This window comes from Streptomyces sp. NPDC033180, from assembly GCF_055577645.1.
Genome location: NZ_JBVIPU010000004.1, coordinates 452541 through 508025, shown reverse-complemented (window position 1 = coordinate 508025; position 55485 = coordinate 452541). Strand labels below are relative to the sequence as shown.

General features: G+C 70.6%; 56 protein-coding genes and 1 riboswitch (2 of these 57 running past the window's edge). Of the genes, 27 read left to right on the top strand and 29 right to left on the bottom strand.

Annotated elements, in window-relative coordinates:
* The 3 genes from ACZ5WE_RS16335 to ACZ5WE_RS16325 form a co-directional block, all read right to left on the bottom strand.
* Positions 1–91, bottom strand: the 5' portion of a protein-coding gene (locus ACZ5WE_RS16335; RefSeq protein ID WP_467686327.1) for a glycosyltransferase family 4 protein. Its footprint begins 1040 nt before the window's first position; the window shows 91 of its 1131 coding nt (coding positions 1–91); its start codon is at positions 89–91; its stop codon lies beyond the left edge, outside the window.
* A gap of 112 nt (positions 92–203) precedes the next feature.
* Complete coding sequence (locus ACZ5WE_RS16330; RefSeq protein ID WP_467686329.1) at positions 204–1622, bottom strand: HEAT repeat domain-containing protein; 1419 nt, start codon at positions 1620–1622, stop codon at positions 204–206.
* Between the two features lie 302 nt (positions 1623–1924).
* Entirely contained in the window at positions 1925–2317 is a 393-nt protein-coding gene (locus tag ACZ5WE_RS16325) for an ankyrin repeat domain-containing protein (protein WP_160503704.1), read from the bottom strand.
* Between the two features lie 295 nt (positions 2318–2612).
* Here ACZ5WE_RS16325 and ACZ5WE_RS16320 point away from each other — a divergent pair, with 295 nt between their 5' ends.
* Both ACZ5WE_RS16320 and ACZ5WE_RS16315 read left to right on the top strand, forming a co-directional pair.
* Entirely contained in the window at positions 2613–2807 is a 195-nt protein-coding gene (locus tag ACZ5WE_RS16320) for a hypothetical protein (RefSeq protein WP_160503705.1), read from the top strand.
* Positions 2808–2852: 45 nt separating this feature from the next.
* Positions 2853–4460 (top strand): ATP-binding protein, encoded by a 1608-nt coding sequence (locus tag ACZ5WE_RS16315; RefSeq protein ID WP_467686331.1) that lies wholly within the window; start codon positions 2853–2855, stop codon positions 4458–4460.
* Positions 4461–4496: 36 nt separating this feature from the next.
* Here ACZ5WE_RS16315 and ACZ5WE_RS16310 read toward each other — a convergent pair whose 3' ends face one another.
* Entirely contained in the window at positions 4497–5996 is a 1500-nt protein-coding gene (locus ACZ5WE_RS16310; RefSeq protein WP_467686333.1) for an SCO1417 family PLP biosynthesis transcription factor, read from the bottom strand.
* 64 nt (positions 5997–6060) lie between these two features.
* Between ACZ5WE_RS16310 and yczE the strand changes: the two genes are divergently transcribed.
* The 4 genes from yczE to ACZ5WE_RS16290 all read left to right on the top strand — a co-directional run bounded on the left by yczE (position 6061) and on the right by ACZ5WE_RS16290 (position 9568).
* Positions 6061–6771 (top strand): membrane protein YczE, encoded by a 711-nt coding sequence (yczE, locus tag ACZ5WE_RS16305; protein WP_467686335.1) that lies wholly within the window; start codon positions 6061–6063, stop codon positions 6769–6771.
* Positions 6768–7535, top strand: coding sequence for a glycerophosphodiester phosphodiesterase (locus tag ACZ5WE_RS16300; RefSeq protein ID WP_467686336.1), 768 nt, complete (start codon positions 6768–6770; stop codon positions 7533–7535). The genes yczE and ACZ5WE_RS16300 overlap by 4 nt, the downstream gene beginning before the upstream one ends.
* A gap of 49 nt (positions 7536–7584) precedes the next feature.
* Positions 7585–8937, top strand: coding sequence for an MFS transporter (locus ACZ5WE_RS16295; protein ID WP_467686338.1), 1353 nt, complete (start codon positions 7585–7587; stop codon positions 8935–8937).
* A gap of 256 nt (positions 8938–9193) precedes the next feature.
* Entirely contained in the window at positions 9194–9568 is a 375-nt protein-coding gene (locus ACZ5WE_RS16290; RefSeq protein WP_249591189.1) for an RNA polymerase-binding protein RbpA, read from the top strand.
* Between the two features lie 110 nt (positions 9569–9678).
* Here ACZ5WE_RS16290 and fxsA read toward each other — a convergent pair whose 3' ends face one another.
* From fxsA to ACZ5WE_RS16270, 4 genes are all read right to left on the bottom strand, one after another.
* Positions 9679–10254 (bottom strand): FxsA family membrane protein, encoded by a 576-nt coding sequence (fxsA, locus tag ACZ5WE_RS16285; RefSeq protein WP_467686340.1) that lies wholly within the window; start codon positions 10252–10254, stop codon positions 9679–9681.
* Positions 10255–10364: 110 nt separating this feature from the next.
* Positions 10365–11204: a polyprenol monophosphomannose synthase gene (locus tag ACZ5WE_RS16280; protein ID WP_467686342.1), complete on the bottom strand. Its 840-nt coding sequence runs from the start codon at positions 11202–11204 to the stop codon at positions 10365–10367.
* A gap of 489 nt (positions 11205–11693) precedes the next feature.
* Entirely contained in the window at positions 11694–13337 is a 1644-nt protein-coding gene (locus ACZ5WE_RS16275; RefSeq protein WP_467686344.1) for an amidohydrolase, read from the bottom strand.
* Positions 13338–13396: 59 nt separating this feature from the next.
* Entirely contained in the window at positions 13397–13837 is a 441-nt protein-coding gene (locus ACZ5WE_RS16270; RefSeq protein ID WP_160503714.1) for an Lrp/AsnC family transcriptional regulator, read from the bottom strand.
* 199 nt (positions 13838–14036) lie between these two features.
* Here ACZ5WE_RS16270 and ACZ5WE_RS16265 point away from each other — a divergent pair, with 199 nt between their 5' ends.
* Positions 14037–14480, top strand: a complete 444-nt coding sequence (locus tag ACZ5WE_RS16265) for a hypothetical protein (protein ID WP_467686346.1) — start codon at positions 14037–14039, stop codon at positions 14478–14480.
* A 3-nt stretch (positions 14481–14483) separates the two neighbouring features.
* Here ACZ5WE_RS16265 and ACZ5WE_RS16260 read toward each other — a convergent pair whose 3' ends face one another.
* Both ACZ5WE_RS16260 and ACZ5WE_RS16255 read right to left on the bottom strand, forming a co-directional pair.
* Positions 14484–15584 carry a phosphotransferase family protein gene (locus tag ACZ5WE_RS16260; RefSeq protein WP_467686347.1) on the bottom strand — a complete coding sequence of 367 codons (1101 nt, stop codon included), beginning with the start codon at positions 15582–15584 and terminating at the stop codon, positions 14484–14486.
* A gap of 13 nt (positions 15585–15597) precedes the next feature.
* A complete protein-coding gene (locus ACZ5WE_RS16255; RefSeq protein ID WP_467686348.1) occupies positions 15598–16725 on the bottom strand; it encodes an Rv3169 family protein in 1128 nt (375 codons plus the stop codon).
* Positions 16726–17018: 293 nt separating this feature from the next.
* On the opposite strand from ACZ5WE_RS16255, the gene ACZ5WE_RS16250 reads away from it, so the two are divergent.
* Positions 17019–17345: a hypothetical protein gene (locus tag ACZ5WE_RS16250; RefSeq protein WP_467686350.1), complete on the top strand. Its 327-nt coding sequence runs from the start codon at positions 17019–17021 to the stop codon at positions 17343–17345.
* On the opposite strand, the gene ACZ5WE_RS16245 is transcribed toward ACZ5WE_RS16250, so the two are convergent.
* Positions 17308–18483, bottom strand: coding sequence for an acyl-CoA dehydrogenase family protein (locus ACZ5WE_RS16245; RefSeq protein WP_467686352.1), 1176 nt, complete (start codon positions 18481–18483; stop codon positions 17308–17310). The genes ACZ5WE_RS16250 and ACZ5WE_RS16245 overlap by 38 nt on opposite strands.
* Positions 18484–18917: 434 nt before the next feature.
* Between ACZ5WE_RS16245 and ACZ5WE_RS16240 the strand changes: the two genes are divergently transcribed.
* On the top strand, positions 18918–20189 hold the full coding sequence (locus ACZ5WE_RS16240) for a glycoside hydrolase family 18 protein (RefSeq protein ID WP_467686354.1): 1272 nt from the start codon (positions 18918–18920) through the stop codon (positions 20187–20189).
* A 103-nt stretch (positions 20190–20292) separates the two neighbouring features.
* Here ACZ5WE_RS16240 and ACZ5WE_RS16235 read toward each other — a convergent pair whose 3' ends face one another.
* Complete coding sequence (locus ACZ5WE_RS16235; RefSeq protein WP_467686356.1) at positions 20293–20955, bottom strand: TetR/AcrR family transcriptional regulator; 663 nt, start codon at positions 20953–20955, stop codon at positions 20293–20295.
* A 134-nt stretch (positions 20956–21089) separates the two neighbouring features.
* Here ACZ5WE_RS16235 and ACZ5WE_RS16230 point away from each other — a divergent pair, with 134 nt between their 5' ends.
* The 3 genes from ACZ5WE_RS16230 (at position 21090) to ACZ5WE_RS16220 (ending at position 23616) form a co-directional block, all read left to right on the top strand.
* The gene (locus ACZ5WE_RS16230; protein WP_467686358.1) at positions 21090–21704 is read left to right on the top strand and encodes a DUF6230 family protein; all 615 of its coding nucleotides are present in this window, start codon (positions 21090–21092) and stop codon (positions 21702–21704) included.
* Between the two features lie 89 nt (positions 21705–21793).
* On the top strand, positions 21794–22699 hold the full coding sequence (locus ACZ5WE_RS16225; RefSeq protein ID WP_467686360.1) for a DUF6114 domain-containing protein: 906 nt from the start codon (positions 21794–21796) through the stop codon (positions 22697–22699).
* Positions 22696–23616 carry a hypothetical protein gene (locus tag ACZ5WE_RS16220; protein WP_467686362.1) on the top strand — a complete coding sequence of 307 codons (921 nt, stop codon included), beginning with the start codon at positions 22696–22698 and terminating at the stop codon, positions 23614–23616. The genes ACZ5WE_RS16225 and ACZ5WE_RS16220 overlap by 4 nt, the downstream gene beginning before the upstream one ends.
* On the opposite strand, the gene ACZ5WE_RS16215 is transcribed toward ACZ5WE_RS16220, so the two are convergent.
* Positions 23594–23749, bottom strand: coding sequence for an SCO1431 family membrane protein (locus ACZ5WE_RS16215; protein ID WP_160503723.1), 156 nt, complete (start codon positions 23747–23749; stop codon positions 23594–23596). The two genes, ACZ5WE_RS16220 and ACZ5WE_RS16215, sit on opposite strands and share 23 nt — an antisense overlap.
* Positions 23750–23990: 241 nt before the next feature.
* Between ACZ5WE_RS16215 and ACZ5WE_RS16210 the strand changes: the two genes are divergently transcribed.
* From ACZ5WE_RS16210 to ACZ5WE_RS16180, 7 genes are all read left to right on the top strand, one after another.
* Positions 23991–25481, top strand: a complete 1491-nt coding sequence (locus tag ACZ5WE_RS16210) for a M1 family metallopeptidase (RefSeq protein WP_467686364.1) — start codon at positions 23991–23993, stop codon at positions 25479–25481.
* Between the two features lie 134 nt (positions 25482–25615).
* A complete protein-coding gene (locus ACZ5WE_RS16205) occupies positions 25616–25798 on the top strand; it encodes a hypothetical protein (protein ID WP_467686366.1) in 183 nt (60 codons plus the stop codon).
* A gap of 312 nt (positions 25799–26110) precedes the next feature.
* On the top strand, positions 26111–26425 hold the full coding sequence (locus tag ACZ5WE_RS16200; RefSeq protein WP_467686368.1) for a hypothetical protein: 315 nt from the start codon (positions 26111–26113) through the stop codon (positions 26423–26425).
* Complete coding sequence (locus ACZ5WE_RS16195) at positions 26422–27777, top strand: hypothetical protein (RefSeq protein ID WP_467686370.1); 1356 nt, start codon at positions 26422–26424, stop codon at positions 27775–27777. The genes ACZ5WE_RS16200 and ACZ5WE_RS16195 overlap by 4 nt, the downstream gene beginning before the upstream one ends.
* Before the next feature lie 12 nt (positions 27778–27789).
* Positions 27790–28203: a hypothetical protein gene (locus ACZ5WE_RS16190; RefSeq protein WP_467686372.1), complete on the top strand. Its 414-nt coding sequence runs from the start codon at positions 27790–27792 to the stop codon at positions 28201–28203.
* On the top strand, positions 28190–28822 hold the full coding sequence (locus ACZ5WE_RS16185) for a hypothetical protein (RefSeq protein WP_467686374.1): 633 nt from the start codon (positions 28190–28192) through the stop codon (positions 28820–28822). The genes ACZ5WE_RS16190 and ACZ5WE_RS16185 overlap by 14 nt, the downstream gene beginning before the upstream one ends.
* 43 nt (positions 28823–28865) lie before the next feature.
* On the top strand, positions 28866–29504 hold the full coding sequence (locus ACZ5WE_RS16180; RefSeq protein ID WP_467686376.1) for a hypothetical protein: 639 nt from the start codon (positions 28866–28868) through the stop codon (positions 29502–29504).
* Positions 29505–29570: 66 nt separating this feature from the next.
* On the opposite strand, the gene ACZ5WE_RS16175 is transcribed toward ACZ5WE_RS16180, so the two are convergent.
* Entirely contained in the window at positions 29571–30935 is a 1365-nt protein-coding gene (locus ACZ5WE_RS16175) for a peptidase C39 family protein (RefSeq protein WP_467686378.1), read from the bottom strand.
* Positions 30936–31141: 206 nt separating this feature from the next.
* Here ACZ5WE_RS16175 and ACZ5WE_RS16170 point away from each other — a divergent pair, with 206 nt between their 5' ends.
* Both ACZ5WE_RS16170 and ACZ5WE_RS16165 read left to right on the top strand, forming a co-directional pair.
* Positions 31142–31792, top strand: coding sequence for a uridine kinase family protein (locus tag ACZ5WE_RS16170; protein WP_467686380.1), 651 nt, complete (start codon positions 31142–31144; stop codon positions 31790–31792).
* A 432-nt stretch (positions 31793–32224) separates the two neighbouring features.
* Positions 32225–34096 carry an AAA family ATPase gene (locus ACZ5WE_RS16165; RefSeq protein WP_467686382.1) on the top strand — a complete coding sequence of 624 codons (1872 nt, stop codon included), beginning with the start codon at positions 32225–32227 and terminating at the stop codon, positions 34094–34096.
* Between the two features lie 30 nt (positions 34097–34126).
* Here the strand turns inward: ACZ5WE_RS16165 and ACZ5WE_RS16160 are convergent, their stop codons facing one another.
* The 11 genes from ACZ5WE_RS16160 to ACZ5WE_RS16110 form a co-directional block, all read right to left on the bottom strand.
* On the bottom strand, positions 34127–35203 hold the full coding sequence (locus ACZ5WE_RS16160) for a hemolysin family protein (protein WP_467686384.1): 1077 nt from the start codon (positions 35201–35203) through the stop codon (positions 34127–34129).
* Positions 35200–36552: a hemolysin family protein gene (locus ACZ5WE_RS16155; RefSeq protein ID WP_467686386.1), complete on the bottom strand. Its 1353-nt coding sequence runs from the start codon at positions 36550–36552 to the stop codon at positions 35200–35202. The genes ACZ5WE_RS16160 and ACZ5WE_RS16155 overlap by 4 nt, the downstream gene beginning before the upstream one ends.
* Before the next feature lie 198 nt (positions 36553–36750).
* Positions 36751–37197, bottom strand: coding sequence for a PH domain-containing protein (locus ACZ5WE_RS16150; RefSeq protein ID WP_467686388.1), 447 nt, complete (start codon positions 37195–37197; stop codon positions 36751–36753).
* A 23-nt stretch (positions 37198–37220) separates the two neighbouring features.
* Positions 37221–38069: an ATP phosphoribosyltransferase gene (gene hisG, locus ACZ5WE_RS16145; RefSeq protein WP_467686390.1), complete on the bottom strand. Its 849-nt coding sequence runs from the start codon at positions 38067–38069 to the stop codon at positions 37221–37223.
* Positions 38070–38121: 52 nt separating this feature from the next.
* The gene (locus ACZ5WE_RS16140) at positions 38122–38394 is read right to left on the bottom strand and encodes a phosphoribosyl-ATP diphosphatase (protein WP_467686392.1); all 273 of its coding nucleotides are present in this window, start codon (positions 38392–38394) and stop codon (positions 38122–38124) included.
* 35 nt (positions 38395–38429) lie between these two features.
* A complete protein-coding gene (gene ribH, locus ACZ5WE_RS16135; protein ID WP_367039852.1) occupies positions 38430–38915 on the bottom strand; it encodes a 6,7-dimethyl-8-ribityllumazine synthase in 486 nt (161 codons plus the stop codon).
* Positions 38916–38965: 50 nt separating this feature from the next.
* Positions 38966–40267 carry a bifunctional 3,4-dihydroxy-2-butanone-4-phosphate synthase/GTP cyclohydrolase II gene (locus ACZ5WE_RS16130; protein WP_467686394.1) on the bottom strand — a complete coding sequence of 434 codons (1302 nt, stop codon included), beginning with the start codon at positions 40265–40267 and terminating at the stop codon, positions 38966–38968.
* Complete coding sequence (locus ACZ5WE_RS16125; RefSeq protein ID WP_467687090.1) at positions 40264–40860, bottom strand: nicotinamide mononucleotide transporter family protein; 597 nt, start codon at positions 40858–40860, stop codon at positions 40264–40266. The genes ACZ5WE_RS16130 and ACZ5WE_RS16125 overlap by 4 nt, the downstream gene beginning before the upstream one ends.
* Positions 40861–40916: 56 nt before the next feature.
* Positions 40917–41570, bottom strand: a complete 654-nt coding sequence (locus tag ACZ5WE_RS16120; protein ID WP_467686396.1) for a riboflavin synthase — start codon at positions 41568–41570, stop codon at positions 40917–40919.
* A gap of 1 nt (position 41571) precedes the next feature.
* Positions 41572–42642, bottom strand: a complete 1071-nt coding sequence (ribD, locus tag ACZ5WE_RS16115; protein ID WP_467687092.1) for a bifunctional diaminohydroxyphosphoribosylaminopyrimidine deaminase/5-amino-6-(5-phosphoribosylamino)uracil reductase RibD — start codon at positions 42640–42642, stop codon at positions 41572–41574.
* Positions 42643–42860: 218 nt separating this feature from the next.
* Positions 42861–42991: riboswitch (FMN riboswitch) on the bottom strand.
* 138 nt (positions 42992–43129) lie between these two features.
* Complete coding sequence (locus ACZ5WE_RS16110) at positions 43130–44287, bottom strand: ROK family transcriptional regulator (RefSeq protein ID WP_467686398.1); 1158 nt, start codon at positions 44285–44287, stop codon at positions 43130–43132.
* 98 nt (positions 44288–44385) lie between these two features.
* On the opposite strand from ACZ5WE_RS16110, the gene ACZ5WE_RS16105 reads away from it, so the two are divergent.
* The 4 genes from ACZ5WE_RS16105 to ACZ5WE_RS16090 all read left to right on the top strand — a co-directional run bounded on the left by ACZ5WE_RS16105 (position 44386) and on the right by ACZ5WE_RS16090 (position 49097).
* Positions 44386–45591 (top strand): MFS transporter, encoded by a 1206-nt coding sequence (locus ACZ5WE_RS16105; protein WP_467686400.1) that lies wholly within the window; start codon positions 44386–44388, stop codon positions 45589–45591.
* Between the two features lie 74 nt (positions 45592–45665).
* Positions 45666–47099 carry a uracil-xanthine permease family protein gene (locus tag ACZ5WE_RS16100; RefSeq protein WP_467686402.1) on the top strand — a complete coding sequence of 478 codons (1434 nt, stop codon included), beginning with the start codon at positions 45666–45668 and terminating at the stop codon, positions 47097–47099.
* Between the two features lie 272 nt (positions 47100–47371).
* Entirely contained in the window at positions 47372–48076 is a 705-nt protein-coding gene (locus ACZ5WE_RS16095) for a DUF5995 family protein (RefSeq protein ID WP_467686404.1), read from the top strand.
* Positions 48077–48164: 88 nt separating this feature from the next.
* A complete protein-coding gene (locus ACZ5WE_RS16090; RefSeq protein ID WP_467686406.1) occupies positions 48165–49097 on the top strand; it encodes an LLM class F420-dependent oxidoreductase in 933 nt (310 codons plus the stop codon).
* A 93-nt stretch (positions 49098–49190) separates the two neighbouring features.
* Here the strand turns inward: ACZ5WE_RS16090 and ACZ5WE_RS16085 are convergent, their stop codons facing one another.
* Positions 49191–50885 (bottom strand): flavin monoamine oxidase family protein, encoded by a 1695-nt coding sequence (locus ACZ5WE_RS16085; protein WP_467686408.1) that lies wholly within the window; start codon positions 50883–50885, stop codon positions 49191–49193.
* 80 nt (positions 50886–50965) lie between these two features.
* Positions 50966–51754 (bottom strand): carbon-nitrogen hydrolase family protein, encoded by a 789-nt coding sequence (locus ACZ5WE_RS16080; protein ID WP_467687094.1) that lies wholly within the window; start codon positions 51752–51754, stop codon positions 50966–50968.
* Positions 51755–52110: 356 nt separating this feature from the next.
* Here ACZ5WE_RS16080 and ACZ5WE_RS16075 point away from each other — a divergent pair, with 356 nt between their 5' ends.
* Positions 52111–52782: a Repetin gene (locus tag ACZ5WE_RS16075; protein WP_467686410.1), complete on the top strand. Its 672-nt coding sequence runs from the start codon at positions 52111–52113 to the stop codon at positions 52780–52782.
* 185 nt (positions 52783–52967) lie between these two features.
* On the top strand, positions 52968–53522 hold the full coding sequence (locus ACZ5WE_RS16070; RefSeq protein ID WP_467686411.1) for a Repetin: 555 nt from the start codon (positions 52968–52970) through the stop codon (positions 53520–53522).
* A gap of 38 nt (positions 53523–53560) precedes the next feature.
* On the opposite strand, the gene ACZ5WE_RS16065 is transcribed toward ACZ5WE_RS16070, so the two are convergent.
* Together ACZ5WE_RS16065 and ACZ5WE_RS16060 are read right to left on the bottom strand one after the other, a co-directional pair.
* The gene (locus ACZ5WE_RS16065) at positions 53561–54016 is read right to left on the bottom strand and encodes an AsnC family transcriptional regulator (protein WP_160503743.1); all 456 of its coding nucleotides are present in this window, start codon (positions 54014–54016) and stop codon (positions 53561–53563) included.
* Between the two features lie 10 nt (positions 54017–54026).
* Positions 54027–55485, bottom strand: partial view of an amino acid permease gene (locus ACZ5WE_RS16060; protein WP_467686413.1) — the 3' portion only. Its footprint extends 11 nt past the window's final position; only the last 1459 of its 1470 coding nucleotides appear in the window; its start codon lies beyond the right edge, outside the window; the stop codon is at positions 54027–54029.

The window sequence follows — 55485 nt, the reverse complement described above, 5'->3', positions numbered from 1 at the left end:
GGGCGACGAGCTGCCGGGCGGTCTGCAGGGCGCAGTGCGCCACGCCGTTGACGTCGGGAGGGAAGGATTCGGTGACGATGACGACACGCATACCCGTGTTGTCGTCGTGCGGGGCGTGGTCACGTCAACGTGGATCTTTCCTGGCGAGGAACGTCCCATGAGCGTTCCCCCCCCCGCATGCCCCGCCCCGGGGACGCGTTCGGCTACACCTCGGCCGCGTCGGGGCCGATTCTGCTGCGTACCGCGGTCTGCACGTCGTCCTCCTCGGCGGGGTCCGCGGCGAGCCTTCTGAGCTGGGTGACCACGCGGGCGTCGCCGGTCTCGGCGTGCCGTGCGGCGACCTCGCGGGTGGACTCCTCGCAGTCCCACAGGCATTCGACGGCGAATCCGGCCGCGAAGGAGGGATCGGTGGCGGCGAGCGCGCGGGCCGCGCGGCCACGGAGGTGGGAGGAGGCGGTCTCGCGGTACACGTGGCGAAGGACGGGGGCCGCGCAGGCGATGCCGAGCCGTCCGGCACCGTCGACGAGTGTCCAGAGGGTCGGCGCGTCCGGGCCTTCGCCTCGGACGGCTTCCCGGAGTGCGGCCAGTACGAGCCTGCTGTCCTGGGCGCCGCCTCTGCAAGCGAGCACCCGTCCCGCGGCGGCGCCGAGCTCGTCGGGCCGCTGGGCCCAGCGGCGGGCCCGTTCCACGGCGGCGACGCCGCGCATCCGTTCGAAGGCCTCGGCCGCGGCGTCCACGACGGTCCGCGACGGGCTCTGCACCGCGAACTCGATCAGGTCGAACACATCGGGATCATGGGAGTCCGCGAGGTAGCGCAGGGCCGTCCCGCGCGCCCCGTCGGAGCCGTTGCGGGCGGCTTCGAGGATCTCGGCCCGGTCATCGGGCCCGGCGACGGCGCTCAGGCAGCGGGCGGCCGGCACGTGCAGGACGGCGCCGCGCTCGAGCCCTTCCTGTGCCCAGTCGAAGACGGCCTGCACGCTCCAGCCGGGGCGTGGCCCCGACGGTCGCATCTGTTGCTGCCAGCGGTCGAAGGAGCCCTGATCCCGTGCGGCTCGCACGCGGGCGCCGACGCCCTCCCTCGGGTCCTGCTCCCACAGCCGCCAGGGCCGGGGTTCGTAGGCGTCGCGCACGGCGGCGGCCAGTTCGGCCTCGCCCTGGGCGTCCGAGGGGAATCGGGCGAGCACGGGCACGGCGAGGGCGCGCAGGCCCGCGTCGTCGTCCCGCAGCGCCAGCTCGTCCAAGGCCCAGGCCCAGTTGGCGCCGAAGGCCGCGTACCGGCGCAGCAGTTCGAGGGCGTCGTGCCTGCCGTACGAGGCGAGGTGTCCAAGGACGGCGAGCGCTAGGCCGGTGCGTGAGTCGTCCGGGTTCAGGACGTCCTCGGCGTCGAAGAGGTGCCGCTCGATCTCCTCGATCCCGCCGCGGAGATCGAGGTAGAGCCTGGCGTAGTACAGGGAGCGGTTCTCCACCTGCCAGTCGTGGCGTGGATCGTGGAGCACGCAGGTCTCGAGGGCGGCGAGCGCCTCGGAGCGGGGTGCGGTGAGCGCGTGCAGCGTGCCGTCGCCGCGGCCCCGCTGCAGCAGGCCGAGCAGCGTACCGCTGGGCGCTATGACCGGATCGAACATGGGAAACAGCCTCACATCAAGCGTCGACGCAACCGGGAATCGTGAATTACCTGGCCGTGTGCCAACACGTCGGGCCGCCCGCCGTCTCTTGCTTGCTGTAGACCATCTTCCTCTGCCTCTCGTCGGTGGCCCGTGGGGATCCCGGACGGGAGGTCCGGGGGCGGGCCGCTCACGGTCCGCGCGGTGCGGCAACTCCTGCCCCGCCGTCGCGTCCGTGAATCACGTCGTCATGATGACCCAGCGGTTCAGCCCGCCGCGACCACATTTCCAGCGCCCCCGTTGTTGCTGGTCAGGTACCCCGCTCAGGCGGCCCCGAACAGCTCGAGCAGCTCCGTCTTGGCAAACATCCGCGCGGTGTCCACCGCCGACGGTGTGCCCGCGGCCGGATCCGCTCCTCCGTCGAGCAGCGCCCTGATCACGGCGTCCTCGCCCTTGAAGACGGCGCCGGCGAGCGGCGTCTGTCCCCGGTCGTTGGCACGGTTGGCGTCACCGCCCCGCTCCAGAAGGGCTCTGACCGCGTCCGCGTGACCGTGGTAGGCCGCGAGCATCACGAGCGAGTCGCCGCTGTCGTTGGTGAGGTTCGCCGGAACGCCTGCGTCCACGTATGCGGCCAGGGCCGCGGTGTCGCCCTGACGAGCCAGATCGAAGATCTTGGTCGCCAGCTCCACGACTTCCGGGTCGGGGGCTTCGCTCATGGACCAGACCGCCTTTCGACTGCGGGGTGACTCGGGGGTCGTACGGCGCCGAGTGCAGCCGTACGAGTGAATCGACAGGGTACTGCCCGTCCGGGTACATGACGGGGGGCGCCCGCGGCAAAGATCACGGAGGCACCCGGACGCCCTCCCAACCCGCGCTCGGGCGGCTCAGCAGCCTCCGCCATTCGAGGGAAATTCAGGAAAATTCCCCCATTTGCACCTTTTATCGTATGGATACATGCTGTGAACCTGGAACAACTCATGGTGACTGTCCCCACCAACCAGGAGAACCGTCATGATCCTTTCCATCTCGGGCGTCGTGCTGCTCGGCATCATCGTCTTCCTGTTCTTCCGCAAGGACGGCCTCAAGGCGTCTCACGCGGTGGTCTGCGCGCTCTTCGGCTTCTTCATGGCGGGCACCGCCATCGCCCCGAGCATCAAGGCCGGCAGCGCGAGCCTGGCGAGCCTCCTCGGCGGGATCAAGTTCTGACGCCTCTCCCTCCCTGTCGTACGTTCGCACCATCTGGAGACTGACGTGGCCCGGCGCCCCCTCCCCCGCATCCTGAGCAACGGCACCGCCTCGATCGCCCGGAGCCGGGAGTTCGCACGGTCGGCCGCCGACAGCGCCACCGACGTCCTCCACCCGCTGATCACGATCACTCGTGGACTGCGCCGGCTGGCAGCCGCCGGGCGGCGCAAGTGGGCCGACACCCCCAAGGACAAGCGCGGACCGCTGCTGTTCCTCGCGGCCTCCGTCGTCCTGGTCATGGTCCTCATGCCGTACGGTCCGCTGCTCGCCGCCATCTGCCTGATGGGGGCCGCCGCGTGGACCGGCAGGGAACGCACGGCGCCCGCCCCCACCGGCCCCGACGAGGCGCAGACCCAGCGGCTGCAGTCCCTCTACGAAGCGCTCGTGCCGTACTTCTCCGTCCCCGAGGATCCAGCTCCGCTCTTCGCGCACGGCGGCGAATGGGACAAGGCCCTCACGTCGTACGAGTTCGACGACGACGGACGTGTCTCCCATCTGGTGGTGCGCTACCCCGCGTACTTCACGGACGGCGAGGCCGAATCCCGCACACGGATCGAGCAGCTGCTGCACGCCAAGTCGGGCCGCGGGCGCGAGTACCACTTCGAGTGGGACGAGGAGGGCAACCAGCTCACGGTCAACGTGCTGCCCCCGCTGCCCACCGACATCGCCGCCCAGCGGTTCGTCACGGCCCCCGGCGAGACCGTGCTCGGCTTCACCGATCCCACCGGTGTCCAGCGCACCCTCCCCGTGACGGACGGCGACGAGCAGCGCGACGTGCCCCCCGTCGTCTGGCGCACCGGCCCCCGCTCCACCGAGCCGCACCTCCTGGTGGTCGGCGAACCCGGCAGCGGCACCACCACCCTGCTGCGCTCGGTCGCCCTGCAGGCCCTGCAGCACGGCGACGTCCTGATCATCGAGGGCAGCGGCATCGGCGACTACGCCTGCCTGAACGGACGTGACGGAGTCCTGGCCATCGAGTGCGGACTCGCCGGAGCCCTGGCGAGCCTGGAGTGGGCCGCACACGAGACGGAGCGGCGCCTCATCTCCGCCAACCGAGCCCGGCAGGCGGGCCACCCCGCCCCGGAGGACACCAAGCGTCCCCTGTGGATTCTCATGGACCGCCCCAGCGTGCTCGGTCACCTCGCGGCGGCGGACGGCCGCAAGGACCCGCAGTCGCTGCTCCAGGTGCCGCTGCGGCACGGCAGAGCGGCCAACGTCACGGTCGTCGTGGCCGACCAGTTCGACAGCCTGGACACCCTGAGCGACCCCGTGCGTCAGCACACACGCGCGCGCGTGGTCCTCGGCCCCACGACGCTCGACCAGGTCGAGGGCATCCTCGGGGTGCCGCCGCGCACGACGCCCACGTCCGACATCCCGCCCGGCCGCGGGTACGCCCGGCTCGGCACGGGTCCGGTGCACCGGCTCCAGGTCCCCGCGACGCCCGATCCGTACGACGACGCGACGAGCGAGGCGCACCGGCGGGCGGTGACGGAGCTGCTGCCCGCGCGGAGCACCCCCGCCGACGCCGAAACGAGCACCGCCACCGAGGCCGACGCCGACATCGTGGCGCCCGCGCCCGGCACGGCGCCGGAGCCCGTCCCCGCCGAGGGCTGACGCCCAGGGGTCAGGACCCTCAGAACCTCGGGACCCTCAGGCCACGAAGGCCCGCGGCGTCTCCACCCCCGTGCCCGCCCCTGTCTCCACCAGACGCGCGGCCGCGGCCAGCCGCACCGCGGCCTCCTCCGCCACCGCGCCCCCCACGGTGAACGGCAGCCGCACATACCCCTCGAAGGCTCCGTCCACGCCGAAGCGCGGCCCTGAGGGGACCCTGACCCCCACCCGCTCGCCCACTTCGGCGATGCGGGAGCCGGAGAGGCCGCCCGCACGCGCCCACAGGGTGAGTCCGCCCGCCGGTACCGCGAACTCCCAGCCGGGCAGTTCGCGGCGGACGGCGGCGACCAACGCGTCGCGGTTCTCGCGGGCCTGGGCCCTGCGCACCTGCACGGCCGACTCCCAGCCGCCGGTGCTCAAAAGCCAGTTCACTGCCAGCTGCTCCAGGACGGGGGTGCCCATGTCGGCGTACGCACGTGCCGAGACGAGGCTGCGGATCACGTCGGGCGCCGCCCGCACCCAGCCGATGCGCATGCCCGCCCAGAAGGCTTTGCTGGCCGAGCCGACGGTGATGACGGTCGAGCCCGCCGGGTCGAAGCCGCAGACGGGGCGCGGCATCGTCAGGTCGTCGTCGAGCTGCAGCTCGATCATGGTCTCGTCCACGACGAGGACCGTTCCCGCGGAGCGCGCGGCGTCGACGAGCCCCCGCCGCTGGTCCTCGTCGGCGAGCGCGCCCGTGGGGTTGTGGAAGTCCGCGACCACGTAGGCAAGGCGGGGCGCGGCGTCCCGCAGCACCTGCCGCCAGCGGTCCAGGTCCCAGCCATCGAGCCCCTCGGACATCGCGACGGGGACCAGGCGGGCACCCGTCTCGCGCATGAGCTGGAGGATGTTGGCGTACGACGGGGACTCGACGGCGATGCGTTCGCCGCGCGGTGCGAACAGGTGGCAGATCGCGTCGATGGCGCCCATCGCGCCGGTCGTGACCATGATCTGTTCGGGCATCGTCGGGATGCCGCGCGCGGTGTAGCGCTCGGCGAGCATCTGGCGCAGTGCGGGCAGCCCGGCGGGGAAGTCGCCATGCGTGTGCGCGTACGGAGGGAGTTCCTCCAGGGCGCCCTGCACGGCACGGGTGAGCCAGGGCTCGGGCGCGGGCAGTGCCGCGCAGCCCAGGTCGATCATGGAGCCGAGCGCCTCGGGCGGGAGGGGTTCGAGCCCGCGCGCGGGCAGGGGGTTGCCCGCGGGGACAGCGGTCCAACTGCCCGCTCCCCTGCGGGACTCCAGGAAACCTTCAGTGCGCAGCGCCTCGTACGCGGCCGCTACCGTGGTCCGGCTGACGGCGAGTGACACGGCCAGCTCGCGCTCGGCGGGCAGCCGGGCGGCGACCGGGACGCGCCCTTCGAGGACGAGCATGCGGATGCCGTCGGCAAGGGCCCGGTAGGCGGGCGGGCGGCGCGTGCCGGGGCCCGCGGGGCGCGTCTGCTGGGAGGTGAGCAGCCGGGCGAGCTGCGTGGCACCCACCGCCGAAGTCCACTGAGCCATGATTCCCAGTCCACCTTCCTGGAATTGGCCATGGTTGGCATCCCTTTACGAGCCACAGAGTGTCATGCGTCAGGCCACATCACCAGCAGGGGGGCACACCTTGTCCATACCGAAGCCACCGAAGCCGTCCAAGCCGCACCTCACCCGCAGGCTGATCCAGCTGTACGTCGGTCTGGCGCTGTACGGCGCGAGCTCCGGGCTCCTGGTGGTGGCCGGGCTCGGACTCGAACCGTGGAACGTGCTGCACCAGGGCCTCGCCGAGCTGACGGGGATGTCCATCGGCGTCGTCTCGATCTTCATCGGCGCCGCGGTCCTTCTGCTGTGGATCCCGCTGCGGCAGCGCCCCGGCCTGGGCACGGTCTCCAATGTCTTCGTCGTCGGCCTGGCGATGGACGGCACCCTCGCGCTGATGCCGGAGGCGCATGAGCTGGGCGTCCGGATCCCGCTGCTCGTGGCGGGGATCGTCCTGAACGGTGTGGCGACCGGGCTCTACATCGCGGCGAAGTTCGGGCCGGGACCCCGGGACGGCCTGATGACAGGCCTGCATCAGCGCACCGGCCGCTCGATCCGGATGATGCGGACGCTGGTCGAGGTCGCTGTGGTCGCCACCGGGTTCGCGTTCGGCGGCACGGTGGGCATCGGAACGGTCCTGTACGCGCTGGCGATCGGCCCGCTGGCCCAGTTCTTCCTGCGCTTCTTCGCCGTCCCCGCTCCATCCGCGGGAGGCGTCGTGGCTGCCGGCGGCCAACCGGAGCAGGCGATACTGCAGCGGTGACCACGCACGTACGCCATCCCTATCTCGACCACGCGGGCCCGCTCGCCTTCGCCCATCGCGGCGGGGCCGCGGACGGCCTGGAGAACACCGCCGCCGCGTTCCGGCGCGCGGTCGCCCTGGGGTACCGCTACATCGAGACGGATGTGCACGCCACGTCGGACGGCCGCCTCGTGGCCTTCCACGACGCGACGCTCGACCGGGTGACGGACGCGGCCGGACGGATCGCCGACCTCCCGTGGAGCGACGTGCGCCACGCGCGCGTGGCGGGCAGTGAGCCGGTGCCCCTCTTCGAAGAGCTCCTGGAGACCTTTCCCGACGTCCGCTGGAACGTGGACGTCAAGGCCGAGCCCGCCCTGCTCCCGCTCATGGACCTGCTGCGCCGCATCGGCGCCTGGGACCGCGTGTGCGTCGGCTCGTTCTCCGAGGCGCGCGTGGCCCGCGCCCAGCGGCTCGCGGGCCCACGCCTCGCCACCTCGTTCGGTACGCGCGGCGTGGCGGCCCTGCGGCTGAACTCGTACGGCGTCCCCGCCGTCGTACGCCGCTCCGCGGTGTGCGCGCAGGTGCCCGAGACGCACGGCGGGATCAGAGTGGTGGACCATCGCTTCGTCCGGGCGGCCCACGCGCGCGGGCTCCAGGTGCACGTGTGGACGGTCAACGACGCCGAGCGCATGGCCGCTCTTCTCGACCTCGGTGTAGATGGCATCATCTCTGATCACATCGAGACGCTGCGCGAAGTGCTGAAGGACCGGGGAGCCTGGGCCTGACCGCCTCCGGGGCGGCAGCGGACCACGGGGAACCAGCGAGGGGGCACGGGTGGGGACCGACACCGTGCGGGCAGCGCCACCGGCCGACGAGAGCACCGCCGGGCGACGGCGGGAGCAACGCGGCTGGTACTTCTACGACTGGGCGTGCTCGGTCTACTCGACGAGCGTCCTGACGGTGTTCCTCGGGCCGTATCTGACGGAGATCGCCAGGTCGGCCGCTGACGGCGACGGATACGTCCGCCCGCTGGGCATCCCGATCAGCGCCGGGTCCTTCTTCGCGTACGCGGTGTCGGCCTCGGTGATCGTGTCGGTCTTCGTCATGCCGCTCGCGGCAGCGGCCGCCGACCGCACGGGCCGCAAGAAGCCGCTGCTCGCGGTGGCCGCCTATCTGGGGGCCGCTGCGACGGCGGGCATGTTCTTCCTGGACGGCGACCGCTACCTCCTCGGCGGCTTCCTGCTGATCGTCGCCAACGCCTCGCTGGCCGTCTCGATGGTGCTCTACAACGCCTATCTGCCGCAGATCGCCCCTCCCCAGGAGCGTGACGCGGTCTCCTCGCGCGGCTGGGCGTTCGGTTACGCGGCGGGGGCGCTCGTCCTGGTGGCGAATCTGATCCTGTTCCTGGCCCATGACACCTTCGGTGTCTCCGAGTCGACCGCCGTGCGCATCTGTCTGGCGTCGGCGGGCGTGTGGTGGGGCGCCTTCACACTCGTACCGCTGCGGCGGCTCCGTGACCGCAAGGCGCCGCCCTCCGAGGCGTCGGCACGCGGCTGGCGGCAGCTGGCGTCGACCGTGCGCGACATGCGCCGCCATCCGCACACCCTGTCCTTCCTGCTGGCCTATCTGGTCTACAACGACGGCGTGCAGACGGTGATCTCCCAGGCGTCCGTCTACGGCGCCGAAGAGCTCGGCCTCGAACAGTCCACGCTGATCGTCGCGGTCCTCCTCGTGCAGGTGCTCGCGGTGGTGGGGGCGCTGGCCATGGGCCGCCTCGCGCGGACGTACGGCGCCAAGCGCACCATCCTCGGCTCGCTCGTCGCGTGGACGGTGACGATCGGGGCCGGGTTCTTCCTGCCCGCCGGCGCTCCGGTGTGGTTCTTCGTGCTCGCCGCGGGGATCGGTCTGGTGCTCGGCGGATCGCAGGCGCTCTCGCGGTCCCTGTTCTCGCATCTGGTGCCCGCGGGCAAGGAGGCCGAGTACTTCTCGGCGTACGAGATCAGCGATCGCGGCATGGCCTGGCTCGGGCCACTGATCTTCGGCCTCACCTACCAGCTCACGGGGAGCTACCGGGACGCGATCGTCTCGCTCGTGGCCTTCTTCGTGATCGGTTTCGTGCTGCTCGCGCGGGTACCCGTACGGCGTGCGATCCGCGACGCGGGAAATCCCGTACCCGACAGGATTTAGCAACTGAAGCCAAAGGGCGGTAGTGTACGCGTTTGGCTTACCAGGCGGACCGTTACTGCGCGCTGAAGATTCAGAAACGCAGGGTGACATCCTCTGCCAGATGTGACATACCGGGCGCTGGTGGGTACAACAAGGGGCGGCATACGACGGCGACGCATGACCCTTAACGGGAATCTTTACCGCCGACCGGACGTTGACCGGATGACGACGACAGCGACACCTGTCCTGTGGGCGACAAGCCCGGGAGGCACGATTCATGAGTGAGCGAGCTCTTCGCGGCACGCGCCTCGTGGTGACCAGCTACGAGACCGACCGCGGCATCGACTTGGCTCCGCGCCAGGCCGTGGAGTACGCATGCCAGAACGGACATCGATTTGAGATGCCGTTCTCGGTAGAGGCAGAAATCCCGCCGGAGTGGGAGTGCAAGGTCTGCGGGGTCCAGGCACTCCTCGTAGACGGCGACGGACCTGAGGAGAAGAAGGGGAAGCCCGCGCGTACGCACTGGGACATGCTCATGGAGCGCCGCACTCGAGAAGAACTCGAGGAGGTCCTGGAGGAGCGCCTTGCGGTTCTCCGCTCAGGAGCCATGAACATCGCGGTGCATCCGCGGGACAGCCGCAAGTCCGCCTGACGGCGGACTGAAGAACACCGCACGACACACGAAGGCCGGGGCCACTGCCGAGCAGTGGCCCCGGCCTTCGTGCTGCGTCAGGGGCTTGCGTGCCGCATCAGGCTCGCGGCTCAGCGCGGCGGCAGCTGCGGGTCGTCCGGGTGCGCGCCGCGGGGCCGCTCGTCGTCCCTGATGACCTCGCCCTGGACGACCTTGCCGTCAGGGCGGCGCATGCGCGCCTGCTGGAAGGCGTCGCCGAGGCCGCCCTGCGTGGCCTCGCGGACCTTGCGCTCGAAAGTCTTCTCCGCCGTACGGCTGACGGCCTTCTGGACGGGCGGCACCAGCAGGAGCAGTCCGAGCGCGTCGGAGATCAGCCCCGGCAGGATGATCAGCAGGCCGCCCAGCATCGTCAGGGCATTGCCGCCGCCCCGCTCGGAGGGGTGCGGCGCCAGACCGCCCTGCTGCTGTTGCACCGCCTCGCTCAGCTCGCGGAAGGCGCGGCGCCCGGCGTGCTTGATGACCATGCCGCCGAGCACGACACCGGCCACGAGCAGCAGAAACACCGTCAGCCCGCCGGCGGCGCCCGCCACGACGGTGAGCAGCCAGATCTCCAGGACCAGCCATGCGGCCAGGCCGAGCGGCAGGAACCTCAGGACGCGGGAGCGCCGGGGCCGGGCGGGTCGGGTGGGCGGTACGCCAGTCGTCATGGCTCCAGTGTGCCTGGGCACGGCTCAGACCGGCATAAGGGAGTGATCAACAAACGGCTGCCGGAGCGACGATCAGCGGCAGCGACGATCAAGGGGCCTCGCGGTCCTTCTCAGAGCTTCTTGCGGTCCTGCGGGGGCTCCTGCGCCCCTTCCGTGTCCTTGCGGCCCAGAGCACGGCCCACGCGTCCCACGCGCTCCCCCACGCCCCACGCCGTGACGCGCCACAGCGCCTCGGCGACGATGTCCTGGCTCATCTTGCTGTCACCGTGCTCACGCTCGACGAAGGTGATCGGCACCTCGACGACGTGATAGCCCGTCTTGATCGCCCGGCGTGCCAGGTCGACCTGGAAGCAGTAGCCCTGCGAGGCGACCTCGCCGAGGCCGATGCCTTCGAGGGTCTCGCGGCGGAAGGCGCGGTAGCCGCCGGTGACGTCACGGATCGGCACGTCGAGCATCAGCCGGGAGTACGTACTGCCGCCGCGCGAGATGATCTCGCGGTACTTGGGCCAGTTGACGATGCGCCCACCCGGCACCCAGCGCGAGCCGAGGACGAGGTCGGCGCCCTTGAGCGCGGTGAGCAGCCGGGGCAGCTCCTCGGGCTGGTGGGAGCCGTCGGCGTCCATCTCGACGAGCACTCCGTAGCCGTTGTCCAGGCCCCACTGGAAGCCCGCGAGGTAGGCCGCGCCGAGGCCTTCCTTGCCCTTGCGGTGCAGTACGTGGACGTGTTCGTCGTCGGCCACGAGCTCATCGGCGATCTTGCCGGTGCCGTCGGGGCTGTTGTCGTCGGCGACGAGGATGTGCGCCTCGGGCACGGCGAGCCGGACACGGCCGACGATGGACTGGATGTTCTCCGCCTCGTTGTAGGTCGGAACGATCACCAAGGCCAGGCCGAGCGGACCGAACTGCCTCCCCTGGTCACCGGTTTCGGAGACCCCACCGCCGTCGTTCACTACTGCCCCTTCGTTCGTACGCAGAGGACCACCATAATGGCCGCTTCCCGCACGGCCACGGCGGCACGGGCAGTTGAGGGGAGTACTGCGGATCGGGGCCCGGCACCCTTCGGGCCGACCTGGGGCCCGCTGGCTGCGGGTCGACCGAGAGCCGTTGTCTACTGAGCGTCCGGGCCCCACCCGGGTCACACCTGCCGGCCCGGTGGAACGTTCCCTCGCGTCCGCGGCGCGGGCGCTGGACCTGGCTCCCAGTGGTGGTGCGCCGGTGCGGCACACCGCCCATGGCCCAGCGGCGTTCGACGGCTGCGTGGAATTTCTCCGGTCGGACGTCCTGTGGTGGACCCGGCCGAACCTACCGGCCGACGGCAGCGTTCTGTCAATAGCCGTTTGACCTGGGGCGATTCCAAATACGGCCAGGTCAGTGCCGAGGATACGCAGGTCGTGCGACGCGACAACGGGCCGCGATCGGCGGTACGCACCGCCGGGACATCACTCGTCCGGCCGTACGAAGACCGGCTGTCCGAAGACCACCGTGCGCAGACAGACGGGGAGTTCGGCGCCCGGGGTCAGGTCGGGCAGCCCCGGCGTGCCCGAGCGCGGATCGGTGGACCAGCGGGCGACCCGGTCGTCCGGGGCCTGGACCACGAGATCCGCGGTCCGCCAGACGGCGTAGTCGGCGGGCGCCCCCGGCACCAGAACACCCGCGTCGTCCCGGCCGATGGCCCGCCAGCCACCCCGGGTGTGGGCGGTGAACGCGGCGCGCACCGACACCCGGTGCTCGGGGGTCTGATGGAACGCGGCGGCGCGGACGGTGCCCCAGGGGTCGAGCGGGGTGACGGGGCTGTCGGAGCCGAAGGCGAGGGGTACTCCGGTGCGCAGGAGGGCCGCGTACGGGTTGAGGGTGCGGGCCCGTTCGGCGCCCAGGCGCTGGACGTACATGCCCTCCTCGCCGCCCCACAGGGCGTCGAAAGCGGGCTGCACGGAGGCGGTGAGGCCGAGCTCCGCGAAAGCGGCGATCGTCTCCGGGGTGAGCATCTCGGCGTGCTCCACGCGGTGCCTGGCGGCACGGACGCGGGCGAGACCGACCTTCTCGGATGCGGCGCGGATGCCCTCGACGACGGCGGTCACCGCGGCGTCGCCGATGGCGTGGAAGCCCGCTTGGATCCCTGCCTCGGTGCAGGCGATGACGTGCGCGGCGACGGCGGCGGCGTCCAGATAGGCGGTGCCGGTGTGGCCGGAGTCGGCGTACGGCTCGTGCAGACAGGCGGTGTGCGAGCCGAGGGCGCCGTCGACGAAGAGGTCACCCGCGGCGCCGGCCGCACCCAGTTCCTTTGCACGGGCGATGCCTTCCCCGCCCTGCTGCGCCCAGTAGCCGACCACGCGCGGCCCGGCCTCGTCGGCGGCGAGACGCAACAGCCCCGTCAGGTCGTCCTCGCCGGAGATCTCCGGGCCCGCGCACTCGTGCACGGAGCCGATGCCGAGGGACGCGGCACGCCGCAACGCCGCGCGCTGGGCCTCGGTGCGCTGTTGCGGGGTGACTGCTCCGAGCGCGGCGGCACGCACGGCGTGGTGGGCGTCGGCGGTCAGCGGCGCGTCCGGGCGGAAGCCGGTGCGCCCTGTGATGCCGGGGACGAGGTCGAGCAGCGCCGTGGTGACGACGGCCGAGTGGACGTCGATGCGGGAGAGGTAGAGGGGACGGCCGCCTGCCGCCTCGTCGAGTTCCGTGCGGCTGGGCGGACGGCCGACCGCCCAGCGGGCGGCGTCCCAGCCGTGCCCCAGGAGGACGCGGTCGTGCGGCCTGGCGGCGGCGTGTTCGCGTACGAGAGCCAGTGCGTCGCCGAGCGAGTGGGCACCCGTCAGGTCGAGTCCCGTCAGGGCGAGCCCCGTCGCCGTGGTGTGCACATGCGCATCGGTGAACGCGGGGGTGACGAGCGCTCCTTCGAGGTCGAGGACCTCGTCCACGCCGTCGGCGAACGCGTCGGCCGCGCCCTCGGATCCCACCCAGGCGACGTGCCCGCGTTCGACGACCATGGCCGTGGCGAACGGATCGGCGGGGCTGTGGACGTCGCCACCGCGCAGCAGCACGGTGCGGTGACCCTGAGGGCCGCTCTGGGGGGTGGTGCTCTCGCTCATGGGACCAGTATTGGCCCCTCCGGGCGGGCGGCCCGCGCAGGGGGTCTCCTGCGGGCCGCTCAGACCTGCGGGGGCCGGGCCTCGTACGGCGTGGAGAGCACGACCGTCGTCCGCGTGGAGACGCCGGCGAGCGCGCGCAGGCGGCTCAGCAGGTGTTCGAGTTCCAGGGGGGTCGCGACGCGCACCTTGAGGATGTAGTTCTCGTCGCCGGCCACGCTGTGGCACGCCTCGATCTCCGGGACGCCGGCGAGGCGTTCGGCGATGTCGTCGGGTGCGCTGGGGTCGAACGGCTTCACCGAGATGAACGCCGTGAGCGGCAGACCGACGGCCTCCGCGTCCACGACCGCGGCATAGCCGCGGATGACTCCTCGCTGCTCCAGGCGGCGCACCCGCTGGTGCACGGCCGATGTGGACAGGCCCGTGGCCTTGCCCAGGTCGGTGTAGCTCATCCGCCCGTCCTTGACGAGCAGCTGCACGATCTGTCGGTCCAGCTCCTCCATGCGCCGAACCTACAGGGCTCTTGATCCCTTCGGATACCGGTAGGCGCGACGGCGGCAACTTCGCCGGGCATGTGACGAACGCCACATACCTGTGACCGTGTCCAAAGGGATGCCACGATTACCTCTACGACGGGACGGGAAGTGCTTGCTGTGGTCGAGGCCGCAGCGCCTTCTCGGCCCACCCAAGGGGGAGAATCCCATGCAGAACTTGAAGCGCCCCGGTCGCTCTGCCCGCAGCAAGCAGCAGCGCTCCGATGAATCCGCGTCCGCACCCGTATCGGAGGGCGTCGAACCGGCCGAGACCGAGTTCGACGCCTACGACACCTTCGAGATGTACCGGGTGACGTGCCCCGACTGCGCGCAGCCGATCGCGCTCCTGGCCGACGAGGACGTCCTGCCCGAGCACGCGCTCTGCGCCCAGCCGTGGAACCCGTTCGGGCTCACGGTGTGTGCGGGTACGGGGCGTGCCGCGGTCGACGCCGATCCCGCCGACGAGTCGATGGAGGCTCAGGAGCAGGACACCGCACTGCTCCTGACGCTCCCTCAGGGGCTCGACTGGCGGACGCAGCCCTTCTCGCACGTCGGCGACCAGGGCTCGCGCCCGCGTCGCGTGCCCGAGCAGGACCGGCGCTCCGCGGCCTGACGGTTACCAGTAGCTGCCCTGCACCATGGCCGCCAGGCTGGCGTGGTGCAGGATCAGCGCGTCCGGGTCCTCGGGGACCGCGGCCTCACCGAAGTGCACTTGGCGGTAGGCGACGCGCAGCATGACGATGGCGTGCCGCAGCGCCGCGTACAGCGTGTGGAAGTCCATGGACCTCGGTGTGTGGCCGGTGAGCCCCGCGTAGCGCTCCTCGATGTGGTCGCGGCGCAGGAAGTCCGGCAGGCCGTCCTGCCCGAAGCTCACCGTCAGGTCCTGGAAGAAGCGGTGCAGATAGACCATCCAGCCGAGGTCGACCTCGCGGGGAGCGAGCGCCGCCATCTCCCAGTCCAGTACGGCCGCTGGGTCGAAGCCGTCGTAGATGACGTTCCCGATGCGTGCGTCGCCCCAGTTGAGGACGGGCTCGCCCTCGTCCTGCGGCCACCACTCGTCGAGCCGGTCGAAGGCGCTCTCGATGAGGGGCGATCGGGGCAGGCCGTCGACCACCCAGTCGTAGTAGGCGCGTTGGGCGGCCACGTGGCGGCGCAGCGGGCTGCCTTCGCCGGGCAGGGTGAGGAATCGCGCCTCACTGAGGGGCACTTGGTCATGGAGGTGGGCGATCAGACGGATCGATGCTTCCTCCAGGTGAGCGCGTTCGGCGTCGCTCGCGGCGTGCAGCCAGTTCCCCTCGTACGTATAGGGCATGACGTCCGGCGGCACGCGTCCCTCGACCCGCTCCATGATGAAGAAGGGGGCACCGAGCGGCCCCGGGTCCTCCTCCAGCCACAGCACGCGCGGCACGGGCAGGTCGGCGTGTTCGGCGACGAGCCGCATCGTGCGGTGCTGGCGAGGCAGGTCGTAGACCGGGAAGATCGTGTACGCCGCCGGGTCCGCCGCCACGCGCAACGCGCAGGCCCGCAGCGGTGGTTGAGGGTGCTCGATGTCGAAGAGCAGCGTCTCGCTCGACATGCCGTTGGACTCCGGGACCCGCACGCCGGTGGCCTTGGCGCCGGGCAGCCGCGCGGCGAGCCACGCCGTGAGCTTGCGGGTGAGTTCCTCGGGGTCGCGGGTGGTGGTGCGGAGGCGGGGCCTGCTGGGTTCTGTCGCCATCGCGTCATTCCTCTCAGGGCGCGACCGAGTCGAAGCCGGCGAAGCCGCTCGGGTCGTGGCGGCCGAAGCTGCCGTGCTCGAAAATGCCGTACCCCGTACGCCCGTTGAGGGTGAAGCGAGCGGCGTGGTCGATGACCCCGTACGCGGCCCGGGGGTGCGCCTTCGGGTCCGACAGGTCGTAGTCACGGCGGTCGGTCCAACCTCGCCCCTGCCACGTTCCGTGCTGCCAGCCGTCCGCGGGCGGATAGCCGGCGCCCACCGCGAGCGGCAGGGAGGCGAGGACCTCGACGCCGAGCTCCAGGGGCTTGCGGTCGTCGGGGTCGGTGAGGTGGATGACGGCGCGCTCGGGGTGCCGGGTGCCGCAGCGGTAGGTGATGTCGGCCTGGGGCCAGCCGAGTTGACGGTCGCGCTCCCCGGGGCGTACGAGCGTGGCGTCGTTGAGGGAACGGTAGCCGTCCGCGTCCTCCTGGGTGATGACCATCAGGAAACCGTCGTCGAAGCGCACCGGGCTCCAGATCCAGTGGAAGCCCTCCGTGCCGAACTCCTTCTCCAGGCGCCCGCGTTCCTCGCCGGGGATCGGGCGTACACCCCAGCTGCGGTCGCGGGTCGCCGTCCACTGCCCCGCCGTCACCGGGATGTCCTCGCCGCCGACACGGATCACCCCGGCGCACCCGCCCGCCTGGACGAAGCGACGCCCTTCGAGGGAGAGCCGGTTGCCGCGCCGCTGGATGTGGTGCGGCTCCCAGAGCGCGGGGAAGGAGGCGGTCCACGTGATGTCGTACGAGAGGGAGTCGGGGTCGTCGGGGTCGGCGGCGCACCTCAGACGCAGCTGCCGCAGCGGTTCCTCGACGGTGATGGTCAGGGGCCCGACGGAGAGGTTCATCCGATCGTCGCCGAGCGCGTCGGACGCGCGTACGGCATGGAGCGCATCCCCTCTGCGCAGGGTGGCGTACGCGTCGATGACACCGACGTTCGGATAGACGCCGAGCCCGAGGATGAGGAGCGAACGACCTTCGTGATCGAAGAGATGGAAGATGCAGCGGTCGTAGGCGTTGCGGTCGCCCGTCGCGACCTGCTTCATGGACAGCGGCACTTGATGGATCGGGTACTCGTCGAGCGGGACGGGACGGTCGTCTGCCACGGCAAACCTCCCTGGGCGCACGTCAGTTGGCAGGCGCGGGGCGGATACCGGGCCCCCGGCGCGGAGTTGACGGTACGTCAGAGCGCGTGACGGAGCCAGACACGTGTCAGCCCGTGTTCGGGGAGCCGGGGGCCGCCCGGATCACGGGGAGGCGGGGCAACGCGGGGACGCGGGGCCAAGCGGGGATGCGGGCATCACGGGACCCGCCCCCGGCCTCCGCGCGGGCTTGCCGCGAACTGACGCTCGAATCCGACGGGTGGTGACCTGTTCCCCACGCCGCGCGTTGGCCCTGTATGACCACCCCCACGCCGATGCCCATGGCGCACCCGCCGACCGGCCGCCGCAGGCGCACGCTGCTGGCGGCTCCCCAACCCCCCGCAGAATCGGTTCCCCAGCGTCCGCAACAGCCGCAGCCCCAGCGCCCGCAGCAGCCCCAGCAGTACCCCCAGCCGCCGCACCTGCAGGATCCGCCCATCTACCGCGCCCTCATCCGCAACTGGGCCGAGCGGGGCAAGACCCTGCCGGGGCACCATGACCCGGAGTGGGTGCGGCTCGCGGCGCCTCCGGTCAGGCTCGGACAGTTCAGCGCGAGTCGGGACCCGCGAGGTGACGGGCGATGACCATCCGCTGGATCTGATTGGTGCCCTCGACGATCTGCAGCACCTTCGCCTCGCGCATGAACCGCTCCACGGGGAAGTCCGCGGTGTAGCCATAGCCACCGAGGACCTGCACGGCGTCCGTCGTGACCTTCATCGCGGCGTCCGTGCACAGCAGCTTGGCCATGGCCGCCTGCTTGGAGAACGGCCTGCCGGCGTCGCGCAGCCGCGCCGCGGCCAGATAGAGCGCCCGGCCCGCCTCGATCTGCGTCGCCATGTCCGCGAGCATGAACCGAAGACCCTGGAAGTCCGCGATCGGACGCCCGAACTGCCGTCGCTCGATGGCATATTGAAGCGCCTCGTCGAGCGCCGCCTGCGCCACGCCGATCGCGCAGGCCGCGATGCCGAGCCGCCCCGAGTCGAGCGCGGAGAGCGCGATCGCGAAGCCCTGGCCCTCCTCACCGATGCGGCGGGCGTCACCGATCCGCACCCCGTCGAAGTTGATCTGGGCGGTGGGCGAGCCGTTCATGCCCATCTTCTTCTCGGGCAGCGCCGCGTTCAGGCCTTCGGCGTCGCCCGACACCAGGAAGGCGGAGATGCCGCGGGCGCCTTCGCCGCCGGTGCGGGCGAGGACCGTGTAGAAGTCGGCGACTCCGCCGTGCGTGATCCACGCCTTCGTACCGTTGATCACCCAATCGTCGCCATCCCGGACGGCCTTGGTCCGCAGGGACGCGGCGTCCGAGCCGGACGCCGGCTCGGAGAGGCAGTACGCCCCGAGCAGTCCGCCGCCGAGCATCGCGGGCAGGTGCTCGGCCTGCTGTTCCTTGGTCCCGTAGCCCGCGAGCGCGTGACAGGACAGGGAGTGCACGCTGACCCCGAGGCCGACGGTGAGCCGGGCCGCGGCGAGCTCTTCCAGGACCTGGAGATAGACCTCGTACGGCTGGTCGCCGCCGCCGAACTCGGAGGCGTACGGAAGCCCGAGCAGGCCGGACTCGGAGAGTAGGGCGAAGACCTCGCGCGGGAAGCGCCCCGCGTCCTCCTCGTCGGCCGCGCGGGGAGTGATCTCCCGCTGGACGAGTTCACGGACGAGCGAGAACAGATCCCGCGCCTCGTCGGTGGGCAGCTGACGGTCCACCGGCTGCTGCAAGGTTCGCTCAGGCATGGCGATCGCTCCTCCCTTTCGGCACTGCGGCGGACCCGCGGGGTGTGCGGCGCCACCGTGTCTCACGGCCCGGCCGATGGCGCGCTTCCGGGTCGCGGAAGGCACTGTGACCAGCGGCTGTGGCGCGTTGAGTATGCCCGATCGGCGGCGGCCCGTCACTAGTTAACGACCGCTTACTCAAAAGATAGCTGACGGCCGCAAGAGGGGGGTGGAATTGGTCCGAACCATTGACCCCACTGGTCTAGTCCTTCTAGAGTCCAGCCGAGCGCCTTATCGCGTTCATGCCAATTCAACGTTCATCGACGTCACGTTCCTCGTTCATCGACGTCACGTTCCTCGTTCATCGACGCCACGTCGGCATGCGCAGGTCACAGGTCAACAGGTCAACAGCTCCATGTCCCCCCATGCACCCTCTCCCCCCACGAGGAGAAACGATGCTCAGACCGCACCTCCCCCGCGCTCCTTTCCGGGCGCTCATAGCCACCGCGTGTTGTGCCGTGCTGGGCGGGGGCCTGCTCGCCGGCGCGGGCACCGCAGCGGCCGGTCCCGACACCGCCTCCGCCAGGGCCGCGAGCTCCGAGGCCGCGAGTTCCGAGGCCGCGGCCGGGTCCAAGGTCGTCGGGTACTTCACCGAGTGGGGTGTCTACGACCGGAACTACCACGTCAAGAACGTCGAGACGTCCGGCTCGGCCGACAGGCTCACGCACATCAACTACGCCTTCGGCAACGTCCAGGGCGGCAAGTGCACGATGGGCGACGCCTACGCGGCGACCGACAAGGCCTACACCGCGGACCAGTCGGTCGACGGCGTCGCCGACACCTGGGACCAGGATCTGCGCGGCAACTTCAACCAACTGCGCAAGCTCAAGAAGGCCCATCCGGACCTCAAGGTCCTGTGGTCCTTCGGCGGCTGGACCTGGTCCGGTGGCTTCACCGATGCCGCCAAGAACCCGGCCGCCTTCGCGCAGTCCTGCTACGACCTGGTCGAGAACTCCAAGTGGGCCGACGTCTTCGACGGCATCGACATCGACTGGGAGTACCCGGGCGCCTGCGGTCTGACCTGTGACACCAGCGGGCGCGCGGCGTACAAGGACCTGATGTCCGCGGTGCGTTCGAAGTTCGGCGGCGACAACCTCGTCACCGCGGCCATCCCGGCGGACGCCGAGGAGGGCGGCAAGATCGACGCCGCCGACTACGCGGGCGCCGCCCAGTACGTCGACTGGTACAACCCGATGACGTACGACTACTTCGGCGCCTGGGAGGCGAAGGGCCCGACCGCCCCGCACTCGCCGCTGAAGACGTACGAGGGCGCCCCCAAGGCGAACTGGAACACGGACGCCACGATCAAGAAGCTGCAGGGTCTCGGCATCCCGTCCGACAAGTTGCTGCTCGGCATCGGCTTCTACGGCCGTGGCTGGACGGGCGTCACGCAGAAGGAGCCCGGCGGCACCGCCACCGGGGCCGCCGCGGGCAAGTACGAGGCGGGCATCGACGACTACAAGGAACTCAAGACCAAGTGCCCGGCCAACGGCACGGTCGGCGGGACCGCGTACGCGCACTGCGGGACCAACTGGTGGAGCTATGACACCCCGGCGACCATCGCGGGGAAGATGGACTACAAGAACCAGGCAGGTCTGGGTGGCACCTTCTTCTGGGAGCTCAGCGGCGACACGGCGGACGGCGAGCTGATCAAGGCCATCAACTGACCGAGGCCATCAACTGATCGATCCGTGAACGGGCCTTCTGTACGCAGGGGTTGGGGCGGGTGCCGGACGGCTCCCGCCCCTTCCTCATGGCCCCGATGAGCCCTCATGGCCGCGGCGGGGCCGGGAAGGACGGCTCGAAGTCCTCGATGACGCGCAGCGTGTCGCCGAGCGTCCGCACGAGGAGGTCGCAGACCGTCTCGCGCGCCAGACCCCGCTGACCGATCCAGTCGAGCGTGACGCCTTCGACGCTGCACAGCCAGCCGAGCAGCGCCGTGCGCGCGAGCTCCGGAATGTCGCGGCGGCCGTACGCCCCGTCGGCGATCGCCCCGATCAGGGCCTCGCGCACACCGTCGCGTATGGCGTGCACCTCCGCGTCGAAGCCGACACCGCCGCTGATGATGGTGCGGTACGCCGCCTGATGGTGCTCGGCATAGCGCAGATAGCCGTCGATGGTGCTGTGCACCCGCTCGGCGGGCGGCAGGTCGTCGTGGCGCCCGGCGCGCTCGACCAGTTCCGCGACCGAGTCCTCGATGATCGCGAGGTAGTAGCCGCGCTTGGACTTGAAGTAGTAGTAGATCAACCCCTTGGCGACGCATGCCTGCTTGGCGATGTCGTCCATCGACAGGGCGTCGTACGACGTGTCGGCGAACAACTTCCGCCCGATGGTGATGAGTTCGGCGCGGCGTGCCACGGATCGGTCCGTGCCGCGCGCCTGCGGGCGCGCGTCCGCGGGACGGTCGGTGCCGCGCTGTTGACTATTATTCAATTTCGGCCCTAGTCTCCAACTGCCTCGGGTATGCGCAGTATGGCAGAAGCACGCCACCTGCCGGTTCTGCGCCCGAAGGCGCTCTCTCACGCACTCCCCCTACGCCCATGGACCGCCGTACGGGAGGAAGACTTATGAGCGCAGCGCGTACCCCTTCGCGCGAGGGCAGAACCTCCTGGAAGAAGACGGCCGTCGTGGCCCTGCCGGCCGTCCTGGCCGTCGGCGCGCTGGCCTCCGTGATGGCCGAGGGGGCGCTCGCCGCCTCCTTCGCCGTCTCCGGCACCAGCTTCCAGGTGTCATCCGGCAAGCTCACCAGCGAGGGCCTGTCCTCCTACGTACAGACCGACCGGGACATCGACGGCAAGGGGCACCCGGTGGCGCTCCTCGGGATCGGTGACGCGACCCTCTCCGACATCTGCCAGGCCGCGGAGGTCAAGACCCCGGTGGGCACCGTCGTGTTCAAGCTGACCGCGGGCGGCTCGGCGGGGAATGTCACCGCGAGCAATCTCATCATCGACGGCGAGGATCTGGAGGGCGACGCCCACTTCGGCACGGCGGAGATCGGCCGGGACGCGTCGACGCTCGACGAGGTGCCCGGAATCAAGGGCGAGAAAGGGAAGTTCGGGCTGCAGGCCGGGGACATCACCGTCTCCGGGGTGAAGTCCAACGCCTGGTCGGCGACCGGCGGGAACTTCCGGCTCAAGGGCATGAAGGTCGATGTCAGCATCGGCGGCAAGAAGTGCTTCTGACCGGCGGCCGAAGAGCCGGAGTCAGAGCGTGGGGCAGGGATGGCGGAGGCTGGCTGGACGAGCGTCTGCCGCTGCCTGAAGCGCGCCGGGTGCTGCGCAGATGGCGGCGCACGCGGCCCTTCTGGGGCGGCCTGCTCCTTGTCCTGGGCGGCGCAGAACTGCTCCTCGTGCCGCTGTCGCCGCTGACCGTCCTGGTCAGCCTGGGGCTCGGCGGACTCGCGGCGATCGGCATCGGGCTCGCCCTGATCGCGGCCGGGATCTTCCTGTGGCTACTGCCGCACGCCCATCACTATGTGAGTGTCAACGCCCTGATCCTGTCGGTGCTTTCGTTCGCGGCCACGAATCTCGGCGGGTTCCTGGTGGGGATGGCGCTCGGCATCGTCGGCAGCGCGATGGGCTTCGGCTGGACGCCGGTTCCTGAGGAGGGCGAGGAGTCTCCCGAGCCACCGAAGGTGCGGGACGGGCAGGGCACGCGGACACTCGGCGTGCTGCTACCGGTGATCATTGCCGGGGCGACGCTGTGGGGCGGAACCCCGGCGAAGGCGGCTCCCGACGACGCGATCATGGCGCCGACCGGCCAGGGAATCGTGGCGGCGCGGACTCCGCCGACGGTCACCACCACGCTCTTCTCGCCGCAGGGGTTCCTCCTGGCCGGCGTGCGCGAGATCCCCACGGCCGACGGGCCGTTGAAGGTCATGGTGCTGAAGATGAAGGCCGCCTCACTCACCGACTACCGCCTCACGACGCGCGACGGGAGCGAGGAACTCGCCCTGGGCGCCGACACCTTGGACCTCAGCGGCTCGGTCACGCTCTATCTGACCAAGTTCAAGGGCTGCCTTGAGGGGCTGCTCTGTCTGACCTTCACGCCCGACAAGCTGCCGGTGCCGCCCGTCGTGCCGCCGTTCGTCTTCATGACCGACGTACAGGCCGAACAGGCGCTGGTCACTTCGGACTTGATCGTCGCGGGCGGGCTCGCCCTGAAGGCTTCGGCATGATCCAGATTCAGGCCGCCCTCTTCTGGGCGTACGCGATCGGCGCGACGTTCGCGCTCTCGGCGGGCCGGCAGCTCCAGGTGTGGGAGCGGATCAACGCGGGCGAGGGGCCGCGCACGCGCAGCCGGGCGGCCAATCCGTACCTCGCGCTCACCGCGCTGTTCGCGGCGGTCCTGATGGTGCCGACGGGTCTTTTCCTGCTGTGGCAGAACCCCGCGTGGGCGACCATGCACGTCGCTGACGGGCACGAGGGCGTGTGGGCGGGGTTCGTGCTCTTCTACGCGGGCGGGATACCCGTCGCCGCGATCGTCGGTTTCCTGGTGGCGCAGGGGCTCGTCCTGGTGGGGGCGGGCTACTGGGCCTATCTCCAGTGCGTGGGCGGGTACTTCCTGCTCTTCGGGACGCTGGTCCACGGCTGGGACGGCAGGGGGTACGAGCGGTTCTTCTCGCCCGGCGCGGGGGACTTCGCCGACTGGCGGCAGGACAGCGTGGTCAACCACGTACTGGACTTCCTGACGTCCGGGACGTTCCTCGCGCTGCTGGTCTTCGGCGCGGCCGTGATCGGCACGATGCTGCTGACGGAGATCGGCTGGCTGATGGAGGGCTGGTCGCTGCCCGGCGCGGACGAGGACCGGAAAGTGCACCGGTTCCTGGCGATCGCCATCGCCGCGGCCGGGGTCTACGGCCTGCCGTTCGGCGGCGCGCTCGTCGCGAGCGTCCTCGTCCGCCTCCTGGGCGGGTGGCTCGGCCTGCCGCTGTTCGCGGTCGTCGCGGGGCTGACGCTGCTGTCGCGGCGCTCGCCCGTGCGGCTGCTCTACGGCCTGGTAGGGGTGCCGAACCGGCACTGGCGCGCGGATCTCGCCGGCCGGGGCGACCCGGATCGCGACGAGACCGGGGTCACATCAGACCGGTCTGCGTGACGAGCATCGCGAGGACGACGACGAGCGTCCAGCCGAGGACGTGCTCGAGCACCTTCGGGCCGTCTTCCTTGGGGCCACCGGTGCGTGTGGTGGCCCGGGGCTGTGCGGTGGCAGTGGCTGTGGCAGCGGTCATGGCATCACTCGATACGTATGCGTCGCGCCTCTCGACGCGACGTCCGGCAGCGGACTCCCCCCACTGACCCCACCACCTTGCCATCGGATTCCGCCGCCGCGGGCGAGAGCTTGGTCACTCGCCGCCCGGATCCCGTGCAACTCGGGCCGAGTGCCGTGCGTCTCACTACGAGTGGTGGGGCACACCCCCAGGCGCACCCCCGCCGACTCGTCCGCGCAACCTTCTGATCGAAAGGTTTCCGATGAGCACGCACCGGACGCACCGGACGCCCCGCCGCAGAGCGCGGCTCGCCCTCGCGGCCGCCGTCACCGTGACGGCGGCCCTCACGGGGACGGCGTCGCAGGCCGCTCCTTCCGCACCCGGGACACCCACGCCCGGGGCGCCCGGCCTGGGCGACCCGATGTTCCCGCTGGACGGGAACGGCGGATACCGCGTCGACCGCTACACCCTCGACTTCGACTGGCAGGCCCCGAAGACGCCGTTCGAGGCGACGGCGACGATCAGGGCCACCGCCACCCAGTCGCTCTCCCGCTTCAACCTGGACTTCGGGGGCAACACCCTGCACGGCGTGAAGGTCGACGGCTCGACCGCGCGCACGTCCCGCGCCGGGGACGAGCTGACGGTGACACCCAAGTCCCCCATCGCCAAGGGCCGTTCGTTCACCGCCAAGGTCACCTACACCGCCGACCCGACGCAGACGCGGCACCGCGACGACGCCATCGAGGACTACGGCTGGATCCCCACGGCCGACGGCACGGTGGTCTATCCGCAGCCGAACGGGGCCCGGTTGATCTTCCCGGCAAACGACCACCCGAGTCAGCGGGCGCCGATCACCTTCCGCATCACCACGCCGAAGGACCTGACGGCGGTCGCGAACGGCAGGCTGGTCGACCGCGCGGAGCGCCCCGGTGACCGGGTGCGCTGGACGTACGACTCCGAACAGCCGCTGTCCACGCAGCTGGTGCAGCTGGCGGTCGGCAGGTTCACGCTGGTCGACGGCGAGGGGCCGGGCGGCCTGCCGCTGCGGGACGTGGTCCCGGACGCGCTGGTCGAACCGACGGCCGAATACCGGGCGCTCACCCCCGACCACCTCACCTGGCTCCAGGAGAAGCTCGGCCCCTACCCCTTCAACCGCTACGGCCTGCTGGTCGGCGACACGGACCTGGCCGTCGCCCTGGAGACCCAGACGCTCTCGCTCATCCCGAAGGCCGACCTCCTCGGCACCAAGGTCGACGCCGAGCGGAACATGGTGCACGAGCTGACCCACCAGTGGTTCGGCGACAGCGTGGCCCTGCAGAGCTGGTCCGATCTCTGGGTGAGCGAGGGGCACGCCCGCTTCTACGAGCGGATGTACTCCGAGGAGCACGGCGGCGACAGCTTCGAGGCCGCCATGAAGACGGCGTACGCCGCGCACGACCAGTGGCGCCACGACTTCGGCGCCCCCGCGGAACCGACGGAGCCGAACCTCTTCAAGCGCATGCGGTACGACGGCTCGGCCCTGGTCCTGTACGCCCTGCGGGAGCAGGTCGGCAACGCGAAGTTCGAGAAGATCGAGCGCGCGTGGTTGAGCGAGTTCCGCGGAAAGACCGCGAGCACCCAGCAGTTCATCGACCTGGCATCGAAGGTCGCGGGCGAGAACCTGGACGGCTTCCTGCGTCCATGGCTGTACGGCGCGAAGACCCCGCCCATGCCGGGTCACCCGGACTGGGTCGTGGACCCGGTCCAGGGCTGAGGCCCGTGCGGGGTCCGTCGTCCGGCGGCCGTCTGGCGGCGGCGTTCGTGTGAAGTGGCCTGCCGGACGCCTGTGCGACGGGATCGGCGGGTGATCCGGGGGTACGTTGGGCCCCCGTCGAGCTGGGAGGTCTCATGTCGGACGACGCGGACAGCACACAGGAGCGGAAACGTCCGCCGCTGCTGGGCACGGAGATGCGGGAGGCGACGTTGCCGGATGGTACTCAGGCGGTGCTCGTCGTCCAGGCCGGCACGTCCCAGGGCGAGGTGGACGAGATGGCGGCCCGGATGCGACGGGGCACGCCGGAAACGAAGTAGCCCGGCAGCGAACCTATGGGCACGCCGACGGCCCCTTCCGCACGAGCGGAAGGGGCCGTCGCTGTGCTGTCAGCGGATCCCCCACGTCGGACAGGGCAGATGATCGGATCAGCCTTGTCGGTTACCATCCCGGAAGTCTCGCCGGCGGCTGGGACGGATGGGGCGGGTGGTTCGCCTTCGCCCCTCCGGCGACGGCGTGTCTCGTTGATTGCCCGAAATGCCCTGGATCCACCGCCCAGAAGTTCCAGGTCATGAACTGAACATGCTCTGCGGCCTGCCGCGTACAGCAGTCAGGCCACGGGAGGGAGAGCCGTGTCCGGTAGCAACCTCACGGTCGACTATGAGTTCTTGAGCGGTTGCGAACGCCAACTCGGCAATTTGCGCACAACGTTCAAGGACATCGAGAACCGTCGTGACGACATGGAAAAGCACTGGGGCGCCGGGAACATCGCGGACGCCATGGGCGATTTCGTCGACAACTGGGACGACTACCGCACCAGGCTCATCGAAGGCCTGGAATCGACGGGCAAGCTTGTCGCAGAGACCAAGAAGTCATTCGAGGCCCTGGACGAGGAGCTCGCCAAGCAGACCAAGGGCAAAGGCAAAGGCGAGGGGAAGGGCCAGTGACCACTGCGGCATCCAAGCGCCGCCCCGTCGACTGGGACCCGCTGTGCGAGACCGACCCCGTTCCCGGCGACCCGGAGGAGATCCGGGCGGAAGTCCGGCACATGGTCTCGGTCGCCGAGAAGCTGCGTACGCAGGCGAAGAATCTCAAGGCCATCTCGGACGAGGACAGGCTCAAGGGAAAGTACGTCCAACGCCTGCGCGAGGACTCCGGCACGCTGGAGAAGCACATGCGGGAGGTGGCCTCCCGCTACGAGCGGGTCCACGGACACCTCACCAAGTGGGCGAACAAACTGGAGGACCACCAGGACGACGCCGACCGGATTCTGCGCGAGGCCAAGGAGAAGCACGCGGAGGTCGAGCGGGAGAAGGCCAAGGACGCCGAGAAGACGGACGGGGACAAGAAGCCGAACCCGTCGGTGAGCGGAACTGATCACGACCCGCTGCAGACGTACCGAAGCCGCCTCGGCACCGTCACTGGGGACCGCGACAGCGACGCCGGCCACTACGCCGGCAAGATCAACGACGAGATCGACGACGTCATCGAGGACTCGTGGTGGGACAACGTCAAGGGCTGGGTCCATGACAACGCGGACCTGATCAAGGCTTTCATCGATGTTCTCGGTTGGATCGCGACGGCACTGGGCTTCTTGGCGCTGCTCATCCCCGGCCTGAATCTAGTCATCTTGGGCATCGCGGCGCTCACGATCGGACTCAGACTCCTCCTGGTGGCATCCGGCGACGCCACCTGGACCGATGTCATCTTCGACGTCGTGGGTGGGCTGCTCGTGGTGGGTGGCCTCGGGGCCGCCGCGAAGCTCGCCAGCGGAGCCAAGGCCACCGTGGGCGCTGCTCAGGCTGCCCGGACCGCAGGCCTGAGCAGAGGGCTCAGCGGCATGAAGAGCATCATGGACGACATGGGGCGGTTGATGACCAAAATGCCGGAAGGGGCAGGGCGCCAGGTAGTCGGTGCGGCCCGTAACGGCATTCGCAAGTCCATCTCCCAGAACGTCGGCCTGGTGGCCAAAGGGCCGCTGAGGGTCAGCCCGCTCTCGACGCTGCTGCACCTCGGCGACAAGGAGATGGCCGGCATGGCGAAGATGTTGCAGGCGAACAAGGCCACCTTCCCGGCCGCCGCGGGGGCGGCCGCGGACAAGGCGTACAAGTCCTACCAGGTGGGCCTTGGCCTTGCCTGGACCGGCATGGGAATGGACGTCGCGGACAAGGCACTGGGCAAGAGCGACCTGACAAGCGTGACGGACGAGAAGTTCGGAACCGGCGAGAAGCCTTACAACGCGGGTTACTCGGACTGGAAGGACAACACTCTGAAGCCCGCCCCCGACACCCACTGGTAGCGAGGAACGACCATGGACCTGCACTCGGCGCAACGCATTGCCGAGGCCGAAGCCGCCCGTACCGGACTCGGCACCGGCCCCAACCGGCGGCTCCGGCTGACCCTGATCATCGGAATGCCCCTGTTCCTGCCGGTCTTGGGGATCATGATCCTGGTGCCGAAGTCTTTGATGAACGCCGTTCTCTACATCTATGAGGCCGGAATCATCGGCTGCCTTCTGCACTACGTCTGGGTCTTCGTGAAGTACCCCCGCCACGCGGGCCGTCCGCCCTACCTGACCCGGGATCTCGCCATGGGCGGTGGCTTCTTCCTGCCCTCGATGTTCTTCGGTTTCTGGGCGGGCATGATCGCTGCCCCGGCATGGGCGCTCTTCGTCGGCGTCGCCTACGCCCTGGAAGGGAGGCGGGAGTCCCGTGGCCACCGCTGAGCACCGCCGAGCCCCGACCGGCTTCAACCTGGTGCCGCCGCCCGGCTGGGACGTGATTCCCCTGCACACGGGTACCGAGGAAGCGATGGACCGCATCGTCCGCAAGGCGATCTCGCAGCTGCCCGTCGGCTTCCCCAAGGACGACATCCCGAAGGCCCGGCTGAAGCTCACCCAGGAGATGAAGAAGGTCGTACGCAGGGCAAGCGCCAAGGGAGGCATGACTCTCTACCTCCCCACCGAACGGCTCCACGGTGTCGCGCTGCCCGTCTCGATCGTCGCCTCCGAACCAATCGAGATTCCGAGGGTCAGGCCCGACAGCGGCCCGGAAGCGGTCCTGCTGGCGCTCGCCTCCGAAACTCCCGGAGCCGAGCTGCGGGAGCTGGACGAGACCGCGGCGCTGCGCTCGGAGCGAGACGTCCCCGCCGATCCCGCCCAGGACATCGACGTCGCACACCGCCAGGTCGAGTACTTCGTGCCGGTCCCGGACAGTGCCCCCGACAAGTACCTCACGTTCTCCTTCAGCGCCCTGATCGCGCCCGACTCGGACCCTGCCTTCCACGACATCCTCGTGGAGCTGTTCGACGCCATCATGGGCACCTTCCGCTGGAGCCATGCCTGACGGCTGCCGCCCTGCCCGCGCCCCACGACGAAAGAGACTGCTCATGTCCGAAGGCACCTTGTGGAGCGCCGACCTCGGCGAGCTCCACATCGACACGGATGCCAACAAGGGGCTCTGGGGTTATCTCTGGCTCCAGATCGACAAGAAGACGTTCAAGGTCTGGCTGGATGAGTCGCTGACCGACCTGGCCTCCAAACACGGCATCGAACTGACCCGCAAACTCCGCCGCTTCCACAAGACCTTCTACGAGCAGACCGTGGTGACCCTCCGGGACAAGCTCCAAGCCGACGAGGCGTTCATCTACCACCCCGTGCCGCTGACTTCCATGCCGCTGGTGATGCACGCCACCCGCATCCACTGCGAAGCCCCCGACGCGGCATCCTGCGAAGGGCTCACCGCGCCCACCGTGCCGCATCCGGACATCCCCGAGTGGCAGCAGCGGTCCGGCAGCGTTGCCTTCGCCTCGCCGTATCTTGGCGAGGACGGGGTCCGGGCCACCCGGTCCTACCCCGCGGACAGCACCATCATGATGACCTCGGTGACGTACCACTGGCACACGCCGCCCGGCCTCCCCGACGTCTGTCTGCGCGGGCACCACGACGATCCGGAAGTGATCGCCGCGGTCATGGAGCCCCTGGACGACTTCGCGCGGACGCTGCGGCTCCCTGGAGTGGCTCAGTAACCGGCAACCAGTGCAGCGCAGTGCAGGCCCCCTCTCCGCCAGTGGAGAGGGGGCCTGCGTGCTGCCTCAGCCAATCCCCACCTCGGCCAGCGCCGCCTTCTGCTTCGCGGAGAGCTTCGCCGGGAAGTACAGGTAGCAGACTCCTCCCGTGCCGGAGACCACCTTGCCCGTGGAGTTGTAGCGCTTCGTGCGGAGCCAGATGTTCTCCCACTCGCGGCGCTTGTAGACCCGCCGCACCGCCGCGTTGCTCGGCGATGCCGGGTCGTTGGCGATCACGTCGCCCTTCGGCGTGAAGCCGATCACCGTCATGAGGTGGCCCGCCGTGCCGTAACCGGCGCCTGTCAGCTCCTCCTTGAGGAACGACTGGGACGTTATGACCGGGATACCCGCCGCGATCAGCGACTCCAGCTCGGTGAGTGAGGTGAGGCGGGTGACGACGCCCTGGAAGTCCTTGTACGTCGACGCGTACGCCGCGTTGAAGGGCCAGTTGCCGCAGCCCGCGTACTGGTAGTCGAAGGTGTGGCGAGCCGCGTGGCACACCTGGGGATCGGCGTAGGACGGGTCGACCCAGGCGAGGTCGTCGGCGGTGGGCTTGCGGCCCCAGAACTCGATGATCATCTGCGAGGAGGTGGGGCTGCACCAGGCCTCGCCGCCGTTGTCGTACTCCGGGTACTGGCCGACGTGGGTCTCCTGCGAGTAGCGCGGGACCGTCAGCTCCTTGCTGAGCCCCGGCTCGGACGCCGGGACGGTGAAGCGGTCCGGGACGGCGGACGCCATCGCGCCGAGCCGCCAGACGGTGGGGGTCTCGGTGGCGCCCGGCTTGCGGTACAGGGTCAGGCGCAGCCGGTACGAGGCGAGGCGGAGATCCGTCGTCGTGTCGTCGATGGAGAAGGTGTCCGTCCAGATGCTCGACTTGCCGTCGCTCTGGTCGTCGACCGACGTACGGCGGATGTCCTTCTCCTTGTCGTCGCCCGAGGTCCAGCGGCCAAGGACGTACCAAGGAGTCTTCTTCTTGTCCGAGTACGTGCCCTGCATCTCGACCTGGAGCCACGTCCCGGTGGGTGTGCGGGCGTTCCAGGAGGCGATGACCTCCGTCGCGGCGACGGCGGGCCGGTGCACGGGCGAGGTCCACCGGGCGTACTCCCAGGTGGCCGTCTTGCCGGTGTGCGGGTCGGCGTAGTCGGTGCGGCCCGCGGCCTCGGCGATCTCCACGGCGGGGCGGGCTCCGGAGAGCGCACGCGTGCCCTCTGCGGTGCCGGCGCTCCAGTCCGCGTACGAGGCCCAGAAGCGGTTGCTCACCGGTCGTTTCGCGCGCGGGGCACCGGTGAGGCCGCCCGACGCGAGGGCCGGGTGCGCGGTGGCGGCCAGTGCTGCCACGGCCGCGGCCGCGGTGAGGACGGTTCTGCGGGACATGTCATCAGCTCGGTCCATGGCGGGGACCCCCAGTCGACGTGGGCTCCGGACGGGTCCGGAAGGGGCAGGTCAGATGCACGGCGGTAGGCCAACTATGGCTGCTGTACGCCGACTTCTGCCAGCGCTTCGACCACCACCGTGTCCGTCAATATTGGCCTTGACCACTGACGTGAGCTGCGACGGCGCGCGGAGTGAGGGATTCCGCACCCGTACGCTTGCCAGTGATGACCGCACACGCCACTCCCACTCCCCTGTCCCGCGTCGCAGCGGAGCTGCTGCGCCTGCCGCCCTCCTGCGGCCCCGTCCGCCTCGTCGCCGTCGACGGGCACGCGGGCTCCGGCAAGTCGACCTTCGCCGACCGCCTCGCCGACGCGCTGGGCGGCGCCCCCGTCCTGCGCCTCGACGACATCGCGAGCCACGATGCCCTGTTCGGCTGGACGGAACGGCTGCGGCGGCAGGTCGTGCTGCCGCTCTCACGCGGCGAGAGCGCGCACTACGAGACGTACGACTGGCACGCGCGCCGCTTCGGGCCCAAGACGCGCACTCTGCCGCCCGCGCCCGTGGTCCTCGTCGAAGGGGTCGGCGCCGGCCGCCGCGCGCTGCGGCCGTTCCTGGCGCGGTTGCTGTGGATGGAGCTGCCCCGTGATGAGGCCTGGGACAGGGGGCGCCGCAGGGACGGTGCGGTGCAGAGCGACTTCTGGGACGGGTGGGAGCCCGCGGAGCGCCGGCACTTCACGGAAGACCCTTCGCGCCCCTTCGCTCAGTCTTTGGTGCGACAGTGGCGCGAGGGATATGAGGTGCTGCGGGGGCCGAATGAGACGCATGCGCAGAGCCAATCCGTCACACAGAGTGAGGGACCAGAGGCAGTACGCTGAACCCGTGGAAAGCGACTTCCGGAAGTCGTCACGAGTTTCCATGAGTGCCTCAACTCGGCTTGACCGAGGGCCCTTACAGGACTTACGTTCTGAATGTGCGGCCCTTCGGGGTCGCCCGCAGACGCGAAGCCCCCGGTTGTTCCCCCGTGATCGGGGGCTTCGTTCTGCCCTCCGACCTCGCATTCCGGACGCTGCGAGCCGCCTTTCGCTCACCCTCGGTGACGAAGAGGTCCCCTTCGCCTGCCTGATCCCGCGCTGCGGCACCCTACGGCCGAGTGCTCCCCCGCAGGTACGATGCCTTTCGGTGCGACTTACGGACGGCTGCTCTGCGCGCCGGTTCAACGTCCGTCCGCAGCAAGGCGGTTCAGCGAAGTTGCCGACGGGCACCGGCCCGGCGGTACACAAACGGGGGCACGGTTTGTGGGGGACGTGATGGACTTCGACGCGGTGGGCTCACCCGCCCCGGCCGACCTCGCCTGGCTGAGGGGCGTCGACGCCTACACGATGGGCGCCTATCCGCAGGCGGAGGAGGAGTTCCGGGCCGCGGTGCGGATGGATCCGGGCATGGCCGACGGCTGGCTCGGACTGCACGCGCTGCGCATCGACACGACGACGGCACTGCTTCGGATGTTCCAGCACCGGGACCGGTTCGGGGAACAGCGCACCCGGCACGGGCGCACGCTCAACTCCTGGTACTGGCTGGGCTGGTGGGTGCAGCCCGTCCTGGAGAGTACGCGCGACCTGCTGCTCGCGCACGCGTCGCACTGGCTCGACGGGCGTCATGTCCCCGAGCTCGACCGGGCGTTGGCCGGTCTGCCACCGGTCGACGCGGACCCGCAGGTGCGGTTCCTGCACGCCTGCCGGTCCTATCTGGTCAAGGACTGGGAGCAGTTGGTCCGGCACACGGACTCGCTGATCGACGACGCGATGCTGGGCATCGAGGCCGGGCTCTTCGGAGGCATGGCGCGCGTACGCCTGGAGATGTACGGCCAGGCGGATCCACTGCTCTCCGCGGCCCTGATGCGGTGCCGCAGCGAGCAGCCGCAGCGCAAGGAGCTTCGCTACTGGCTGGCGCGCGCGCACGAGGGAACGGGCCGCTCGGCGGCGGCCCTGCCGCTCTACCGGGCGGTGCACCGGGTGGATCCCTCCTTCATGGACACCTCCGCGCGACTCGCGGCGATCTCCGAGGGCGACGGGTACGACGAGGTAACCGACCTGGCGTCGATCGCCCTGACCGGCTTCGGACAGGACGTGATGGACGGCCCCGACGGGATCGATCCGCTCTTCGGCACGGAAGGCCGCGACCTGAAGGTCACCGAGCCCGAACTGCCGCCCACCGGCGGCCCGTCCGAGACCGACTCGGTGCGCGAGAAGGCCGTGATCCCCATCCAGCCGGGGCTGCCCCAGCTACCGCCGGGACCCACCGACCCCGCCCTTCTGGAGGCCGCGCTCGCCGAACTGGAGGGGATGGTCGGCCTCGAACCGGTCAAACGGCAGGTCAAGGCGCTCTCGGCGCAGCTGAACATGGCCCGCCTGCGGACCGCGCAAGGACTGCCCGTGCAGCCGCCGAAACGACACTTCGTCTTCTCCGGCCCCTCGGGCACCGGCAAGACCACCGTGGCCCGCATTCTGGGGCGCGCGTTCTACGCGCTCGGCCTGCTCGGCGGCGACCATCTGGTGGAGGCGCAGCGCGCGGACCTGGTCGGCGAGTATCTGGGCCAGACCGCCGTGAAGGCCAACGAACTGATCGACTCGGCGATCGGCGGCGTCCTCTTCGTGGACGAGGCGTACTCCCTCTCCAACTCGGGCTACGGCAAGGGCGACGCGTACGGCGACGAGGCTCTCCAGGTGCTGCTCAAGCGCGCCGAGGACAACCGCGACCACCTGGTCGTGATCCTCGCGGGCTACCCCGAGGGCATGGACCGCCTCCTGGCCGCCAACCCCGGGCTCTCGTCCCGCTTCACGACCCGCGTCGACTTCCCCTCGTACCGCCCCCTGGAGCTCACCGCCATCGGCGAGGTCCTGGCCGCCGACAACGGCGACGTCTGGGACGAGGAGGCGCTCGACGAGCTGCGGTCCATCAGTGGGCACGTCGTCGACCAGGCGTGGATCGACGAACTGGGCAACGGCCGCTTCCTGCGCACGCTCTACGAGAAGAGCTGCGCCTACCGCGACCTGCGGCTGACCGGCTATCCCGGCGACCCGGGCCGTGACGACCTGTCGACGCTGCGGCTCCCGGACCTGATGCAGGCGTACGGCGAGGTGCTCTCGGGGCGGGGGCCGCAGAGCCCGCCGGGGATCTGACTCCCCGGGAGGTCTGCGACCCCCGCCCGGTCACACAAGGGCGCCGTCCCGGACCTCCTGGGGCTTGCGCGGCACCGCGACCCGGTGCGCAGGGTCGCGGACCTCGCCGACCAGGAGCTCGAGTACGTCCTCCAGGGCGACCAGACCGAGCACCTTGCCCGACGCGTCGGCGACCTGCGCCAGATGCGTCGCGGCGCGGCGCATCACCGTCAGGGCGTCGTCCAGGGGGAGTTCGGCGCGCAGCGTCGTCATCGGGCGCCAGACCTGCTGCGGCACCGCGCGGTCCGTCTCGGCGCCGTCGGTGAGGTCGAGTACGTCCTTGACGTGGAGGTAGCCCATGAAGGCGCCGTTCTCCGCGCAGACCGGGAAGCGGGAGTAACCGGTGCGCCCGGTGAGTTCGATGACCTGTGCCGGAGTGACCCCCGCGCCCACGGTCACCAGGGAGGCCCGGTCGAGCAGGACGTCCGTGACCGGGCGCGAGCCCAGCTCCAGGGCGTCCTCCAGGCGCTCCTGCTCCTCGGGGTCGAGCAGTCCCGCCTGGCCCGAGTCACCGACGAGCCGGTTGAGCTGTTCGCTGGTGAAGACGGCCTCGACCTCGTCCTTGGGCTCGACCCCGAAGAGCTTCAGGACGAGCCGCGCACACGCCCCGAGCGCCACCGTGACCGGACGACACAGACGGGCGAAGGCGACCAGGCCGGGGCTGAACCAGAGAGCGGTCTTCCCGGGCGCGGCCATCGCGAGGTTCTTCGGGACCATCTCGCCGACGACGAGGTGCAGGAAGACCACCACGGCGAGCGCGATGGCGTATCCGAGCGGATGGATGGCCCCTTCGGGGATGTGCGCCGCCTCGAAGACCGGCTCCAGGAGATGCGCGACGGTGGGCTCGGCGACCGCGCCGAGCGTCAACGAGCACACGGTGATGCCGAACTGGGCGGCGGCCATCATCTGCGGCAGGTGCTCGAGGCCGTAGAGGACCTGGCGGGCCCGCTTGCCGCCCAGCGGTTCGATCTGGCTGCGGCGCACGGAGACGAGCGCGAACTCGGCGCCGACGAAGAAGCCGTTCGCGAGGACGAGGAGCAGGGCGAACAGGAGTTGGAGCATGCTCATCGGGCGGCCTCCGCCACGCTCATGGCTTTCGCGGCCTCCGAGGCCTCCGGGGTCCGCACGAGCCGTACCCGCGCGGCGCGGTAGTGGTCCACCTGGCGCACCGCGAGCCGCCAGCCCGGGAGCTCGGCCCGGTCACCGGGGGCGGGGATACGGCCGAGCAGATCGGCGACGAGCCCCGCCACGGTCTCGTACGGCCCCTCGGGGACGTCGAGTCCTATGCGCCGGAGCGTGTCGACGCGGCAGCTGCCGTCGGCGTCCCACGCGGGGCGGCCGTCCTCGGCCGGTGCCGGGGCGATCTCGGGAAGGTCGAGCAGGTCGTGCTCGTCGCGGACCTCGCCGACGAGCTCCTCGACGATGTCCTCCAGGGTGACCACGCCGGCCGTGCCGCCGTATTCGTCGACGACGACGGCTATCGGCTGCTCGCTGCGCAACTGCTCGAGGAGCTGCCGCACGGGCAGCGTCTCCGGAACCAGGAGCGGCGCCTGCGCGATACGGGCGACGGGTGCCCGCAGGCGCTCGTGGGCGGGGACCGCGAGGGCGTCCTTGAGGTGCACCATGCCGACGATCTCGTCGATGCGCTCACGGTAGACGGGGAAGCGCGAGAGCCCGGTGGCGCGGGTCAGGTTCACCACGTCCTCGGCGGTGGCCGACGTCTGCAGCGCGCTGACCTTCACGCGCGGGGTCATGACGTGCTGCGCGGTCAGCTCGCCGAGGGAGAGCGTGCGCACGAACAGGTCCGCGGTGTCCTGTTCGAGGGTGCCGGCCTGCGCCGAGTGCCGGGCGAGGGAGACCAGTTCCCCGGGGGTGCGGGCCGAGGCGAGCTCCTCGGCGGGCTCGACGCCGAACAGCCGCACGAGCCGGTTGGCCGTGGCGTTCAGGAGGGAGATCACGGGCCTCAGGAGGCGCGAGAACACATGCTGGGGGCCCGCGACGAATCGTGCGACCTGAAGCGGCCTGGACACCGCCCAGTTCTTCGGGACCAGCTCGCCGATCACCATCTGCACGGCGGACGCCAGGAGCATGCCGACGACTACGGAGAGGCCCGGTACGGCGCCTTCCGGAAGACCGGTCGCCGTGAAGGGGCCCGCGAGCAGATGCGCGAGGGCCGGTTCGGCGAGCATGCCGACCACCAGTGAGGTGATGGTGATGCCGAGCTGGGTGCCGGAGAGCTGGAAGGACAGCTCCTTGAGAGCGTCGACGACCGTACGGGCCCGTCGGTCGCCTTCGGCCGCGGCCTTCTCCGCGTCCGGGCGCTCCACGGTGACGAGCCCGAACTCGGCGGCCACGAAGAAGCCGTTGGCGAGAATCAGCAGGAATGCCGCCCCGAGAAGCAGCAGGGAAGTCGTCATGCCGCCGCCTCCCTGGTCTGACCTGTCCCGGTGTGCCGGGAGGGGGCGGCGCATGTACTACAGGACGAACCGTCCATCGCCGGAGGGAGTCACTCCTCGGGTAGCAGGAGCCCCTGTGGACCGGGCGGGCCCGACAGGGGCGGGGCGGCACACCATGCGTGCCCCGCCCCCAGATTAATCAAGACCCGGCCGCAAACGTCAGCCCTGCGCGGTGCGGGCGTCGGCGAGGGCACGCAGCGCGCGTGCGTCGCTGATCGCCCGCTGCTTGGCGATGCCGGGCTGGATGCCCATCACGGGGAGGCTGGTGCCGTCGCTGAGGTCGAGGAACACCCACGGGTCGCCGGGGCGCAGGTTGACCTGGACGATCTCGGCCCAGGCCAGGCGCCTGCTGGTGGCGATGTTCACGACGGTCACGCCGGACTCGTCGGCGACGACCTTGGGCCTGCTCAGGAGCATGAGCACACCGAAGAGCAGCGCGCCGGTGAAGACGAAGCTGAGCCGCTCCCCCGAGCTGAGACCCGGGATGAGCAGGGCGATCACCGTGAGGACCACGAAGATCGCGGCGCCCGCGGTGAGCAGGACGGCCCGGGTCCGGCTGGGCCGGAAGGTGACGGGCAGCTCGGGGGTGTCGGTCTGGTCGGTCATGGCCGGGGTCTCCTGCCGGGTCATCAGAGGCGGCAGGCGTGAATGGCGGTGGTCAGGATGGCCCGCGCCCCGATGGCGTACAGGTCGTCCATGATCCGCTGGGCCTCCTTGGCCGGGACCATGGAGCGGACGGCGACCCAGCCCTCGTTGTGCAGGGGCGAGATCGTCGGCGACTCGAGGCCCGGGGTGAGGGCGACGGCCTGCTCCAGGTGCTCGGCCCGGCAGTCGTAGTCCATCATCACGTACGCGCGGGCGACCAGGACGCCCTGCAGGCGGCGCAGGAACTGCTGGACCTTGGGGTCGTCGGTGCCGGCGCCGGTGCGCCGGATGACGACCGCCTCGGACTTCATGATCGGCTCGCCGAACACCTCGAGGCCCGCGTTGCGCAGCGAGGTGCCGGTCTCCACGACGTCCGCGATGACCTGGGCGACGCCCAGTTCGATGGCCGTCTCGACGGCGCCGTCCAGGTGGACGACGGAGGCGTCGATGCCGCTGTCCGTGAGGTGCTTGGCGACGATGCCCTCGTACGAGGTCGCGACGGTCATGCCCGCGAGGTCCGCGATGGTGCTCGCCGTGCCCGGCTTCGCCGCGAAGCGGAAGGTGGATCGTGCGAAGCCGAGCGGCAGGATCGTCTCGGCGTTCGCGCCGGAGTCGATCAGGAGGTCCTGGCCGGTGATGCCGATGTCGAGCTTGCCGGCCGAGACATAGATCGCGATGTCCTTGGGGCGGAGGTAGAAGAACTCGACCTCGTTGTCCGGGTCGACGAGGACGAGCTCCTTCGACTCCTTGCGCTGCTGGTATCCGGCCTCATGGAGCATCGCCGACGCAGGTCCGGACAGTGAACCCTTGTTGGGGACGGCGATGCGCAGCATGAGGACGGATTCCTTTGCGTTGAGGGGAGTTGGAGACGGTGGGGCGTACGGCTCAGAGGTGGGCGTACACGTCGTCGAGGGTGATGCCGCGGGCGACCATCATCACCTGTACGTGGTACAGGAGCTGGGAGATCTCCTCGGCCGCGGCTTCCTTGCCCTCGTGCTCGGCCGCCATCCAGACTTCGGCGGCCTCCTCGACGACCTTCTTGCCGATGGCATGGACGCCCTTGTCCACCAGCTCGGCGGTGCGCGATGTGGCGGGATCGCCGTTGGCGGCCTTGTGCTGGAGCTCGGCGAAGAGCTCCTCGAAAGTCTTCTTGGACATGATGTCGCTTACTTTACGCGGCTCCCCGACCCCGCTCACCGCCAGGGTTCGGAGATCGTACGCAGCGTGGTCGCGGTGGCGACGGCCGCGGTGACCGCTTCGTGCCCCTTGTCCTCGCGGGAGCCCTCGATGCCCGCCCTGTCCAGGGCCTGCTCCTCGGTGTCGCAGGTGAGGACGCCGAAGCCGACGGGCACACCGGTGTCGATGCTGACCTGGGTCAGGCCCTGGGTGACGCCCTGGCACACGTACTCGAAGTGCGGGGTTCCGCCGCGGATGACGACGCCGAGGGCCACGATCGCGTCGTAGCCGCGTCCGGCGAGGACCTTGGCGACGACCGGCAGCTCGAAGCTGCCGGGCACGCGCAGGACGGTCGGCTCGCTGATGCCGAGCTCGTGCAGGGCGCGCAGCGCGCCGTCGACGAGGCCGTCCATGACCTTCTCGTGCCACTGGGCGGCGATCACCGCGACCCGCAGGTCTCCGCAGTTCTTCACACTCAGTTCGGGTGCACCCTTGCCGCTCACGCGCTTCTCCTGGTTGTCGTGTGCCGGTACTTCTCGTAGGCCGGTTCTGCTTACTGGTTGCCGCAGGCGGACACCTCGGGGGTGGTGTCGAGCCACGGCAGGTCGTGCCCCATCCGGTCCCGCTTGGTGCGCAGGTAGCGGAGGTTGTGCTCGCCCGCCTGGACCGCCATGGGCTCGCGTCCGGTGACCTTCAGGCCGTGCCGGATCACCGCGTCGGTCTTGTCGGGGTTGTTCGTCATCAGGCGCACGCTGCGGATGCCGAGGTCGTCCAGGATCCGCGCGCCCGCGCCGTAGTCCCTGGCGTCGGCGGGCAGGCCGAGTTCCAGGTTGGCGTCCAGGGTGTCGCTGCCGCGCTCCTGGAGTTCGTAGGCACGCAGCTTGGAGAGCAGGCCGATGCCCCGCCCCTCGTGGCCGCGGAGGTAGACCACGACGCCGCGCCCCTCGTCCGTGATGCGCCGCATGGATGCCTCCAGCTGGGGGCCGCAGTCGCAGCGAAGCGAGTGGAAGACGTCGCCGGTCAGGCACTCGGAGTGGATGCGGACGAGGACGTCGTCACCCTCGCCGACCTCGCCGTGGACCAGGGCGACGTGCTCGACGCCGTCGACCGTGGAGCGGTAGCCGTACGCTGTGAAGTCGCCGAAGGCGGTGGGCAGGCGGACCTCGGCCTCGCGGCGGACCGTCGGCTCGGAGCTGCCGCGGTAGGCGATCAGGTCCTCGATGGAGATGATCGTCAGGCCGTGCTTGCGGGCGAAGGGGATCAGCTCCGGCAGGCGGAGCATCGTGCCGTCCTCGCCCGCGATCTCGACGATCGCGCCGGCGGGGCGCAGGCCCGCGAGGCGCGCGAGGTCGACGGCGGCCTCGGTGTGGCCGTTGCGCGCAAGTACGCCGCCGGACTTGGCGCGCAGCGGGAAGATGTGTCCCGGCCGCACGAAGTCGGAGGGCTCGTACGTGCCCGCGGCGAGCATCTGGAGCGTGGTGGCGCGGTCGGCGGCCGAGATGCCGGTGGTGACGCCGTGCGCGCCGCTCGCGTCGACGGAGACGGTGAAGGCCGTCCGCATCGACTCGGTGTTGTTCTCGACCATCTGCGGGAGCTGGAGGCGGTCGAGCTCGTCGCCCTCCATGGGCGCGCAGATCAGGCCGCGGCACTCGCTCATCATGAAGGCGATGATCTCGGGCGTGGCCTTCTCGGCCGCGATGACGAGGTCGCCCTCGTTCTCGCGGTCCTCGTCGTCGACGACCACGACGGGCCGCCCGGCGGCGATGTCGCGGATGGCCGCCTCGACGGGGTCGAGGGCGAGGTCCGATGCGTCTTCTTCGTGACCCGTGCTGTACCAAACCGGTGCCGCGCTCATGCCGGGGCTCCTTCCATGTCGGGCTGCGAGGCCTGCGAGGACACAGTGCGCGACCGCAGCCACCAGTCGCGCATGCCCCACAGGACGAGCGCGAGGTAGATGACGTACACGAGGCCGGAGAAGGCCAGGCCACTGCTGAACGCGAGGGGTACGCCGACCACGTCGACGAGGAGCCAGGCGAACCAGAACTCGACCAGGCCGCGGGCCTGGGCGACCATCGCGGCGAGCGTGCCGACGAAGATGTAGGCGTCGGGCCAGGGGTTCCAGGACAGGTCGGGCACGGCGGAGAACAGGGCGCCGACCGCGAGGGTGCCGACGGCCGTGCCGCCGATGAGCACCCCGCGCTCCTTCCAGGTGGCGAACCGGACGGCGATGGAGCCGTCCTGCGCCTGCTGCCTGCCGTTGGTCCACAGCCGCCAGCCCCACAGAGCCACGGCGATGACGAGCAACTGCTTGCCGACACCGCCGGAGAGGTGGGCGGACGCGTAGGCGCCGACGAGGATGACGCCCGACAGGAACTGGGCGGGCCAGGTCCATATGGAGCGCCGCCAGCCGAGCGCGAGGGCGATCAGGCCGATGGTGTTGCCCACCATGTCGGACCAGATCACGTGCTGCCCGAAGGCCGTGAAGGCTTCGGCGTTGAGCCAGTTCACTTCGAGGCCTCCTGAGCGGGAGCAGCGGTCTGTGCGGCGGCGGTCGGTACGGCGGCGGTGACGCGGTCGCCGAGCATCCGCTCGACGTACTTCGCGATGACGTCGACCTCGAGGTTGACCGGGTCGCCGGGCTGCTTGATGCCGAGCGTGGTCAGGGCGAGGGTGGTGGGGATGAGGCTGATGGTGAAGTAGTCGGGCCCGGCGTCGACCACCGTCAGGCTGACGCCGTCGACGGTGATGGAGCCCTTCTCCACGACGTAGCGGGAGAGGTCCGCGGGGAGGGAGATCCTGACGATCTCCCAGTTCTCGGACGGCTTGCGGTCGACGATCTCGCCGGTCCCGTCCACGTGCCCCTGGACGATGTGGCCGCCGAGGCGGTCCCCGACCGCGGTGGGCCGTTCCAGGTTGACCCGCGATCCGGCCGCGAGTGCGCCGAGGCTCGAGCGGTTCAGGGTCTCGGCCATCACGTCGGCGGTGAACTCCTCACCCTCGTGCTCCACGACCGTCAGACAGACGCCGTTGACCGCGATGGAGTCACCGTGCTTCGCGCCGTCGGTGACGACGGGGCCACGGACGCGGAAGCGGGACGCGTCGTCCAGGTTCTCGACGGCGGTGATCTCGCCCAGCTCTTCGACGATTCCGGTGAACACTTCAGTGCTCCTTCGCTACGAGGGTCGCGGTGACGCGCAGATCGGGGCCGATGCGGACGGTCTCGCTCACGTCGAGCCGCAACGCTTCGGTGATGGTCGTGATTCCGCCGCCGGTGAGGGCTGCGGGTCCCGCGCCGAGCAGGACGGGGGCGAGGTAGGCGACGACGCGGTCGACGGCGCCCGCGGCGACGAAGGCTCCGGCGAGGGTCGGCCCGCCTTCGAGGAGGACGGAACGCACCCCGCGCGCGTGCAGTTCGTCGAGGAGGGCCGGGATGTCCAACCCGCCCTCCGCGCGCGGCAGTCGCACCGTTTCGGCTTCGCCGTCGGTGGTCACGCTCTCGGCGGTCACGTTGTCGGCGACGGCGATGAGAGTGGGGGCGGCGGCGTCCAGGACGCGGGCGCCGGGTGCCACCGCGGTGCCGTTCGTGTCGACGACGACGCGCAGCGGCTGGACGGCGCCTTCGATGCCCCGCACGGCGAGGTGCGGGTCGTCGGCGCGCTGGGTGCCGGAGCCGACGACCACCGCGTCGCACTCGGCGCGCAGCCGGTGGACGTCGGCACGGGCGTCGGCGGAGGTGATCCAGCGGCTGGTGCCGTCGGCGGCGGCGATACGGCCGTCGAGCGTCGCGGCGTACTTCCAGGTGACGTGGGGACGGCCGAGTCGTACGGAGGTCAGCCAGGCGGCGTTGCCCGCGGCTGCCTCGTCCTCCACCAGGCCCGCCCGCACGTCGACTCCGGCGGCGCGCAGTCGCTGCGCGCCCCCGGTCGCGGCGGGGTTCGGGTCGCCGACCGCGTAGACGACGCGGGCGATGCCGGCGTCGATGAGCGCCTGGGCGCAGGGGCCGGTGCGTCCGGTGTGGTTGCAGGGTTCGAGGGTGACCAGGGCGGTGGCGCCGCGGGCGTGTTCGCCGGCCGCGCGCAGGGCGTGGACCTCGGCGTGCGGGCCGCCTGCCCGCTGGTGGTAGCCCTCGCCGACGATCTCTCCGGAGGCGTTGACGATCACGCATCCGACAACCGGGTTGGGGCTGGTGGAGCCGAGCCCGAGGGCGGCGAGCGTGATGGCACGGCGCATGGCGGCGAGCTCGTGCTCGTTCGCTGCTGCCGCGGGTGCGGTGGCCACCGAGTCCTCCTGCCTCATGGGGCACGGACTCCGGGGCCTGTCGATGACGACAGAATGTACGGACTGCGGCATCGGGAGCGACGCCGGAAACGAGACCTCTCCCCGGGAAACCCGAAAAGACGGGTATCCCAAAAACAAGCCACTCGGCGACGTGCACGAATGCCCGCCCGCCGCGCACTGCCTCCCATCCGGACTTTCACCGTCGGTCCAGGAATTTCACCTGGTCAACCGGCCACTGGAGGTGGCCGGGTCGCGGACTGTAACCGCCGGTTCGGAATTACACCGACCCCGGAGTGCGCTGCTTTTGGTACGAGGCCAGTGTGCCACGCCTGATCGACGCCCATACGGGCGAACCCCTGTGGCCTGGCTCACAGCAGCCAGTGACGGACCTCTGACCGGCGGTGACAAGGCTCCTGCGGCGCTGTCCGGCAGGGGTGGCTCATCCCCCGGGACCGAACACCTCGTCCTGCGCCGCGTCCCTGGCGGCGAGGAGCGCGCCCCGCAGCACGGCCGCGCCGCCGAGCGTGCTCGCGCGCACCTCGGTGCGCAGCGGAGACATGGCGGCGAGGCGGGCCGCCACCCGGGCGGCGAGCGCCTCGCCGCCCGCGCGGCCGATCTCGCCACCGAGGACGACGCAGCCCGGGTCGAGGATCGCGGCCATGGCGGCGGCGCCGACGGCGATCCGGTCGGCGGCGGCGTCGAGGAAGGCGTCATGGCCGGCCCCGACGGCGTGCCGGACGAGATCCGCGGCCTCGCCCACGGCCGCGAGGCCGTGCTCCGCGCCGAGTTCGCGCAGCGCGGCGGCGCAGGCCAGCGAGTGGAAGCCACCCTCGCAGCCGGTGGCCGACGGCAGCATGTGCGTGCCGGGGACCGGTAGGAAGCCGATCTCCCCGGTGCCGCCTGACGCCCCGCGGCGCAGGCTTCCGTCGAGCACGACGGCGGCGCCGACGCCTTCGCCGAGCCACAGGAGGACGAAGGTGTCGCGGTCGTGGGCGGCGCCATCGCGCTGCTCGGCGCGGGCGGCGAGGTTGGTCTCGTTCTCCACGAGCACGCGGGCCGGGAGCCGCTCCTGGAGTGCTCCGGCGAGGCGGCGGTGCCATGCGGGGAGCGAGGTGGTGTCGCGCAGTTCGCCGGTGGCGGGGTCGATGAGGCCGGGGGCACCGATCGCCACGGTGTGCAGCCGCTGGACGCCGCCGTCCCGGGCGGTGCGCTCCACGAGGGAGACGGCCCGCTCGACGGCGGGCCCGGTGCCGGTGTCGCCGCCGATGGGCGCGGAGGCCTCGGCGAGCACGGCCCCGAGCAGATCCGTGACGACCACGGAGACGCCCCCGGTACGCACGTCGAGCGCGGCGAGATGCGCACGGTCGGCGACGATCCCGTACAGCCGGGCATTGGGTCCGCGGCGCTGGGCACCCGCCTCCCCCACGACGGCGATCAGGCCGGAGCCCTGGAGGCGCTCGACCAGGTCGGCCACCGAGGGCCGCGAGAGGCCGGTCAGCTGCTTCAACTGGTTGGCCGTCAGCGGTCCTTCGCGCTGCAGGAGCCCCAGAGCGAGCCGGTCGTTGATGGCCCGGGCGGTGCTCGGTGATGCGGGCATGCCGGGGATCCTTCCATAGAGCTGCTATTTATCAGGCAGGGTTCCTGATAGTTTACGTCGCCGTAGCGGGGCGGCACCTTGGGAGGGGCGGAGCATAGATGAGTGAAGTGACCCACGACGTACGTCAGTTGAAGCGGGCGCGGTACGCCGTGGCCGCTGTCTTCTGTGTGCACGGCGCCGTCACCGGCTCCTTCGCGACCCGCGTCCCCTGGATCCAGGAGCACACCGACCTCAGCGCGGGGCTCCTCGGCCTCGCCCTCGCCTTCCCCGCGATCGGCGCCTCCGTGGCCATGCCGCTCGCCGGCTGGGTCAGCCACCGCTTCGGCGCCCGGACGGCGCTGCGCGGCCTCCTCGCCCTGTGGACGATGTCCCTGGTCCTGCCCTCGCTCGCGCCGAACCTCCTGACGCTCTGCTTCGCCCTGTTCGTGTACGGCGCGACGGCGGGCATGTCGGACGTGGCGATGAACGCCCTCGGCGTCGAGATCGAGACCCGCATGAGGAAGTCGATCATGTCGGGCCTGCACGGCATGTGGAGCGTCGGCGCCCTGATCGGCTCCGCGGCGGGCACGGTCGCCGCGCACCTGGGCTCGGACGCCCGCCTGCACCACGCGCTCGCCGCCGTGGCCCTCACCGTGATCGGTCTCTTCGCCTGCCAGGGCGTGCTCGATCTCCAGGCGGAGCCCGAGGATGTGGCGCCGCCGCGCTTCTCGCTGCCGCCGAAGTCCGCGCTGTTGATCGGCGCGGTCGGCTTCTGCGCGGTCTTCGCGGAGGGCGCGAGCCTGGACTGGTCGGCGGTCTATCTGCGGGACGTACTGGACTCGTCGGCCGGTGTCGCCGCCGCGTCGACCACCGGCTTCACGCTCACCATGGCGATCGCGCGGCTCGCGGGCGACGCGGTGGTGGACCGCTTCGGAGCGGTCCGCACGGTGCGCGTGGGCGGCGTGGTCGCGGCGCTCGGTGGACTGCTGGTCGTGGTGGCGCCGCATCCGGCGATCGCCATGGGCGGGTTCGCGCTGCTCGGGCTCGGCATCGCGGTCGTGGTGCCGCTGGCGTTCGCCGCGGCCGGACGCAGCGGCCCGAACCCGAGCCAGGCCATCGCGGGCGTCGCCACCATCACCTACACATCGGGACTGATCGCACCGTCCGCGATCGGCACGCTCGCCGACGTGACGAGCCTGGTGGTCTCCTTCGGCCTGGTGACGGTGCTCGCCTGCGGGCTCGCGGTGTTCGCGGGGGTCCTGCGCACGGACAGCCGCGAGGCCACGCCGGTCGCTCCCGCGGATGCCGCGGCCCCGAAGACCTGAACCCGCCGGATTAACATTGCGCTGACTCATTCAGGTCTTGACAAAGTCGGGCGCACAGAAGGCGGAACAGAAACATGGATCTCGGCGTGCGCTGGAGACTGCACGGCGACGGGCGCACCCCCGCGCCCGGAGCGGTCGTCCGTCCCGACGAGCGGCTCTCGTGGCCGCGCACCTTCGGGCTCGGCGCCCAGCACGTGGTCGCCATGTTCGGCGCGTCCTTCGTGGCGCCCGTCCTGATGGGCCTCGACCCGAACCTCGCGATCATGATGTCGGGTGTCGCGACGGTCATCTTCCTGCTCGCGACACGCGGCCGGGTGCCCAGCTACCTGGGCTGTTCGCTCTCCTTCGTGGGCGTGGCCGCCGTCATCCGCGCGCAGGGCGGCTCGTCGGCGACCGTGACGGGCGCGGTCCTCGTGGTCGGCGCCGCGCTGTTCCTGGTGGGCCTCGCCGTCCAGAAGTTCGGGGCGCGGATCATCCACGCCGCGATGCCGCCGATCGTCACCGGCGCCGTCGTCATGCTGATCGGCTTCAATCTGGCGCCGGTCACCGCGTCCACGTACTGGCCGCAGGACCAGTGGACGGCGCTCCTGGTGATGCTGTTCACCGGTCTGGCCGTGGTGTGCCTGCGCGGTTTCTGGTCGCGCGTGGCGATCTTCCTGGGGCTGATTTTCGGATACGCCCTGTCCTGGGTCCTCGACCTGGCCTTCGGCAAGATCCACTCGGCGGACGGCTCGGGCAAGGTCGTCGACCACTGGCGCCTCGACCTCTCCGCGGTCGGCAACGCCGACTGGATCGGCCTGCCCTCGTTCCACGCGCCGAGCTTCGAGTGGTCGGCGATCCTCGTCGCGCTGCCCGTCGTCATCGCGCTGGTCGCCGAGAACGCCGGGCACGTCAAGGCGGTCGGCGAGATGACCGGCGACAACCTGGACGACAAGCTCGGCACGGCGATCTCCGCCGACGGCGCCGCGTCCATGCTCTCCACCGCGGTCGGCGGCCCGCCCAACACGACGTACTCAGAGAACATCGGCGTGATGGCCGCGACCCGCGTCTACTCCACGGCCGCGTACTGGGCCGCCGCGTGCTTCGCCCTGCTCTTCGGCCTCTGCCCGAAGTTCGGCGCGGTCGTCGCGGCCATCCCCGGCGGCGTCCTCGGCGGCATCACCGTCATCCTCTACGGCATGATCGGTCTGCTCGGCGCCCAGATCTGGATCAACGCCGGGGTGGATCTGCGCAATCCGCTGAATCTCGTCCCGGCCGCCGCGGGCATCATCATCGGCGTCGGCGGCGTCTCACTGAAGATCACCGACAACTTCGAGCTGAGCGGCATCGCGCTCGGCACGATCGTCGTCATCACCGGCTACCACGTCCTGCGCGCCTTCGCCCCGCCGCACCTCAAGACGCAGGAACCCCTGCTGGATTCGGGCACGTCCACATACGACGAGAGCGACGGGAGCGACAGGTCTCCCGAAACGGGCGCCGGCGGCTCTCAGCCGCGCGCCAAGTCGTAGGCGTAGCCGGGCGTGAACGTCCCCACGCCGCGGCGACCATGACCCCATGGCGGGCGGCACGCCTCCGCTCGGCCCCTCGTCCGGCACGTCGTTCGGCGCGATGTCGTGCGCGGTTGGCTGACACGGTGTGGTTCCTCCCCCTCCCCCGTGTCCCCCTGACACGGCGTACCTGCTCCCCTCCCCAGGGGCACACACGCTCGCCGTTCCCTCGTTCTGGGGAAGCGGCCGGTGCGGTGGCACTCGGGCCAGCCTAGGACTGGGACCCTGCCACCATGGCGCAGTTGGAGCGGTTGGCGGAGTTCACAGGCTCGGCACACGGGGTTGGCGGGGTGGCGGCGCGGATGCGCGCGCTGGGCGCCGGCTTCCCCTCGGGCGACGGGGTCGGGGTATTCAACCGGGTCTATCTCTCGGTCACCGAAGAGGTCGGGCGGCACCTCGACAGTGGCCGTTTCCCGGACACCGGGGCCGCGATCACGCTGGACGTCCTGTTCGCCGAGCGCTATCTCAGGGCGGTCGACGCGGTGACGGCCGACCGCAGGCCGCCCGCCTGCTGGCGCCCGCTGTTCCAGCTCCGTCGCCATCCCGGCGTACGACCTCTGCAGTTCGCGCTCGCGGGCATCAACGCGCACATCGGGCACGACCTTCCGCTGGCCGTCATGGACACGTGTCGTACGCTCGGCTGCGAACCGGCGGACCTGGAGGACGAGTTCGACCGCGTGGGCGACATCCTCGTCTCGCTGGAGGAGCGCATCCGCGAAGAGCTGATGCCGGGTCCCGACCTCTTCCAGATCGCCGACCCGCTCACCCACCTGCTGGGTTCCTGGAGCCTGGAGCGGGCCAGGGACAGCGCCTGGGCGACGGCCCTGACGATGCGGGCGCTGGACGAGCTGCCCGCCGTCGCCGATGAGTTCCGGGAGCGCCTGGACGGAGCGGTAGGCCTGGTGGGCCGGATGCTGCTCACGCCCCTGCCGGACTGATCCGGCCACTGTGCTCCCACCGCCGATGAACTCCCCGACGATCGTTGTACGTTGAAGGGAGTGACCCCGGATGCGAAGGAGCACCAGCATGGCCACACGACTCGGGCTCAGCCTCCCGCAGGGCCGGCAGTACAGCATCGGACGTGACGTCCCGGCTGTCGCGCGCGCGGCCGAGGAGATCGGTTACGAGAGCCTGTGGGTCTATGAACGCATCCTCTTCCCCGAGCCCGCGACCCAGGGTCTGTACGGCATCGAGGGCCTGCCCTGGCCTGACGCATACCGCTCGGTGGCCGACCCCCTGGTCACACTGACCCTGGCCGCGGCCGCCACGGAGCGGGCCCGCCTGGGCACCAGCGTCCTGGTCGCCCCGCTGCACGTGCCGTTCCAACTGGCGCGCACGCTGGCCACGTTGGACGCGGCGAGCGGCGGCCGCGTCGTCGCGGGCCTCGGCACGGGATGGTCCCACGACGAGTACGCGGCATCGGCGGTGGCCCCCTTCGAGCAGCGCGGCAAGGTCCTGGACGAGCTGATGGACGTCTGCCACGCGGTGTGGGGCCCGGACCCGGTGTCGTACGAAGGGGAGCTGACCACGATCGCGCCCTCGGTGGTCGGCCCCAAGCCCGCGCGCCCCATCCCGATCCTGCTGCCGGCGGGCAGCCCGCGCGCCCTGCGCAGGCTCGTCGACCGCGCCGACGGCTGGATGCCGGTGGGCATGGGCGCCGAGAAACTGGCCGAGCAGGCGCAGGCCCTGAAGGAGCTGGCCGCCGAGCGGGGGCGCACGCAGCCGGTCCAGAGCGTCCTGCGGGCCAACGCGCGGTACACGCCGACCGCGTACGAGGGCGAGAAGCGCGCCCCGTTCCAGGGCAACGTCGAGCAGATCGTCGAGGACCTGGAGGCGCACGCGTCGACGGGCGCGGTGGAGGAGATCCTCATCGAGCTGCAGGGGAGCACGCGGGACGCGGAGGAACTGAAGGATCTGGCGGCGGAGGTGCACGAGGCGGCGAGGGCGGCCGGGGTATAGGGGCAGGCGCCCCGAACGGGCGCGGGGAACTGCGCGACCAGCCACGAAGAACCGGCAGATTCCCCCGCGCCCCAGGCGAAACGGCGCTACCGATCAGTCCTCGGGCAACTCGACGGGAGCGATCTCGTCGTACACATCCCCGGGACCAGGGTTGGTCCCGTCCGTGGCCCCGCCAAGGTGATGCATGACGCCCCACACGGCGTTCAGGGCGGTCGTGACCGCGCCCTCGGCCCACCCCGCCGTCCAGGAGATGTCGTCACCGGCGAGGAAGATGCCCCGCTTGTCCTCGGGCAACGAGCCCTGCATGAAGTGCGTGAACAGGCGCCGCTGGTAGCGGTAGTGGCCCGGCAGGTTCGCCTTGAAGGCGCCCATGAAGTACGGCTCGTTCTCCCACGACACCGTCACCGGGTTGCCGATGATGTGCTTGCGGATGTCGACCTTGGGATAGATCTCGCCGAGCGACTTGAGCATGACCTCCATGCGCTCGTTCGCCGACAGCGGCAGCCACTTCAGGCTGTCGTCGCACCAGGTGTAGGAGAGGCAGATGGTGGCGGGCTTGTCCGGACCGTCGTCGAGCAGGTAAGTCCCGCGCGTCATACGGTCGGTGAGCGTCATCGACATGACGTCACGGCCCGTCTCCTCGTCCTTGTCCAGCCAGAACGGCCGGTCGACGGGCACGAAGAGCTTGGAGGACTCCATGTAGTGGGTCCGCTCCATCGCCGTCCAGTGGTCGATGGGGAAGAGCGTGTCGTCGCAGGCGATCTTGGAGAGCAGCATCCAGGACTGGGCGGTGAAGATCGCCGCCTGGTAGGTGCGGATGTCACCCGATGCGTCGGTGACGGTGACGCGGTTGCCCGCGGTGCGGTCGAGGCGGGTCACGGCGGGCTTCGGCAGACCGCCCTCGTGCAGCGAGCTCAGGGACGTGCCGAGGTCCCAGTGCACGATCTTCTGCGGCTCACGGTCCCACATCCGAAGCGGCAGCTGCTGGCTGCCGCCGACGATGCCGCGGTGGTGGTCGTCGGCCTCGGTGTAGACGACGCGCAGGATCTCCAGGATGGAGTTCGGGAAGTCGGTGTCCCAGCCGCCCGTGCCGAAGCCGACCTGGCCGAAGATCTCGCGGTGCCGGAAGGACTTGAACGCCTCGGACTCGCAGAGGAAACCGTAGAAGGTCTGGTTGTCGAGCTTCTCGACGAGCTTGGACCAGATCTCGCGGATCTTCGGCACATCGCGCTCGCGCAGGGCGCGGTTCATGTCGGAGAAGTCGGCGCCCTCCTCCAGGCAGGAGTTCCAGGCGTTCATCACGTCGCGGTAGACCTGGGGCAGGTCGTCGACGGACGTCGCGTAGTGGGACTCGCCCTTGAGGTCGACGACCGTCGAGGGGGTGGACTCCGCGAGCGGGTTGGGGAACGCCTGGGTCTTGAGGCCCACCAGGTCGATGTAGTGCTGGAGCGCCGTCGAGGACGGCGGGAAGCGCATCGCGCCCATCTCGGCGGTGAGCGAGGGGTCGCAGCCCTCGAAGCCGACGGTGCGCAGCCGGCCGCCGATCTGGTCGGCCTCGTAGACGACGGGCTTGAGGCCCATCTTCATCAGTTCGTACGCCGCGACGATGCCGGACAGGCCGCCGCCGATGACCGCGACCTCCGTGCCGTGCTCGGTCGCGGGTATCTGGCCGAGGCCCGCCGGGTGCGCGAGGAAATCGTCGTACGCGTAAGGGAAGTCCGGACCGAACATGGTGATCGGCGGCTGCGCGTCGGTGTGCTGGACGGCGGTGGGCACCGTGGACGTCATGGGGTACGGACTCCTTGCGGGAACGGCAGGACAGAGGAAGGGGAGGGTCGGATCCTCGGGCGGGTCAGGTCCTCGGGAGGTCAGATCAGGGACGCGTACAGACCCGGGCGGCGGTCGCGCAGATAGGGGTTTGCCTCGCGCGACGCGGCAAGGAAGGCCGGGTCCGCGTCGGCGAACACCAACTGCTCGTCCCGTCCGGCGCGGGTGCGCGCGACGCCGTCGGGTCCCGCCAGCGTGGAGAGCCCGACGAACTCGAACTCCCCTTCCTTGCCGACCCGGTTGACGTAGGCGACGTACATCTGGTTCTCGAAGGCGCGCACCGGCACGACCGACTCGGCGACGAACTGGAAGGGGTGCATCTGGGCCGTGGGCACGAGCAGCAGGTCGGTTCCCGCGAGGGCGTGCGCGCGGACGTTCTCCGGGAACTCCACGTCGTAGCAGATCATCAGGCCGATCCGCAGACCGCCCAACTCCGCCTGTACGACGGACTGTTCGCCGGGGGTGAAGTGGTCGCGCTCGAAGCAGCCGAAGAGATGGGTCTTGCGGTAGTTCGCCAGGCGGGCGCCGTCGGGGCCGATCAGCTGGACGGAGTTGAAGACCTTCTCGCCGTCCCGCTCGGGGTAGCCGTAGGCGATCGCGACGCCGTGGCGTACGGCGGTCTCGGCGATCGCGGCGGCCGACGCCCCGTCGGCGGTCTCGGCCAGGCGCGGCACGTCGTCGCCGATGGCGTACCCGGTGAGGTACAGCTCGGGCGCGACAAGCAGCCCGGACCCCGCTGCCGCGGCGCGGCCCGCGGCGGCGTCGAGCGCCTTGAGGTTCTCGGCGACGGAGCCGAGCTGCCCGGAACTCTGGAGCAGGGCGGTGCGCAGCGCAGGCATGGCGGATCCTCGAGGCGTACGAAGGGGCAGGTGGGGTCCGTTAGACGGTACGGTCGGCGGCCCTGCCCGGACAAGGCGCGAGCGTTGCGGGCCGCCGCTCGATCTGTTGCGCGTACGGGGCCGCGCGCGGTGATTCGTTGCGTGGCGGTGTGGGCCCGGGGTCGTAGCGGTGTCCGCCGCCGGGAGCAGGGAGTGCGGAGGTGTTCCCCGCCGCACGGCGGAGGTGTTCCCCGCCGCACGGCGGAGGCGGATTGCCGCCCGTGGCCGGACGTGCCGGTGCCCCCTGCCGCGAGACCGTGATCTCGCCCGGAAGGACCGGGTGAACGGCACGCTTCAGGAGGCTTCCCGTGAGCCGCAGCACAAGGACCCGGATCGCTGACAGCGGCCTGGCCGGCACCCGCCGCCGCGCGATCGCCATCGCCGCCGCCCTGCTGATCTGCGCCGGAGCCGCGGGAGCGGCCGTCGCGTCGGACGCGCCGGCCGACGGCGGATCGCGCAAGGACACAGCGCGGAGCAGGGGCACGACACCGAGCAGGGATACGGCCACGTCGCACACGCAGGCGCGCGAGGCCGCGGCCCTGACCGGCAGCGCGAAGCTGTACCGCAAGACCACCGAGGACGTGACGTTCACCTTCGACGCCCATCTGGCGCAGCGCCACAACATGCGCCCGGACAAGGCGACCGGCACCTTCCGCTTCGTCCACCTCGACAAGCCGGGTGGCAAGGGCGGCTGGGCGAAGGGCCGTATCGACTGCCTGATGACGGGCGGCAAGGTCGCCACGGCGACCGGCGTCATCACGGACACCAATCTCAAGGAGATCAAGGGCGGCCGCGTCGGCTTCACGGTCCACGACCAGGGCAGGCACGACCGGGTGGGCTACAGCTGGGCCTCGGTGGGCGGCCCCGACGGGAGCAAGAAGCTGCCCAGGTGCACGAGCGCGGCCCCCTTCGAGAAGGTCAAGAAGGGCACCGGCGACTTTCACGTAAAGCCCTGGCACCCGGCATACCCGACCGGCTGACCACGCAGGGGCCCACCCGTACGGGGGTCGGGCGGGCCCCTGCGCCTCCGCCTCACGGACCGGCCGCCCCCGCCGCACGGCGGAGGCGGTCACCCCCTCGCGCACGATGCGGCGGGCTCGGGGCCACGGGAATGTGGATCACGCCCGGAGGGACCGGGCGGACCACAGCCGGACGGGGACATCACATGAACCGCCGCTCCACCTTCATCCGAGCCGTCGCCGTGGGCGCCGCGCTCCTCGCACTCGCCGGAGCCACGGGCCCCGCGACCGCGTCGGACACCCCGCGCCCCGAGCGCGAGGCCGCCTCCCTGACCGGAACCGCCATGCTGGACCGCCGCCCCGGCGACGACGCCACGGTCACCTTCGACGCCCACCTGGACGCCAAGGGCCAGAACGACCCGGGGGCCGCGTACGGCACCATCAAGTTCAGCCACTACATGGAGAACCCCAAGTTCGGCGGCTCCGCCGAGGCGCGGGTGGACTGCCTGCTGACCGGCGGAAAGGTGGCCACGGTGTCGGCGGTCGTCACGAAGGCGGACGGCGGCTTGAAGGGGGCGATCGGCAAGCGCGTCGGGATGACGGTCCACGACCAGGGCAAGCAGGACCGCTTCGGCTACAGCTGGGCCATGGTCGGCATCCCGAACGACCTGCCGGACGACATGCCCAAGTGCGTGAGCGCGGCCCCGTTCGACAGGACAAGGCCGGGCAGCGGCGACCTGCACGTACGGCCGATGAACTAGGCAAGCGGAGCCAGGCAGGCGGAACCAGGCAGGCGGAGCTAGGCAGGCGCCCCGGAAGAGAACCGCCGCATCAAGGGCGAGAGGACAAGGACGGACTTCGTCCGCTCCACGAAGTGCTCGCCCGCGATCCGTTCGAGCACCCGCTCGAAGTGCCGCATGTCGGCGGCGAAGACCTGAACGACGGCGTCCGCCTCCCCGGTGACGGTGGAGGCGGACGCGATCTCCGGATACCGCTCGAGGCCACGGCGGATGGCCTCGGGCGAGGTGTTGCGACGGCAGTAGATCTCGATGAAACCCTCGGTCTCCCAGCCCAGCGCGGCCGGGTCGACCCGCACGGTGAATCCCGTGATGGCCCCGGTCTCCCGGAGCCGGTCCACACGCCGCTTCACGGCGGGCGCGGAGAGCCCGACCAGCTGGCCGATGTCGGCGTAGGAGCGGCGGGCGTCCTCGGCGAGGGCGTGCACGATGCGTTCGTCGAGATCGTTCAGTCGCACTGGGGGTGGATCACTTCTCTGCGGAGGCCAATCGGGAGCGGCTCATGCCGTACAGGAAGTAGAACACGAGGCCGACGGCCATCCAGACACCGAACACGACCCAGGTGATGGAGTCGAGGCTGAACATGTTGTAGGCGCAGAAGCCGAAGCCGAGCACCGGGAAGAGCCAGCCGAGCGGCACCCGGAAGGTGCGCGGCATGTCCGGGCGGGTCCTGCGCAGCACGATCACGGCGATGTTGACCAGGCCGAAGGCGAAGAGCGTACCGATGCTGGTGGCGTCGACGAGCTTGCCGAGCGGGATGACCGAGGCGAGCGCGGCACAGAACAGCGACACGATGACGGTGTTCACGCGGGGCGTGCCGGTCTTCTTGCTGACCTTGCCGAAGACCTTGGGGACCAGGCCGTCGCGGGACATGGCGAACAGGACGCGGGTCTGGCCGTAGAGGACGGTCAGGACGACGGACGCGATGGAGATGACGGCGCCGGCGGCGAGGATCGTGCCCCACATGCTCTGGCCGCTGACGTCGTTCATGATCGCGGCCAGCGCGGCCTCGGAGCCCTCGAAGTCCTTCCAGTTCCAGGCGCCGACGGCGACGGCCGCGACCAGGACGTAGAGGGACGTGACGATGATCAGCGAGAGCATGATCGCGCGGGGCAGGTCGCGCTGCGGGTTCTTCGCTTCCTCACCGGCGGTGGAGGCGGCGTCGAATCCGATGTACGAGAAGAAGAGGCTCGCGGCGGCCGCGCTGACGCCTGCGGTGCCGAGCGGCATGAAGTCGGAGTAGTTGCCGGACTTGAAACCCATGAAACCGATGGTGCAGAAGAGCACGAGCGCGGCGATCTTCACGATGACCATGATCGTGTTGGCCGTCGCCGACTCCTTGGCACCGCCGAGCAGGAAGACCATCGCGAGCAGCACGACGATCAGGCCGGGCAGGTTGATGATGGCGCCGTCGACCTCACCGGGGGCCGCCGAGAGGGCGTCCGGGATCGTGACGCCGATGGTCCCGTTGAGCAGTTCGTTGAGGTATTCGCCCCAGCCGACGGCCACGGCCGCGACCGAGACGCCGTACTCCAGGACCAGGCACCAGCCGCAGACCCAGGCGACGAGTTCGCCCATCGTTGCGTACGCGTACGAGTACGAGGAGCCCGCGACCGGTATGGAACCGGCGAGCTCGGCGTACGAGAGCGCGGAGAAGAGGGCGGTGAGACCCGCGATCACGAAGGAGATGGTGACGGCGGGCCCGGCCTTGGGGACGCTCTCGCCGAGGACGACGAAGATGCCGGTGCCGAGCGTGGCACCGATGCTGATCATGGTCAGCTGCCACATGCCGAGGGAGCGCCGCAGCGAGCCGCCCTCACCCTGGCCGCCCTCCGCGACCAGGAGTTCCACCGGCTTGCGCCGCATCAGGCGGCTGCCAAGTCCGGCGACCCCCGAAGGGCTTGGGCGGTTCTGCGGGGGTGCGCCT

Bases quoted from the DNA above. Each gene is read 5' to 3' on its own strand.
- ACZ5WE_RS16230 (WP_467686358.1), top strand. From the start codon at position 21,090: ATGAGCGCAGCGCGTACCCCTTCGCGCGAGGGCAGAACCTCCTGGAAG.
- ACZ5WE_RS16240 (WP_467686354.1), top strand. From the start codon at position 18,918: ATGCTCAGACCGCACCTCCCCCGCGCTCCTTTCCGGGCGCTCATAGCC.
- ACZ5WE_RS16170 (WP_467686380.1), top strand. From the start codon at position 31,142: ATGACCGCACACGCCACTCCCACTCCCCTGTCCCGCGTCGCAGCGGAG.
- ACZ5WE_RS16140 (WP_467686392.1), bottom strand. From the start codon at position 38,394: ATGTCCAAGAAGACTTTCGAGGAGCTCTTCGCCGAGCTCCAGCACAAG.
- ACZ5WE_RS16100 (WP_467686402.1), top strand. From the start codon at position 45,666: ATGGATCTCGGCGTGCGCTGGAGACTGCACGGCGACGGGCGCACCCCC.
- ACZ5WE_RS16105 (WP_467686400.1), top strand. From the start codon at position 44,386: ATGAGTGAAGTGACCCACGACGTACGTCAGTTGAAGCGGGCGCGGTAC.
- ACZ5WE_RS16215 (WP_160503723.1), bottom strand. From the start codon at position 23,749: ATGACCGCTGCCACAGCCACTGCCACCGCACAGCCCCGGGCCACCACA.
- ACZ5WE_RS16265 (WP_467686346.1), top strand. From the start codon at position 14,037: ATGCAGAACTTGAAGCGCCCCGGTCGCTCTGCCCGCAGCAAGCAGCAG.
- ACZ5WE_RS16325 (WP_160503704.1), bottom strand. From the start codon at position 2,317: ATGAGCGAAGCCCCCGACCCGGAAGTCGTGGAGCTGGCGACCAAGATC.
- ACZ5WE_RS16175 (WP_467686378.1), bottom strand. From the start codon at position 30,935: ATGGACCGAGCTGATGACATGTCCCGCAGAACCGTCCTCACCGCGGCC.
- ACZ5WE_RS16260 (WP_467686347.1), bottom strand. From the start codon at position 15,584: ATGGCGACAGAACCCAGCAGGCCCCGCCTCCGCACCACCACCCGCGAC.
- fxsA (WP_467686340.1), bottom strand. From the start codon at position 10,254: ATGACGACTGGCGTACCGCCCACCCGACCCGCCCGGCCCCGGCGCTCC.
- ribD (WP_467687092.1), bottom strand. From the start codon at position 42,642: ATGCGCCGTGCCATCACGCTCGCCGCCCTCGGGCTCGGCTCCACCAGC.
- ACZ5WE_RS16085 (WP_467686408.1), bottom strand. From the start codon at position 50,885: ATGACGTCCACGGTGCCCACCGCCGTCCAGCACACCGACGCGCAGCCG.
- ACZ5WE_RS16210 (WP_467686364.1), top strand. From the start codon at position 23,991: ATGAGCACGCACCGGACGCACCGGACGCCCCGCCGCAGAGCGCGGCTC.
- ACZ5WE_RS16130 (WP_467686394.1), bottom strand. From the start codon at position 40,267: ATGAGCGCGGCACCGGTTTGGTACAGCACGGGTCACGAAGAAGACGCA.
- ACZ5WE_RS16110 (WP_467686398.1), bottom strand. From the start codon at position 44,287: ATGCCCGCATCACCGAGCACCGCCCGGGCCATCAACGACCGGCTCGCT.
- ACZ5WE_RS16190 (WP_467686372.1), top strand. From the start codon at position 27,790: ATGGACCTGCACTCGGCGCAACGCATTGCCGAGGCCGAAGCCGCCCGT.
- ACZ5WE_RS16155 (WP_467686386.1), bottom strand. From the start codon at position 36,552: ATGACGACTTCCCTGCTGCTTCTCGGGGCGGCATTCCTGCTGATTCTC.
- ACZ5WE_RS16150 (WP_467686388.1), bottom strand. From the start codon at position 37,197: ATGACCGACCAGACCGACACCCCCGAGCTGCCCGTCACCTTCCGGCCC.
- ACZ5WE_RS16290 (WP_249591189.1), top strand. From the start codon at position 9,194: ATGAGTGAGCGAGCTCTTCGCGGCACGCGCCTCGTGGTGACCAGCTAC.
- ACZ5WE_RS16165 (WP_467686382.1), top strand. From the start codon at position 32,225: ATGGACTTCGACGCGGTGGGCTCACCCGCCCCGGCCGACCTCGCCTGG.
- ACZ5WE_RS16245 (WP_467686352.1), bottom strand. From the start codon at position 18,483: ATGCCTGAGCGAACCTTGCAGCAGCCGGTGGACCGTCAGCTGCCCACC.
- ACZ5WE_RS16275 (WP_467686344.1), bottom strand. From the start codon at position 13,337: ATGAGCGAGAGCACCACCCCCCAGAGCGGCCCTCAGGGTCACCGCACC.
- ACZ5WE_RS16250 (WP_467686350.1), top strand. From the start codon at position 17,019: ATGACCACCCCCACGCCGATGCCCATGGCGCACCCGCCGACCGGCCGC.
- ACZ5WE_RS16095 (WP_467686404.1), top strand. From the start codon at position 47,372: ATGGCGCAGTTGGAGCGGTTGGCGGAGTTCACAGGCTCGGCACACGGG.
- ACZ5WE_RS16180 (WP_467686376.1), top strand. From the start codon at position 28,866: ATGTCCGAAGGCACCTTGTGGAGCGCCGACCTCGGCGAGCTCCACATC.
- ACZ5WE_RS16090 (WP_467686406.1), top strand. From the start codon at position 48,165: ATGGCCACACGACTCGGGCTCAGCCTCCCGCAGGGCCGGCAGTACAGC.
- ACZ5WE_RS16220 (WP_467686362.1), top strand. From the start codon at position 22,696: ATGATCCAGATTCAGGCCGCCCTCTTCTGGGCGTACGCGATCGGCGCG.
- hisG (WP_467686390.1), bottom strand. From the start codon at position 38,069: ATGCTGCGCATCGCCGTCCCCAACAAGGGTTCACTGTCCGGACCTGCG.
- ACZ5WE_RS16310 (WP_467686333.1), bottom strand. From the start codon at position 5,996: ATGGCTCAGTGGACTTCGGCGGTGGGTGCCACGCAGCTCGCCCGGCTG.
- ACZ5WE_RS16125 (WP_467687090.1), bottom strand. From the start codon at position 40,860: ATGGTGGGCAACACCATCGGCCTGATCGCCCTCGCGCTCGGCTGGCGG.
- yczE (WP_467686335.1), top strand. From the start codon at position 6,061: ATGCGTCAGGCCACATCACCAGCAGGGGGGCACACCTTGTCCATACCG.
- ACZ5WE_RS16160 (WP_467686384.1), bottom strand. From the start codon at position 35,203: ATGAGCATGCTCCAACTCCTGTTCGCCCTGCTCCTCGTCCTCGCGAAC.
- ACZ5WE_RS16205 (WP_467686366.1), top strand. From the start codon at position 25,616: ATGTCGGACGACGCGGACAGCACACAGGAGCGGAAACGTCCGCCGCTG.
- ACZ5WE_RS16330 (WP_467686329.1), bottom strand. From the start codon at position 1,622: ATGTTCGATCCGGTCATAGCGCCCAGCGGTACGCTGCTCGGCCTGCTG.
- ACZ5WE_RS16270 (WP_160503714.1), bottom strand. From the start codon at position 13,837: ATGGAGGAGCTGGACCGACAGATCGTGCAGCTGCTCGTCAAGGACGGG.
- ACZ5WE_RS16070 (WP_467686411.1), top strand. From the start codon at position 52,968: ATGAACCGCCGCTCCACCTTCATCCGAGCCGTCGCCGTGGGCGCCGCG.
- ACZ5WE_RS16320 (WP_160503705.1), top strand. From the start codon at position 2,613: ATGATCCTTTCCATCTCGGGCGTCGTGCTGCTCGGCATCATCGTCTTC.